The organism is uncultured Parvimonas sp., from assembly GCF_963524015.1.
Classification (GTDB): domain Bacteria; phylum Bacillota; class Clostridia; order Tissierellales; family Peptoniphilaceae; genus Parvimonas.
The window spans coordinates 115,343-173,013 of sequence record NZ_CAURDT010000001.1 but is presented as its reverse complement, the minus strand read 5'-3'; the positions used below and the strand labels follow the sequence as shown (position 1 = coordinate 173,013).

The 57,671-nt window shown below is 27.9% G+C and carries 53 protein-coding genes and 1 other annotated feature (2 of these 54 running past the window's edge); all 53 genes read right to left on the bottom strand.

The window, feature by feature from the left end; genetic code table 11:
- On the bottom strand, positions 1 to 106 hold the beginning of the coding sequence (gene pgsA, locus RWJ08_RS00770; protein ID WP_009372395.1) for a CDP-diacylglycerol--glycerol-3-phosphate 3-phosphatidyltransferase. The gene continues 437 nt to the left of window position 1, outside the view; 106 of the gene's 543 nt are visible here — the first part of the coding sequence; it begins with the start codon at positions 104 to 106; its stop codon lies off the left edge, out of view.
- Positions 90 to 2,414, bottom strand: a complete 2,325-nt coding sequence (locus tag RWJ08_RS00765) for a DNA translocase FtsK (RefSeq protein ID WP_313960752.1) — start codon at positions 2,412 to 2,414, stop codon at positions 90 to 92. The genes pgsA and RWJ08_RS00765 overlap by 17 nt, the downstream gene beginning before the upstream one ends.
- Before the next feature lie 11 nt (positions 2,415 to 2,425).
- Positions 2,426 to 2,857: a dUTP diphosphatase gene (gene dut, locus RWJ08_RS00760; RefSeq protein ID WP_293439712.1), complete on the bottom strand. Its 432-nt coding sequence runs from the start codon at positions 2,855 to 2,857 to the stop codon at positions 2,426 to 2,428.
- A gap of 66 nt (positions 2,858 to 2,923) precedes the next feature.
- Positions 2,924 to 4,063: a hypothetical protein gene (locus RWJ08_RS00755; RefSeq protein ID WP_313960751.1), complete on the bottom strand. Its 1,140-nt coding sequence runs from the start codon at positions 4,061 to 4,063 to the stop codon at positions 2,924 to 2,926.
- A gap of 1 nt (position 4,064) precedes the next feature.
- Positions 4,065 to 4,607, bottom strand: a complete 543-nt coding sequence (locus RWJ08_RS00750) for a prepilin-type N-terminal cleavage/methylation domain-containing protein (RefSeq protein ID WP_313960750.1) — start codon at positions 4,605 to 4,607, stop codon at positions 4,065 to 4,067.
- Positions 4,585 to 4,920: a type II secretion system protein J gene (locus RWJ08_RS00745; protein ID WP_009372689.1), complete on the bottom strand. Its 336-nt coding sequence runs from the start codon at positions 4,918 to 4,920 to the stop codon at positions 4,585 to 4,587. The genes RWJ08_RS00750 and RWJ08_RS00745 overlap by 23 nt, the downstream gene beginning before the upstream one ends.
- Positions 4,910 to 5,332 (bottom strand): type II secretion system protein, encoded by a 423-nt coding sequence (locus RWJ08_RS00740; RefSeq protein WP_313960749.1) that lies wholly within the window; start codon positions 5,330 to 5,332, stop codon positions 4,910 to 4,912. Before RWJ08_RS00740 ends, RWJ08_RS00745 begins: the two co-directional genes overlap by 11 nt.
- Positions 5,325 to 5,669 carry a prepilin-type N-terminal cleavage/methylation domain-containing protein gene (locus RWJ08_RS00735; RefSeq protein WP_009354265.1) on the bottom strand — a complete coding sequence of 115 codons (345 nt, stop codon included), beginning with the start codon at positions 5,667 to 5,669 and terminating at the stop codon, positions 5,325 to 5,327. The genes RWJ08_RS00740 and RWJ08_RS00735 overlap by 8 nt, the downstream gene beginning before the upstream one ends.
- Before the next feature lie 131 nt (positions 5,670 to 5,800).
- On the bottom strand, positions 5,801 to 7,036 hold the full coding sequence (locus RWJ08_RS00730; protein ID WP_313960748.1) for an aminopeptidase: 1,236 nt from the start codon (positions 7,034 to 7,036) through the stop codon (positions 5,801 to 5,803).
- A gap of 74 nt (positions 7,037 to 7,110) precedes the next feature.
- Positions 7,111 to 7,749 carry a CPBP family intramembrane glutamic endopeptidase gene (locus tag RWJ08_RS00725; protein WP_313960747.1) on the bottom strand — a complete coding sequence of 213 codons (639 nt, stop codon included), beginning with the start codon at positions 7,747 to 7,749 and terminating at the stop codon, positions 7,111 to 7,113.
- A 130-nt stretch (positions 7,750 to 7,879) separates the two neighbouring features.
- Positions 7,880 to 10,411, bottom strand: a complete 2,532-nt coding sequence (mgtA, locus tag RWJ08_RS00720) for a magnesium-translocating P-type ATPase (protein ID WP_313960746.1) — start codon at positions 10,409 to 10,411, stop codon at positions 7,880 to 7,882.
- Between the two features lie 582 nt (positions 10,412 to 10,993).
- A complete protein-coding gene (locus RWJ08_RS00715) occupies positions 10,994 to 11,344 on the bottom strand; it encodes a hypothetical protein (protein ID WP_313960745.1) in 351 nt (116 codons plus the stop codon).
- Positions 11,345 to 11,353: 9 nt separating this feature from the next.
- On the bottom strand, positions 11,354 to 12,403 hold the full coding sequence (locus RWJ08_RS00710) for a hypothetical protein (RefSeq protein WP_313960744.1): 1,050 nt from the start codon (positions 12,401 to 12,403) through the stop codon (positions 11,354 to 11,356).
- Positions 12,404 to 12,470: 67 nt separating this feature from the next.
- A complete protein-coding gene (locus tag RWJ08_RS00705; RefSeq protein ID WP_313960743.1) occupies positions 12,471 to 13,697 on the bottom strand; it encodes a HAMP domain-containing sensor histidine kinase in 1,227 nt (408 codons plus the stop codon).
- Positions 13,690 to 14,373 (bottom strand): response regulator transcription factor, encoded by a 684-nt coding sequence (locus RWJ08_RS00700; protein WP_313960742.1) that lies wholly within the window; start codon positions 14,371 to 14,373, stop codon positions 13,690 to 13,692. Before RWJ08_RS00700 ends, RWJ08_RS00705 begins: the two co-directional genes overlap by 8 nt.
- Before the next feature lie 120 nt (positions 14,374 to 14,493).
- The gene (locus tag RWJ08_RS00695) at positions 14,494 to 15,018 is read right to left on the bottom strand and encodes a GNAT family protein (protein WP_313960741.1); all 525 of its coding nucleotides are present in this window, start codon (positions 15,016 to 15,018) and stop codon (positions 14,494 to 14,496) included.
- Positions 15,019 to 15,046: 28 nt separating this feature from the next.
- The gene (gene guaA / locus RWJ08_RS00690) at positions 15,047 to 16,579 is read right to left on the bottom strand and encodes a glutamine-hydrolyzing GMP synthase (RefSeq protein WP_313960740.1); all 1,533 of its coding nucleotides are present in this window, start codon (positions 16,577 to 16,579) and stop codon (positions 15,047 to 15,049) included.
- 120 nt (positions 16,580 to 16,699) lie between these two features.
- Positions 16,700 to 17,752, bottom strand: a complete 1,053-nt coding sequence (locus RWJ08_RS00685) for a BMP family ABC transporter substrate-binding protein (protein WP_313960739.1) — start codon at positions 17,750 to 17,752, stop codon at positions 16,700 to 16,702.
- Between the two features lie 70 nt (positions 17,753 to 17,822).
- The gene (locus RWJ08_RS00680; protein WP_313960738.1) at positions 17,823 to 21,179 is read right to left on the bottom strand and encodes a penicillin-binding transpeptidase domain-containing protein; all 3,357 of its coding nucleotides are present in this window, start codon (positions 21,177 to 21,179) and stop codon (positions 17,823 to 17,825) included.
- An 11-nt stretch (positions 21,180 to 21,190) separates the two neighbouring features.
- Complete coding sequence (gene mreD, locus RWJ08_RS00675) at positions 21,191 to 21,688, bottom strand: rod shape-determining protein MreD (protein WP_009354286.1); 498 nt, start codon at positions 21,686 to 21,688, stop codon at positions 21,191 to 21,193.
- Positions 21,681 to 22,544 carry a rod shape-determining protein MreC gene (gene mreC / locus RWJ08_RS00670; RefSeq protein ID WP_313960737.1) on the bottom strand — a complete coding sequence of 288 codons (864 nt, stop codon included), beginning with the start codon at positions 22,542 to 22,544 and terminating at the stop codon, positions 21,681 to 21,683. The genes mreD and mreC overlap by 8 nt, the downstream gene beginning before the upstream one ends.
- Positions 22,537 to 23,559, bottom strand: a complete 1,023-nt coding sequence (locus tag RWJ08_RS00665; protein WP_293439669.1) for a rod shape-determining protein — start codon at positions 23,557 to 23,559, stop codon at positions 22,537 to 22,539. Before RWJ08_RS00665 ends, mreC begins: the two co-directional genes overlap by 8 nt.
- A gap of 13 nt (positions 23,560 to 23,572) precedes the next feature.
- The gene (gene radC / locus RWJ08_RS00660; protein WP_313960736.1) at positions 23,573 to 24,436 is read right to left on the bottom strand and encodes a DNA repair protein RadC; all 864 of its coding nucleotides are present in this window, start codon (positions 24,434 to 24,436) and stop codon (positions 23,573 to 23,575) included.
- A complete protein-coding gene (locus RWJ08_RS00655; protein WP_293439665.1) occupies positions 24,423 to 24,923 on the bottom strand; it encodes a Gx transporter family protein in 501 nt (166 codons plus the stop codon). Before RWJ08_RS00655 ends, radC begins: the two co-directional genes overlap by 14 nt.
- Complete coding sequence (locus RWJ08_RS00650) at positions 24,923 to 25,291, bottom strand: NusG domain II-containing protein (RefSeq protein ID WP_293439663.1); 369 nt, start codon at positions 25,289 to 25,291, stop codon at positions 24,923 to 24,925. The genes RWJ08_RS00655 and RWJ08_RS00650 overlap by 1 nt, the downstream gene beginning before the upstream one ends.
- 233 nt (positions 25,292 to 25,524) lie before the next feature.
- Positions 25,525 to 27,903: a DUF3656 domain-containing protein gene (locus RWJ08_RS00645; protein WP_313960735.1), complete on the bottom strand. Its 2,379-nt coding sequence runs from the start codon at positions 27,901 to 27,903 to the stop codon at positions 25,525 to 25,527.
- 145 nt (positions 27,904 to 28,048) lie between these two features.
- The gene (locus RWJ08_RS00640) at positions 28,049 to 28,465 is read right to left on the bottom strand and encodes a hypothetical protein (RefSeq protein ID WP_041953977.1); all 417 of its coding nucleotides are present in this window, start codon (positions 28,463 to 28,465) and stop codon (positions 28,049 to 28,051) included.
- Positions 28,466 to 29,001: 536 nt separating this feature from the next.
- Positions 29,002 to 30,009: an ATP-binding cassette domain-containing protein gene (locus RWJ08_RS00635; protein ID WP_313960734.1), complete on the bottom strand. Its 1,008-nt coding sequence runs from the start codon at positions 30,007 to 30,009 to the stop codon at positions 29,002 to 29,004.
- Positions 30,002 to 30,703, bottom strand: a complete 702-nt coding sequence (locus tag RWJ08_RS00630; RefSeq protein ID WP_293439655.1) for a GTP-binding protein — start codon at positions 30,701 to 30,703, stop codon at positions 30,002 to 30,004. Before RWJ08_RS00630 ends, RWJ08_RS00635 begins: the two co-directional genes overlap by 8 nt.
- An 8-nt stretch (positions 30,704 to 30,711) precedes the next feature.
- On the bottom strand, positions 30,712 to 31,929 hold the full coding sequence (locus tag RWJ08_RS00625) for an ABC transporter substrate-binding protein (protein ID WP_313960733.1): 1,218 nt from the start codon (positions 31,927 to 31,929) through the stop codon (positions 30,712 to 30,714).
- A gap of 98 nt (positions 31,930 to 32,027) precedes the next feature.
- Positions 32,028 to 33,401 carry a hypothetical protein gene (locus RWJ08_RS00620; RefSeq protein ID WP_313960732.1) on the bottom strand — a complete coding sequence of 458 codons (1,374 nt, stop codon included), beginning with the start codon at positions 33,399 to 33,401 and terminating at the stop codon, positions 32,028 to 32,030.
- A gap of 112 nt (positions 33,402 to 33,513) precedes the next feature.
- A complete protein-coding gene (locus tag RWJ08_RS00615; RefSeq protein ID WP_009372744.1) occupies positions 33,514 to 33,939 on the bottom strand; it encodes an OsmC family protein in 426 nt (141 codons plus the stop codon).
- Positions 33,940 to 33,941: 2 nt separating this feature from the next.
- Entirely contained in the window at positions 33,942 to 35,207 is a 1,266-nt protein-coding gene (locus RWJ08_RS00610; RefSeq protein ID WP_313960731.1) for a DUF819 family protein, read from the bottom strand.
- 78 nt (positions 35,208 to 35,285) lie between these two features.
- Complete coding sequence (locus RWJ08_RS00605; protein ID WP_313960730.1) at positions 35,286 to 36,017, bottom strand: class I SAM-dependent methyltransferase; 732 nt, start codon at positions 36,015 to 36,017, stop codon at positions 35,286 to 35,288.
- A gap of 1 nt (position 36,018) precedes the next feature.
- Positions 36,019 to 36,540, bottom strand: a complete 522-nt coding sequence (hpt, locus tag RWJ08_RS00600; RefSeq protein WP_009372514.1) for a hypoxanthine phosphoribosyltransferase — start codon at positions 36,538 to 36,540, stop codon at positions 36,019 to 36,021.
- Positions 36,518 to 36,718, bottom strand: coding sequence for a hypothetical protein (locus RWJ08_RS00595; RefSeq protein WP_009372405.1), 201 nt, complete (start codon positions 36,716 to 36,718; stop codon positions 36,518 to 36,520). The genes hpt and RWJ08_RS00595 overlap by 23 nt, the downstream gene beginning before the upstream one ends.
- Positions 36,719 to 36,728: 10 nt before the next feature.
- Positions 36,729 to 39,356, bottom strand: a complete 2,628-nt coding sequence (locus RWJ08_RS00590) for a valine--tRNA ligase (protein WP_313960729.1) — start codon at positions 39,354 to 39,356, stop codon at positions 36,729 to 36,731.
- Between the two features lie 155 nt (positions 39,357 to 39,511).
- Positions 39,512 to 39,696, bottom strand: a binding site (T-box leader).
- Positions 39,697 to 39,936: 240 nt separating this feature from the next.
- Positions 39,937 to 40,500 carry an alkyl hydroperoxide reductase subunit C gene (ahpC, locus tag RWJ08_RS00585; protein ID WP_009372322.1) on the bottom strand — a complete coding sequence of 188 codons (564 nt, stop codon included), beginning with the start codon at positions 40,498 to 40,500 and terminating at the stop codon, positions 39,937 to 39,939.
- 106 nt (positions 40,501 to 40,606) lie between these two features.
- The gene (gene grdD, locus RWJ08_RS00580; RefSeq protein ID WP_313960728.1) at positions 40,607 to 41,767 is read right to left on the bottom strand and encodes a glycine/sarcosine/betaine reductase complex component C subunit alpha; all 1,161 of its coding nucleotides are present in this window, start codon (positions 41,765 to 41,767) and stop codon (positions 40,607 to 40,609) included.
- A 10-nt stretch (positions 41,768 to 41,777) separates the two neighbouring features.
- Positions 41,778 to 43,319, bottom strand: coding sequence for a glycine/sarcosine/betaine reductase complex component C subunit beta (gene grdC / locus RWJ08_RS00575; RefSeq protein WP_293439635.1), 1,542 nt, complete (start codon positions 43,317 to 43,319; stop codon positions 41,778 to 41,780).
- Positions 43,320 to 43,450: 131 nt separating this feature from the next.
- Positions 43,451 to 44,758, bottom strand: coding sequence for a glycine reductase complex selenoprotein B (gene grdB, locus RWJ08_RS00570; RefSeq protein WP_293439633.1), 1,308 nt, complete (start codon positions 44,756 to 44,758; stop codon positions 43,451 to 43,453).
- Between the two features lie 53 nt (positions 44,759 to 44,811).
- The gene (gene grdA / locus RWJ08_RS00565; RefSeq protein ID WP_081446160.1) at positions 44,812 to 45,276 is read right to left on the bottom strand and encodes a glycine/sarcosine/betaine reductase complex selenoprotein A; all 465 of its coding nucleotides are present in this window, start codon (positions 45,274 to 45,276) and stop codon (positions 44,812 to 44,814) included.
- A 73-nt stretch (positions 45,277 to 45,349) separates the two neighbouring features.
- On the bottom strand, positions 45,350 to 46,636 hold the full coding sequence (locus RWJ08_RS00560) for a glycine/sarcosine/betaine reductase component B subunit (RefSeq protein ID WP_009732728.1): 1,287 nt from the start codon (positions 46,634 to 46,636) through the stop codon (positions 45,350 to 45,352).
- 52 nt (positions 46,637 to 46,688) lie between these two features.
- Positions 46,689 to 47,618, bottom strand: coding sequence for an FAD-dependent oxidoreductase (locus tag RWJ08_RS00555; protein WP_313960727.1), 930 nt, complete (start codon positions 47,616 to 47,618; stop codon positions 46,689 to 46,691).
- Between the two features lie 161 nt (positions 47,619 to 47,779).
- Positions 47,780 to 49,384: a Na/Pi cotransporter family protein gene (locus RWJ08_RS00550; RefSeq protein WP_313960726.1), complete on the bottom strand. Its 1,605-nt coding sequence runs from the start codon at positions 49,382 to 49,384 to the stop codon at positions 47,780 to 47,782.
- 172 nt (positions 49,385 to 49,556) lie between these two features.
- Positions 49,557 to 50,840: a phosphopyruvate hydratase gene (gene eno / locus RWJ08_RS00545; RefSeq protein ID WP_313960725.1), complete on the bottom strand. Its 1,284-nt coding sequence runs from the start codon at positions 50,838 to 50,840 to the stop codon at positions 49,557 to 49,559.
- Positions 50,841 to 50,853: 13 nt separating this feature from the next.
- On the bottom strand, positions 50,854 to 51,600 hold the full coding sequence (gene tpiA, locus RWJ08_RS00540; RefSeq protein ID WP_313960724.1) for a triose-phosphate isomerase: 747 nt from the start codon (positions 51,598 to 51,600) through the stop codon (positions 50,854 to 50,856).
- Between the two features lie 11 nt (positions 51,601 to 51,611).
- A complete protein-coding gene (locus RWJ08_RS00535; protein WP_313960723.1) occupies positions 51,612 to 52,808 on the bottom strand; it encodes a phosphoglycerate kinase in 1,197 nt (398 codons plus the stop codon).
- 94 nt (positions 52,809 to 52,902) lie between these two features.
- Positions 52,903 to 53,904 (bottom strand): type I glyceraldehyde-3-phosphate dehydrogenase, encoded by a 1,002-nt coding sequence (gene gap / locus RWJ08_RS00530; protein WP_399533191.1) that lies wholly within the window; start codon positions 53,902 to 53,904, stop codon positions 52,903 to 52,905.
- Between the two features lie 37 nt (positions 53,905 to 53,941).
- Complete coding sequence (locus RWJ08_RS00525) at positions 53,942 to 54,958, bottom strand: sugar-binding domain-containing protein (RefSeq protein ID WP_313960722.1); 1,017 nt, start codon at positions 54,956 to 54,958, stop codon at positions 53,942 to 53,944.
- Positions 54,959 to 55,099: 141 nt separating this feature from the next.
- Positions 55,100 to 55,858 carry a type I methionyl aminopeptidase gene (gene map, locus RWJ08_RS00520; RefSeq protein ID WP_009372256.1) on the bottom strand — a complete coding sequence of 253 codons (759 nt, stop codon included), beginning with the start codon at positions 55,856 to 55,858 and terminating at the stop codon, positions 55,100 to 55,102.
- Positions 55,859 to 55,976: 118 nt separating this feature from the next.
- A complete protein-coding gene (locus tag RWJ08_RS00515; RefSeq protein ID WP_313960721.1) occupies positions 55,977 to 56,912 on the bottom strand; it encodes an ABC transporter permease in 936 nt (311 codons plus the stop codon).
- Positions 56,912 to 57,671 carry the 3' portion of an ABC transporter permease gene (locus tag RWJ08_RS00510; RefSeq protein WP_009372779.1) on the bottom strand. Its footprint extends 317 nt past the window's final position, so 760 of the gene's 1,077 nt are visible here — the last part of the coding sequence; its start codon lies off the right edge, out of view — the gene reads right to left on this strand; it ends in the stop codon at positions 56,912 to 56,914. The genes RWJ08_RS00515 and RWJ08_RS00510 overlap by 1 nt, the downstream gene beginning before the upstream one ends.

Genomic DNA, 57,671 nt, shown 5'->3' with positions numbered 1-57,671 from the left:
AGATAAGAAAAGCCAGGATATTATTTATTCCTAAAAACAATAAACTAATAATAAAAATAGGTACTAATAATATTCTAAATAAAGTCAATTTATTTGCTATATTCATCATTATCCCCTCTCATTTTGTCTAAATAATCAAAACCAACTAAAATTTTTCTTGGCTTGCTACCTTCCTGTCTTCCTACTATCATTCTGCTTTCCATTTCATCAATAATTCGACCAGCTCTAGCATAACCAATTTTCATTTTTCGTTGCAACAATGATATTGATGCTGTATTTTCTTCTAAAACAATTCTAACAGCATCATAGAATAAGTCATCAACATCTTCATCTTCGTTATTATCCAAATTAGACATTTCTGATTCAATATTCTTAATAATTTCCTCATCATAACAAACTTCATGAGTCTGTTCCTTAATATTATTAACAACAGCCTCAACTTCGCTATCGGAAACAAAACATCCTTGTATTCTAATAGGCTTTGAAAGTCCAGAAGGATTAAACAACATATCTCCCTTTCCTAATAAAGTTTCAGCACCAGAAGAGTCTAAAATAGTTCTTGAATCAATTTGTGAAGAAACTTGAAATGAAATTCTTGATGGAATATTTGCTTTTATTGTTCCTGTAATTACATCTACAGAAGGTCTTTGGGTAGCAACAATCAAATGAATTCCACATGCTCTAGCCATTTGTGCAAGTCTACATATGTAAGATTCAACTTCATTAGCACTTACCATCATTAAATCAGATAGTTCATCTATAACTATAACTAAATAAGGTAGTTTTTCCAATTGATTACTTTTCTGCTTTTCGTTATATCCTTTGATATCTCTTACTTGATTATCAGAAAACAAACTATAACGTCTTTCCATTTCTCTTACTGCCCAATTCAATGCAGCACTTGCTTTTTTGGAATCAGTAACAACTGGAATTGCAAGATGTGGAATTTTATTATATATTTTAAGTTCTACTACTTTTGGATCAATTAAAATCATTTTTACATCTTCTGGAGAAGATTTATATATAATACTCATTATTAAAGTATTAATACAAACCGATTTTCCAGATCCCGTTGCTCCTGCAATTAACATATGAGGCATTTTATCAATTGAAGAAACAATTATTTCACCCGATATAGTTTTTCCTAAAGCCATAGGCATTTTCGAATCACATTCTTGATATTCTTTAGAAGATAATATTTCTTTTAAGGATACATTCTCTTTAAGAGTATTAGCAACTTCAATTCCTATAACTGACTTGCCCGGAATAGGAGCTTCAATTCTAATGTCTGGAGATGCTAATGCCAATGATAAATCATCAGATAAATTTACAATTTTATTAACTTTAACACCCATATCTGGTTGTAATTCAAAACAAGTTACTGTTGGACCTTTATTAATCCTTACAACTTTTGCACCAACACCAAAACTTTTTAATGTTGCTTCAATTTTTTTGGCTCTTTGTTTTAACGTTTGTTCTGATTCTGTTTCTTTTGTTTTACTTCCTCTTAATAAACTTAAAGGTGGTATTTTATATTCGACTTTTTTTACCTCAAAATTAGATATAGCTATGTCTAAATTATTAGACCCATCTTGAGAATTTTTTATTTTTTCTTTATTATTCTCTATATCGTCATTGGGAAATAAATTAAAACTATCTAACAATTCATCTTTTTCAATTTCATCAATTTTTGTTTCTGTATTATTGTTAATATTATCATTATGATCTAAAACTATAATTTCATTATCTTCTTCATTATCAACATTTTCAACAATTTCTAAAACTTCATTATTGGGACTAATTTTCTTTATATCTCTTTTTTCTTTATAGTTTGAATACTTTTCTTTAATTTTTTCTATCAACTTTAAATTATAATTTTTAACGATTTTTAAAAAATCAATAAAACTGATATCCAAAAAAGATAATATTAAAAATAACCCTATTATGAAAGTAAAAATATATAGACCTATTGTTCCAATCATAGCGTTATAAATGAAGCCAAAAATAGCTCCTATATATCCACTACCTTTCGGTACAGTATTTTTTGCCACAGACATTTTAACCGAGAAATTTGTGGAAGAATTATTTGCTAAATCAACAATTGCCATATAATTAGATAATAACAATAATCCTAAAAAACTTATATTTCTATTTTTTTTATTTAATTTCCCTAACAGTATAACAACATATATCATTTCCATTAAAAATAAAAATAGAAAATATGTGCCACCAAATAAGTCCTGAAAAATATTTTTTATAATATTTCCTAAAAACCCTGTATTAGCAAAAAAAGAAAAAATAATAAAAAAAGAATTTAACAAAAATAATACTAAAACAGTATTTTTAAAAACTTTATCTTCTTTACTATAATTTATTTTTTTTGTTTTTGATCTTGTTTTCCTCTTTTTCTCCATCTTTTCTCCTACTAATAACCAGTATGTCCAAATCCGCCATTATTTCTATCAGTATCAGATAGTTCTTCTACTAGTTTAAAGTCAACACGTTCATATTTAGTAATAATCATTTGAGCTATTCTATCATTATTTTTTATAACATAATCTTGATTAGATATATTAACTATAAGAACTTTTAACTCTCCTCTATAGTCGCTATCTATTGTGCCAACACCATTAGCCATTGTAATACCATGTTTTAAACTCATCCCACTTCTAGCCCTAATTTGGCCTTCGTATCCTAATGGAATTTCTATATATATTCCAGTAGGAACTGCAATTCTTTGCATAGGTTTTATAATCAAATCTTCATCTAAATTCGCTCTTAAATCAAAACCTGAAGAGCCATCCGTAGCATAAGATGGATTTTCATTTTTACTTCTATTTATAATTTTAATTTCCATTAAATAATCCTCCAAATATACAATTTTAACAGTTATAGTATAACAAATTTATTGTATTTAAGCAAACTACTTAATATCATTTTTTTCCATTTTTTCCAAGTAATAATCATCGCTTATTTTTATAAATCTAGCTGTTACATCTAGTATTTCAGGTAAAAATTTATAATCACTTTTTATTTTATACTTTGAGAATAAGACTCCTTCAATATAAAAATCAAATTTTTTATTCTCGGAATTATTAACTATTACTCCTTGTACTTTAGGTATCTTATTGGTTACTATTATTTCACTTGTACTATTAATTTTAACATTACTATAAATATCAACATTTTTATTAAAATCAAGATATAATTTATTTTTAACGTCTATATTTATTATGCTGTACTTATAATCCTTTATAAAATCAGAACTTTCTACTAAAAACAAGTTTATAAAATCATCTCTTGAACAATTTTTAAAATCATCTATATCACATAAATTTATATCTAAATTATCAACAGTAACCTGCTTTAAATCCAAATAACTTCTTAACAATTTTTTATACTGCTCATTATACACAAAATAAATTTTATCTTTATAATCATATATTCTTAAATCATCAGTATAAGTATTTTGTATCTCCTGAGTAAATATTCTATTATATAATTTAGAATAATCTTTATTTAAATCAAAGTAAAAATCATTATTTAACAATTTTGTATTTTCGTCAATATAATTTTTTACTTGTTCATCAAATATATAATTCTCTATTCTATTTTTATCTACAAATTTGTATTCAATTAATTCATTATAATTTTTTACTTCAAAAAAAATTTCGTATTGACTTACATTATATTTTTTTGATTTATTACCCTTATCGTAAAAATTCAGATTTTTCTTTATACGTTTACTTGTTAATGTTATTTCATAGGTATCAAAATTATTCTGAAAATTTGTAATATTATTCACATTTAATAAATCTTTAAAATTTATTTTTACATTAAAATTTTCCCTATTATTTAATTTACTATTAACAAAATTTAAAGTAGCTTTAGTATTTAAAATTTCCTCTAAACTAATATCATTTATTTTTTTAGAAATTAAATTTTCTTTCGAAATCTTATGATTGTGAGTAAAAATAGTTCTATAATATATTGAAAAAAATACAACTAATACTAAAGAAAATATCAACAAAACAACTGGCATAATATACGACTTACGTTTCATATCAATTTCCTCCTGACAAGTAATTAAATTTTGAATTTTTTAAAAAGATATATTTTGAATATTCTTTACCATTAAATGAGACTTTTATAACTAAGTAATTATCAATTCTTTCCACTAAAAAAAAATCTAAATCATTTATCAACAAATTACTTCCATAGTATGTAGAATTTAAAATGTTTTTAGATATTCTACGTATTTCGTACTTACTACCATATTTTATTATTTTATATGTAATTTTATTTATTTTAGAAACCGTATGTCTATTATTTTCACTCAAAAAAGAATTATATCTATATCTTTTCAGCTCTATTTCATCTGAATTTACTTTAATCTCTAATGAATCAGAAATTTCTTTTTCTATATAATTCATTGCGTAATTAATTTGTTCTAATTTCGAATAATTTTTTCTTTGATTTAAGTTTAAAAAATAAGTACCATAAAAAATATGAATACAACATATAATAATTATACTTGAAACTACTATTGTTATCAGAAGTTCTAATAATGTAAATGATCTTCTATTATTTTGATACATAAAATTCATATATCTTCTCCACATTATCTTTTTGATAAATCTTTATATTATAAAGTTCTCCAAAATCAGAAACTTTAACTTCAAATTTTTCTGAATTGACATTCTCTAAGATAGATTTATTATTTTTGATATTGCTCTTTATAAGTACAATAGTAGTTTCAATTTCTGATAATTCATCAATTTCCTTAATATTAGCTTTTTGAATTTGTAAAAAATTATTAATTCCTGATAATATATACAGACTTATTATAGATAGAACAAAAACCGCAAAAATACATTCAACTAATGTAAATGCTTTATTTTTTAAATAATTATTTTTCATTTTTTATCACATTAACAAATCCTGTTACAGGTCTAATCCTAATTTCAAAATTTTGTTTATCATATGAGAATTTAAAAGTCTTTCCCACACTTGGAATACCGTTAGTGTTAATTTCTAATTTAATATCATTTAAGATATTTAAATGTTTACAATAAATTTTTTTATATACAAATTCTCCTGATGATATTTCAAATGTTTCTTTTGTTGAATCTGATTTCAATTTAACAATTTTATTATTTTCTATAGAAAAGACTTTTGCATTTTCTATACTTTCTGCTATTAAGTATAATTCCTCATTGGCAATTGTTTTTTTATTATTTACAAAATTTACTCTAACAACCATTACCATTACAGATATTATAGCTAAACAAACTACCAATTCTATAAGCGTAAATGACTTTCTTTTAATCATCTTTCTCCACAGGTGGTGTTACTACTACATCTCCATTTTTTATTTCTACTTTATAAGCTGTTCCCTTTATAGACTTTGGCAATTTAGGAATTTCTTTTATGTATTTTTTATTTACCAATTCTTCAGTAATATCTCTATCAGATTCTACTTTTTCCTCTGTTAAATACCTAAGTCCAGCCACTTCTAAAACCTTAACATTTGCTGAATGAGCAGTCTTATCAGCCTTAACTCTTGAATTGTTATATCTAGGAACTGCTATTAAAATAAGGATAGCAAGTATTGCTATAACAACTAAAAGTTCAATCAATGTAAAAGCCTTTTTCTTTACATTATTCATAAAACTAATCCTCCTAAATAAATAATATTTTAATAAGATCCCCACCCTTCCACGATGCTTTGCATCGAGTGGGTTCCTGGGAACCTTGTTGTTTCACAATAAAAAAATTGCAGGAAAAATCCTGCAATTTTTTAATTTGACCAATTTCCGTTAGTAAATACAGGAATTTCTTCTCCAGATTCTGTTATTCCAATTATGTTTAATGTTTCATCTCCGACCATAAAATCGACATGAACTAAACTATCGTTAGCACCTTTTTCTTTTAGTTCTTCTTCAGTCATCTTTTCTCCATCCTTTAAACAAGTAGGATAAGCTCTACCTAATGCTAAATGACAAGATGCATTTTCATCATATAGAGTTTCAAAAAACATTGTATTTGTATTTGAAATAGGTGAGTCAAAAGGAACTAAAGCAACTTCTCCTAAAGATAAAGCACCTTCATCTGTTTCTAATAAAGATTTTAATACTTCATAACCTTTTTTTGCCTCATAATTAATAACTTTTCCATTTTCAAATTCTAACTTAAATTCATCTATTATGTTTCCATTATAATTTAATGCCTTTGTACTATAAACAACACCGTTTATTCCATCTTTATGTGGGAGAGTAAATACTTCTTCAGTAGGCATATTAGCTGTAAAACTAATACCTTTAGCATTATATCCACTACCAGCCGCATTCCAAACATGGTTCTTTGGTAGTTCTATTGTTAAATTAGTACCTTTTTTACTAGAATATTTTAAATATTTGAACTGTTTTTCATTTAAATATTTTGCTCTTCTACTTAATTCACTAATATGTTCTTCCCAATCTTTAATTGAATCTCCTTCTCCTATTCTTGAAGTATAGAAAATCAAATCCCAAAGTTTTTCAACTGCATCTCCTTCTGAAAGATTAGGAAAAACAACTTTTGCCCAAGCTGGAGTAGGTGCTCCCACAACACACCAAGAATTTTTATCTGCCATAAGAGAAGTTGAAAAGTATTTCATAGCCTTAGAGTTTGCAACACTATTTGCTTTAATTTTCTCAATATCTAATCCATCAAATTTATTTGGATCATCGCCTACTACAGAAATAAAAACAGCATTACTGTCAATATAATCCGTATATTGATCTACTGTCCATTGTTTCACCTCAGAAAGCGTTTCAATACTTGCATATTCAAATTTACGTCTTGTAATAATGTCATCTCTCCAAACAACATTAACATCTCCAGCTCCAGCTTTATAAGCTACTTCTGTTAAAGAACGAACAAGCTCTTTTGCTTCAATATTTGCTCTAATAACAACTAGTTGACCTTTTTGTACATTTGTTCCAACTTTAATAATTGTTTCAGAGTATTTTTTAAGTTTTTCTTTAAAGTCCATAACCCTCTCCTTATATTATATTATAAATTAATTATACACTATTTTATTAAAAATGCAAACCTTAACAAAACATTTTATTTTATAAGATATTTTATTAAATCTATAATTAGAACACCATTTATGATTAAATTACATATTAAATGAGCTGTCATTGGTACATAAATATTTCTTGTTTTTATATATGAAATACTAAATGGAAATGCCCATATCATACATAAGAAAATTCCCCACCACGTTAAAGAATGTTCTAAAGCATACAAGAACATAGATAATAGAGATGTTATTATTAATATCTTATTATTTTTAAAAGAAATTAAATTTTTTCTAAAAAATGTTTCCTCAATAATTGGTGGAAAAATAATTGTTGAAAAAGAGAATAATATTAGTTTTAACCAATTATCAGCTCTCAATAAAATCATACCTTTATTAATATTAGGAAATATATTTTCTAAAATAATAGTAAAGTAAAATGCAATAGAAATTAATACTACTGTTAAAATTACTTGTATAAAAAATTTTTTGCCACTCTTGATAGCGTTATACCACTCTTTTATAGATAAATCTTTTCTTATATAGAAATAGATAGCTAATAAAAAATAAAAGCAAAAATTTGTATAAATATAAAATTGTTTTTCTACAATAAAACATGACACTACAAATAAAAGTTCTATAAAAATTGGAACAAAATTAGACTTTATATATTTAGTTTTCATCACATCAACCTCTGTACAATTTTTAACTACTGACTTTATATCTAAAATAGTTTAATACTATTATATCACGAAATTAATATTACTTAATCAAAAAAATAATGGAGAAAAACTCTCCATTATTTTTACTACATTATTTTCTAGAAAATGAATTATATTTATAGAAAAATTTTTTTAATATCTCAGCTGTTAATGCGTATAGTAATGAAACGCCAAGTAAAGATATCAATACCTTAATAGGTAGAGCTATTAATCCTAAATATGAACTTATTGGGCTATATACAATCACAAACAAAACCACAGCTACTCCACTTACAGCAATCAACAATTTATTGCTTGGCTTACTGGCAAAAACAGGTCTTGCTGTTCTAACAATAAGCATTACCACCATAGCAGAAATAATAGACTCTAATAACCATCCAGTATGAAATAATCTTTCATCGGCCTTAAAAGTAAAGAGTAATAGTGCAAAAGTTATATAGTCAAACACTGAAGAAATAATTCCAAAAAGAATCATAAACTTCTTTATAAACTTTGTATCCCATTTAACAGGACTCTTTAACCAATCTTCATCAACAGAATCTGAAGCAATTTGTAGTGAAGGAAAATCTGTTAGTAGATTTGTCAAAAGAATTTGCTTAGGCAATAAAGGTAAAAAACTCAAAAACAAACTTGCTCCTGCCATTGAAAACATATTACCAAAATTTGCACTTGTGGCTACAAATATATATTTTAAAGTATTAATAAATGTCCTTCTACCTTCACTTATGCCTAATACCAACACCTTTAAACTATTTTGTAATAGTACTATAGAAGCTGCATCTTTAGCTGTATCAGCAGCGGTATTTACAGATACTCCAACGTCTGCTTGCTTTATGGCAGGAGAATCATTAATACCATCTCCCATATATCCTACTATTTCTCCTGCCTGTTTATATGCCATAATTATTTTTTCTTTTTGATTAGGACTTATTTCAGCAAAAATATCTATATCTAAAACTTTCTTATTAAGCTGACTTATAGAATATGAATCCAGTTCTTCTCCTAATAAAATCTTTTCAGGATTAAGTCCAATTTGACTACCTATATTTTTAGCTATAAGACTGTTATCTCCTGTAATCATTTTTAGAGAAACTCCCAATCTATTCATTTCGGCAACAACATCTTTTATATCGTCTTTTAATGGATCCATAAATAGTAATAGACCTACAAATACCATATCTTCTGCTCTTTGATTTTTAATTTCTATATCATCTTCTATAAATTTATAAGCAACACCTAAAATTCTATAACCTTGACTTGAATACTTATAAAATAAATCTAGTATATGTCTCCTAACTTCTTCAATATCTCCACCAGTCTTATCTGATTTTTCATAAGTTTTGCATATATTCAGTACGCCTGTTAATGCCCCTTTTGTAACCATTATATTTCTACCATCAAAATCTAGGTCAGTTTTTACAACGACACTTAAAAGCTTACTTTCAAAAGAGTAAGGTATTTCAAATATTTTTTCATATTTAGAAAAATCATTTTTATTTGCTTCTAAAATAGCTTGGTCAATAGGATTCGTATATCCTTCTTGAAAATATGAGTTTATAGATGCTAGTTTGCTTACATTATCTGATTTTTCACCATTACAATCTAAAGCAGAATCAAGCTTTACCTTTCCTTGAGTGATAGTTCCAGTTTTATCAGAACACATTATAGTCATTGAACCGAAGTTTTCAATAGCATTTAATTTCTTTACTATAACGCCTTGTTCCGACATTCTCTTAGCACCTTGTGATAAATTTACACTTATAATAGCCGGTAGCATTTGAGGAGTTAACCCTACTGAGAGAGCTAATGCAAACATAAAAGATTCTAAAAAAGATTTATTCAGAATAATATTAAATAAGAATATAATACCAATTAATAAAGTTGTAACATGAAGTATCAAGTTACCAAAATCTCTTATGCCTTTTTCAAAGTCTGTATCAGAATCTTTTTTATCCAAAGATAAAGTAATTTTTCCAAACTCTGAATCTTTAGCTAGATTTACTATTACTGCCATACCTGATCCACTTATGACATGAGTCCCCATCCAAAGTGAATTTTTCCTATCAGAAAGTCCCGTATTGGCAGGTAACTTTTGTATAGTTTTTTCAACAGGAAAAGTTTCACCGGTTAAACTTGATTCATCCATTGAAAGCGAATTTTCTTCTATAAGTAGACAATCAGCTGGAATCATATCACCAGTTTTTATATTTATTATATCCCCTATTGTCAACATCGCATTGTCTATTTCTTCAAGTTTTCCATCTCTCAAAACAGATGATTTTACACTTACGGAAGAAAGAAGTTTTTTTACTGCATTATTAGCTTTGCTTTCATGACTATAACTTAAAAATGCAGAAATCATAATAATGATTAGAATGATAATACCATCAGAATAATCTTTTAAAAACATAGATAATATTGCTGCAAAAATTAATATCATAATTATAGGACTTTTGAATTGATTTATGAATATGCCTAAATTTGAAGATGATTTCTTTTCTTCAAAAATGTTTTGTCCATATTTATCAATTCTTTCTTCTGCTTCTTTACTTGATAATCCGGCTTTATTAGTTTTTAATCGTTTTAATATATCATCTAAATCATAAGACCAGAATTCTTTCATAATATCCTCCTTGTTATATTTTAAACATATTACTAAAAAGAGTGATATAGTATGCTTTTAAAGCAACTCTTGTCAACTTTTAAAATTAAAGAATTACTATATAATGTTAAAATTAACCTAATAAAATAACATCAAAAAAATATGTAAAAAATTAAACTATAATTTTAACAAAATCAATAAAGCATCATATTGCTCATTCTCCTAAAGATGTGTGAATAATTTTGTGTATAGATTCTTTTAATGTATATAAAATATATTACTTATAAATATTTTTTAGGACAGATATTTTAAATCCATCTTGATTTATATGTTATCATAGCTACCTTTAAATTTCAACTTATTTTACTAAAATTTTTAAAATATTAAGACCATTTTTATTGTAGCTGTATCACTAAAAAATTTGAGAATTGCTGTCATAGAGATGCAAAAAAATGGTTTGTCTATCTTTAGTCTTAACGGTGATTCTCTTACTTTTTTGAGTTTAGTAACTAAGATTAGAAAGTAAAAATTAAAAAATGCAATAAAAAAGTTAAGGAGTATTATTAAACTTTACTCCCTAACCTTAGTTACTAAATTAGTATTTTATTTAACGCCTGTTAATGCAACTCCATTAACATATAAAGTATATCCATTACTTATTACATTTTCAGGATTTCCATTAAATTCTGTAACATAACTATCTCCAGTTAATGTCCATGTACTAGAACTATCAAGTGTTACAGATACTTTTCCTACATCTGTTGATACAGAATTACCTTCTGCATTTGTTATTTTTCCATCTATATAACCTTCAAAAGTAGAATTATCAGATATTTCTAATGTAAGACTTGAATCGCTACCAACCTTAATTGCTCCTGTAAGTGTTTGAGAAGAGGCTTTTAATGTTGCAATATTGCTTCCTCCACTCCATCCATCAGCACATACAGATAACAAAATATTTTCTTAATCTTGATTATCAATTTTTACATCTTTTAATGTAATTATTGAATTAGTATTAGTTACATGAAATACATGTCCAGTTTTACTAGTTAGACTTCCACCATTCATCGTAAATTGGCTTGTACCACTTGCAGCATCACCAGACATTGATTGGTAAATCATTATACTATCTAAAAACTTTGCATTTCCATTTCTTTTAGTGTTATTCGCAGTTAAATTAGAATTATTCAAAGTAATTGAATTTAACCCTTCAATACAAACTCCTTCTGAAAGATTTGAAGTTAATGTTGAATTTGATACTGTAATATCAGCAGTAGAATAAATTGCAGGAGAACCTAAACCATTAGAAGTATATGTTCCTCCATCAACAACTACTGTTCCACCACCTCTGTCAGTTCTTATTGCAGCTGATGATTGACCACTAGTAGTAATATCTAAGTCATAAGCATAAGTTGTACCACCACCCGTAGTCATAATACCTCCTGATCCTCCACCGGTTGTTACTATCTTGGTATTACGAATAGTTACTGTAGTTCCATCATCTTCAGCACCATTATTTCCACCATTTCCTCCATAACTGAAAACTCCATTAGCACCATTTGCACTAGTATTAATAGTACCACCTGTTATAGTTGTCTTAGACCCATCTTTAACTAAAATACCTGCATTCAATCCATAGAAATTACTATTATCTCCACCATCAGAATCTCCAGATTTTGTAACTGTTGGATTATTAATTGTAACTTCTTCTGATGTTTTTATAAGCAAAGCATTTTCATCACTACTTGTACTAGAGTAAGTTTTATCTGTTTGAGTTTCACTAGAAGAAATCTCTACTGCTCCAGTATAAGTAATATCTGAACTACTTTGTCCTGGAGGACCTCCTCCTGGACCTCCACCACCATCAGGTGGAGTACCATTTTCATTTTTTACTGCCTCTTCAGTATTGTTTGTTGATGTTTTTATATTATAGGCATATAACCCAAAACCACAAGCTGTTGCTAATAAAATTGCAAGCAAACTTATTAATTTCTTATTTCTAAACTTTTTCATAATATTTACCTCCTTATCTTTTATGAGTTTATTATAAAGCAGTTTTATTGAAATAAGATTGAAATTTTTAATTTTTTATAAAAAATTTAATAATAAGTTTAAATTTCCCATTTTTTATTAAAACCTCTATATTTCCACCATGTTTTTCGACAATAGCTTTTGCGATAGAAAGACCTATCCCATAATGTAAATCTTCACTATTTCTAACTTCATCAACTCTATAAAATCGATCAAAGATATGATTAAGTTTTTCTTGTGGAATTTCATTACTATCATTGATTAAATTTAACTCAATAGTATTATTTTTTCTTTTTAAATTTATATTAATATTTTTTCCAGAAGAATGCCTAATTGCATTATCTAGTATGATAGATACAAGCTGTTTAAGTTGTATTTGATTTCCAATTAAATATACATCTTCGTCAATATCTATTATAAATTCTTTTTCTTTTTCAAAAGCAAAACTTTCAAAAGCTAGTATTTCTCCTAAAATAATCCTAGAAAAATTTATATTTTCCATAGAAACAATCACATCTTCTGCGTGTGATAAATCTAAAAGTTGTTTTATAAGAATACCCATTCGCCCATTTTCATATTTAATATTTTCAAGCCATTCATTATTACCGATTTCTCGAGAAAGTAATTCTGTATTTGTTCCTATAATTGCAACCGGTGTTTTTAATTCATGACTAGCATCGGATATAAATTGTTTCTGTTTACGATCATTTTCTTCAAGTGGTTTTATAATACGTTTTGATAATGCTAATGATATTAAAAACATTCCTATAATTGAAGTAAATCCTACAATCAAAACATATCGAAGCATAGTTCTTAATCCAGCTTCTGAAACAGTGTTATCCATAAATGCAACAAGAGTATATCCATTTTTATCTTTTACGACATAAGATAAATTACTAGTTCTTCCAGAATGTTTTTTTTCATCTAAAATGCTCTTTGCAATCTGTGTCAGTTTATCATTGTTATACAACTCTTTATTTCCATTATCTACAGCAAGTACTGAACCATTGTTTGAAATTGCAACCGAATAAAAAGTTGACAATTGATAATCTGAATTTTTATTAGGATTTTTTTCTAACTCCAAATTTTTATTTTTTCTATCTTTTTCTTTGTTATCTATGGAATAATCCTCAACATATCGTTCTAACATATCTAAATTTTTTTGTCTAATCTCTCTAAAACTAGCCAATAAAATTACTGACAAAGTTACTGCAAATAAGATAATAATTGAGCCCATAATTGATAATATTATCTTTTTTCTAGATTTACTAAACATCTTTTTCCCTCAATTCATATCCTAAACCACGAACAGCTTTAATTTCTACCTTTGAGCCTACAAATGCAAGTTTCTTTCTTGTAAATGACATGTATACTTCCACATTATTATATTCAGTTTCACTTTCAAATCCCCATATTTTCACTGCAAGTTGCTCTCTAGTCATAATTTGACCATTATTATTAAACATATACTCTAAAATTCTCAATTCTTTTTCGCTTAGTCTAACATTTTGACCTGTAGTATCACAATTTAACATTGCAGTTGCTTTATCTATAGTAAGATCTCCATAATTTAAAATATATTCTTGAAATGAAGAAGAACGTCTCCCCAATGCACGAATCCTAGCTAATAGTTCTTTAGTTTGAAATGGTTTTGTTAAATAATCATCAGCACCACTATCAAGCCCTTCAACTTTATCATCCAACTGACTCTTTGCAGTTAACATAAGAATTGGAGTCTTAATACCATTTTTTCTCGCTCTTCTTGCAACTTCAAATCCATTCATTTCTGGCATCATAACATCAAGTACGGCAATATCATAGATTCCACTTTCTAGAGCCATAAGTGCAGAATCACCATCCTCCATATGATCTACATCATATTTCTCTTGCTTCAACAATTCTACAAGTGCCCTTGCCATCCTTTTTTCATCCTCAGCTAAAAGTATTCTCATTATATCACCGCCTTTTTATTTCTTCAAAATATTAATTAGTCAAGCGAAAAATGAATAAAAGAGAAAATTTTATTAATTTTCTCTATATTATTTCTATTAATACTATTTAATTTTTATACTTTAAGAATAATCGTTAAAATTATCTTCTATTAACTCATAATCAATAGATGACTGTAAATTTCCTAATTGATCTTTCCACGAATCAGAATTAATTCTTATTTTTTTAAATCCTAATAGTTCGTAAATATGCTGAGCCCTTTTATTATTAACATTTGTATCCAAAATGATAACTTTAAAACCCATAGTAAACAGTTCTTTTATAAAAAGACTTAAAATCACTCTCCCTAGTCCTTTTTCATGATAGCTAGAATTACATATTTTAATGCCAATTTCTGCTTTGTAATCTTGTATATTTCGGTAATTCATTTCTCCTATTGGCATATTATCATATTCAATTATAAGTGTACGTCCATTTTCATCACTTTCTTGTAAAATTTGGCTCTTAATTTCATCCGAACTTATGCCTAATCCGTTTGGAAATCCAGCATGAGACATAACTTTACCATCATTCCACCATTCAGCAAGTTGCTCACAATCTGTTATAACAGAATTTCTAATACGAATTTTATATTTACTAATATCCATTAATTTTTCTCAAAATACTTCTTTAATATTATTCCCACTCGATTGTTGCTGGTGGTTTGCTTGTTATGTCATAGACAATTCTGTTTATATTTTCTACTTCGTTTACTATTCTTACGGAAACTCTGTCTAATACTTCATATGGAATTCTTGCCCAATCAGCTGTCATAAAGTCTGTTGTTGTAACTCCTCTTAGGGCTAGAGTGTAATCATATGTTCTAAAGTCCCCCATTACTCCAACTGTTTTGTTATTTGTAATAACTGCAAAATATTGACTTATATTTTTATCTTCTCCTGCTTTTGCTATTTCTTCTCTAAATATTGCATCGGCATTTCTTAGTATTTCTAATTTTTCTTCAGTAACCTCACCCATTACTCTTATTCCTAAACCAGGTCCTGGGAATGGTTGTCTGAAAACTAAATATTTAGGCATTTTAAGTTCTAAACCTAATCTTCTTACTTCATCTTTGAATAAATCTCTTAAAGGTTCTATCAAATCTTTAAAATCTACAACATCCGGAAGTCCTCCTACATTGTGATGTGATTTTATAACTTTTGCATCTCCAAGCCCTGACTCAATAACGTCCGGATATATTGTTCCTTGAGCTAAGTAATCTACTTGACCTATTTTTTTAGCTTCATCTTCGAAAACTCTAATAAATTCTTCTCCAATTATTTTTCTTTTTTGTTCAGGATCTGTAACTCCTTTAAGCTTTTCTAAAAATCTGTCTTTTGCATTTACTCTTACAAAATTTAATTCATCATTTTTAAAGGCTTCTTCTACTTCATCACCTTCATTTTTTCTCATAAGTCCGGTATCAACAAATACACAAGTTAATTGGCTTCCAATAGATTTTGAAAGTAATGATGCACAAACAGAAGAGTCAACCCCTCCTGAAAGAGCTAATAAAACTTTTTTATCTCCTACAGTTTGTTTAATTTTTTGTATTTGTTCATTCATAAAGTTTTGCATTGTCCAATCACCACTTGCATTACATATATCGTAAAGAAATGATTTTATTAATTCTTTTCCTTCTTCTGAGTGATTAACTTCTGGATGATATTGAACTGCATAAATTTTCTTTTCTTCATTTTCTATTCCAGCATAAGGACATGTATCAGTATGTTGAATACATTCAAATCCTTCGGGAAGTTTTACAACTTGATCTTGATGACTCATCCAAACAGTTGTTTCAAATTTCATATTTGAAATAAGCTTTGAATTTTTATCTTTGATACATAAAGTTTTTCCAAATTCTTTTTTATCAGCTTTTTCAACTACACCTCCAAATGTTTGAGATATTAATTGCATTCCATAACATAATCCTAAGATTGGTATGTTAAATTCAAAAATTTCTTTTTCAATTTTTGGCGCATTTTCGTCATAAACACTATTTGGTCCACCAGTAAATATTATACCAATAGGTTTTTTTATCTTTATTTCATTAACTGCTTTATTGTAAGGAACAACTTCACAATATACATTAAGATCTCTAACTCTTCTAGCAATTAATTGGTTATATTGTCCTCCAAAATCAACAACAAGTATTAATTCATTTTTCATAAAATAGTCTCCTTATTTTTATTTAACAATAATATTATATAATAATAATAGCAAAAGGTAAATATTAATATAATCATTTTAATTAAAAAAGGAAGCTTCCGCTTCCTTTTGGTTAGTAATTTATTTTACTTCAGTTGGTACAGTAATTTTACCATCTGCAATGCTCTTCTTTAATTCTTCAATTTTTTGTTTTAATTCATCAGGAATTTTAATCTTTAATTGATCTTCTTTTCCATATGCAACATCAACACCGTTTGTTTTAAGTGAAAATTCAATAGTTTCTCCACCTCTGAATTTTCCTTCATATAAATCTTTTCCAACACTCTTAATAGCTTCGTTTACTTTTTTGATTGTAGAAGCTACAACATATTCTGGTGCTAAGTAAGATTGATCTCTATCTACACCAAAAACAAATTTTTTGTTTTCTTTGGCTGATTCGATTACTCCATTACCAGTTCCACCTGATGCATGGAAAATCATATCAACACCTGATGAGTACATGCTATTTGCAATAGCTTTACCTTTAGTAGCATCACCAAAACTTTCAGCATATTGAGCAACAACTTCTACTTTTTTGTTATTGTCTTTTGCAGCAAGTTCAACACCTGCTCTGAATCCTGCTTCAAATTTTTTGATTAATGGAGATGTAATACCACCAACAAATCCTACTTTATTTGAAGTAGTTAATGTTCCAGCTAAATATCCAACTAAAAATGAGTTTTCATTATCTGCAAATATTGTTCCAATTAAATTCTTTGGTGTGTTTTCAAAAGAAGAATCAATAATTACATATTTTTGATCAGGATTAGCTTTTGCAGCAGCTTCAATATCTTTTGCTAGCGCAAATCCAATTCCAGCAATTAAATCATTTTTAGCATCAAGTAAAGTTTCTAAGTTCGTTTTGTAATCAGAAGCTTGTTTACTTTCAACATAAGTAGGTTTTTCAATTATACCTTCTTTTTCTAATTCTTTTAATCCTTCATAAGCAGATTGGTTAAAAGATTGATCATTTACACCACCAGTATCTGTTACCATAGCATACTTAATTGGTTTTTTAGTGCTTTCTTTTTTTTCTTCTGTCTTTGTGTCTTTTGATTCATTAGGTTTAGAAGAGCAACCTGTTAAGATCATAGCGCCAACTAAAAGTGCCGCAAAAGTCTTTTTGAGTTTCATATAAAACCTCCTAGTTTATTTAGTCAAATACATTATATATCAAAGTTATCAAAAATTCAATACTTTTTTACTAATCTCCGACTAAATTGTCACCATTTCCTGAATTATTGTCATTTTTCTTATCATGATTAATATTTTCACCTGATTCCGATTTACTATCTAAATACTGCCCTATTATATCTCTAACAATTGGACCACAATAAGCTCCAGCTCCACCTTGAAATATTACTGTTGCAATAGCAATTTCTGGTTTATTATAAGGTGCAAAAGAAACATTCCATGCATAGTTATCATATGCTTGTCCAGTAACTGGATTTACTCCACTTTTTTGTGCAGTACCTGTTTTTGTTCCAATTTCAATTGGTAAATTTTTAAATATTTTAGAATTTTCTGAAGTCTTAGATGCCATATTCATACCTTCCAAAATATACTTTAGATTTTTAGGATTAAAACTAGATTTTTCAGTTTCAGGATTATTTTGAAATGAAACTGTCTTATTATCATAACTTACTATTTTTTCAATAACAGATGTTTTTATCTTCTGACCTCCGTTTGATATCATCGCCATATATCTAGCCATTTGAATTGGAGTATATGCATTTTGACCTTGTCCAATTACTGTATTTAAAGAGTCTGCATTAGACCAAGAAGCTTGATTTAAATAATCAAACTTTATCATATCAGCTAGAGTAGTTTTTGAATTAGAAACAGTTTCTTCTGCTTTTAATTCTAATTTTTCTAATCTTTTAATCACTTCAGTTCTTGATGGAACAGTATCTTCATCAGCCCAACTTACAATAATATCAATAATTTTATTAAAATCATAGTCATCTTTATTTTTTCCATCCAATATATATTTATCAATTTCTTTTTCGAGTTTTTGCTTTAACATAATTTTTGTTAAAGATTTCTTAGTATTTGAATCAGGAACAACACCCTTACTTTCTTTAGGTACATTAATTTCAATTCCTGTTCTTTCACCAAGTCCCAATTCTTTTACTGTTTTTGATAAATCTTCTATTGTAACTTTAGTTCCAGTTTTTTTATTTGATTTTGGGTTTTCTCCTAAAGCTAAAGCGTAAAAATAATAGTTACAACTGTCTCTTAATGCTGTTCTTAAATTTTCATTACCATGAGTTTTTTTATATTGATTCCAAATCCAACAACCAAATTTAGTATCCCCAACATCCATTACACCTTGACAGTTAATGTTTTCATTAGGATTCAATCCTTTTTCAAGCGCTGTTAAAGCAGTTGCCAATTTAAAAGTAGAACCTGGTTGTGAAATACTTTGAGTTGCTATATTATACAGAGGTCTTGGAGCAAGAAAATCTCTTGGATCTTCAGGAAATAAACTTATCCAATCACTATTTGAAATTCCAGTTACAAAAAGATTTGGATCATAGGAAGGATAACTTGCAAGAGCTAACACTTTTCCTGTTTTTACATCGAGAACTACAACCGCTCCGCTTGTTGCATTTTTATGACTTTCATTAGGTCTATAGCTTCCCCACTTACTTTTATATTCACTTCCATTTCTTATAGATTCTAAAGTACGTTTTAAAGACTCTTCTGCTACCTTTTGTAAATCTGAATCAATTGATAAATAAACATTTTTTCCAGGAATAGCTTGTGTTTCAGAAATAGTTTCTGTTCTATTCCCTCTATTATCAACCATAACTTTCTTGAATCCATCCTGTCCTTTTAAAGAAACTTCTTGACTTTCTTCTACTCCCGTTTTTCCAATGAAACTATCAGAAGAGTAACCCTTATCTTTACTATATTTTTCAATTTCATCTTGCTGTGATATTTTTCCAATATATCCTAAGATATGTGAAGCCATTTCTCCATTAGGATAGTACCTTATAGGTTCCATTGAAACCGTAAACCCATTGTTATTCTCAAATTTTTCTTTTATATGAGAAATACAGGGTTCAGAAATACCATATGTTAATGTTATAGGAATATATGCTTTATCTCCTTGTAACTCTACTTTTCTATTTAAAACCAAATAACTATATGCATTATAATCATCTAAATTTTCAATAGAATATGTCTTTTTTAAAATTTCAAATAAACTTTCAGCAGTATAATCATCTTTAATTTTATATCTATTTTTTATTTCTGTACGATTTATATTATAAACATAGTCAAATGATTTACTAGTTATTGAAATTTTTAAAATTATATTGTTTTCTGTATTTACTTCTTGAGCAACAGTTTTTATTTCATCTGATAGAACAAAATCATAGAGTATATTATTATCTTCAGCAATAGAAATTAGATGAGTTAAAGGTTCTACATCATTTTTAGAATTATCTTTATAATTAAATTGAACTACTTCCTTATCCTTTTCATCTTTAACAAGAGTATAATCAACATTTGCATCTATACCTTTTTCTTCTAATTTTTTTAATAATATTTCTGCAGGAATGATTTTATTACCATTTTTATCAACTTTGACATAGCTCAATAATTTATCCATAGTAAACTTTCTAACCATATTGTAAAAATCATCTTTTGCACTTGTCTCCATTGTTACCTTAGAATTTTGTTTATTTAATTCAGATTTAATTAATAATAAATTATATCTATTTAAATCAACTAATGGTTTTAATTCAATATTATTTAAAAGATTTCTATTTTTTAATTCATCATAAACTAATTTTCTTGCCAAAGGTTGATCTAGTATTTTTCTTATTATTGATTTATCATCTTTTACTAATGATGCAACATGAGAATAAATACCTTTAGAAAGATCTTTTCCTTTTGCATATTCATCATATTTTGTACCTTTAGTAAAAGTAATTTCTCCACTATCTACATCAAAAAAATCACTTGGAACATATATTCCTTTAAGTTGTAAATCTCTAATAACTTTTTTAATTATATAGTAAGAAAATTCTGATGATGAATTTTTTTCAATTTTTAGTTTTAAAATATCTTCTACTAAATTATTTTCCATAATAATATCAAGTACTTTCTCTTTTGGAGATTTTAATTCAGTAAAATAATCTAAATCTGAAGAATATACAAAGTAATTAATTCCTAAAAAATAATCATCAGTATCCCAACTAGCACCATCTTTATTAAGTATTTTAATTAGTTCTTCAATCTTATTTGCTTTTTCATCTTTATTTAGTCTATTAAATTCATCTTTTAAAATTTGAACAGCTGGACTAGTTTTTACTCCTGCTAACAACTTTCCATTTTTATCATAAATATTTCCTCTAGGGGCAGTTATTTTTACATCTTTAAGTCTATTATTATCTGCTTTATCTCTATAGTCATTACCATTTATAATTGTTAAGTGAAATAATTTGAGAACTAGTGCAGACATCAAAATAAATAAAATTGAATAAACTATCTTATATCTTAATTGTCTATCATTAATCTTTTCTAATTTATTCTTATCAAAAATTTTCATATAAGTACCTACTAAAATCTAAATTTTCTCTTTTTGAATACTTTTCTCAACAAATAATTACATATCAAGTATAATAAAACATTCAAAATTAATTCAATAATTATTGGACCTTTTAAATAATTTAAAAGTTCAACTGAAGATGAGTTTCCAAGAATCATATTAATTATAGTATTCATAATCCAATAAAACAAAGTTGCTACTACTGTAATTATGGAACCTGAACGTATATCTCCTTTATTAATTGAATCTTCATTATATCCAACTATAAATCCTATCATATAATAAATTAATGCTCTAATTCCAATCAATTTTGAGAATAAAATATCTTCCAGAAAACCAAGAACAATTCCTGAATAACCTGATATATATGATCCATAATTCATAGCTATTGCTACAACAAGTGCTAGACTCATATTTGCTTTTGAGTTAAAAATACTAAAATTTGGCAATATAGCAGTTTGTATCATAATACTAGCAAAAAACAACAATACAATTTTTAATCTATTCATTCTTATCACCATTTCCTTTTAATACGAAAACTCTAAATAAAGTTGTAAAATCTACTGGAGATTTTACATTTATCTTTTTTTCTAAATTATTTTCTGAAGTTTTTACTTCTGTAACTTCACCGATATATAGATTACTTGGAAATACACCACCTCTTCCAGAAGTTACTAACTTATCTCCAACAACAACATCTGCATCTGATTTATACATAAACCCAGATAGAAAATCATTTTCTTGACCATTAATAGCACCAAAAGATTGAGTTCTTACAACATTAAAAGAAACATTACTTGCAGAATCAACTAAACTAGAAACTTTACTCCAGTTGTATCCCACTTCTATAACTTTTCCAACGACAGCCTTAATATAAGTGTTATTTTCGTCCCCTACAGTTCCCTGTACAATAATATCTCCAACTTTCACGCCATCTTTACTACCTTTATTAATATTAAATCTTACAAATAGATTATTATTATCTAAAGCAATTACATTAGCACTTAAAAGATTTTCTTTATTTTTCATATATAGATTATATTCATTTTTTAGAAATTCTTCTTTAGCAATTATATTCTCCATATTTGTCGCTTTTTCTTTAAGTTCTGCATTCTCAACTTTTAGTTTTTCATTTTCTTCTCTAATTGCTTTTGATCCAAAAATATTTTTAAAAACTTCCTTTGAATTAGCAATTGATGAATAAATTATTCTTGAAATTGAATTTGTAACTGTTCCTATCGCATTTTCACCAATATTCATAATAGAAGAATTATTACTGAAAAAAATAATAGAACTTAAAATAATTATAGTGGTGAAAAAAGATATCTTCTTTTTACGTGCTTTAATATTTCTAAATCTATTCATTACTTTTTCTCCTATTATTTTTAACTTTTAATTCACTTGCTAGTATACTAGCTCCAGCACAAGTACAAGTCAATGGATTATCAACGACGTTAATAGCTATCCTCAATTCATTTTGTAAATATTCAACACATCCATTAATTTTGGAACATCCTCCCGTTAAAAAAATCCCATTCCTTAAGACGTTACCAGTCATTGATGGTGGTGTTTTTTCTAATATAACTTTGATTGCATCAGCAACTGCATTAAAAAGCGGAAATAAAGAAGATGTTATATCTTTCCCATAAATTGTTGCATTTCTAGGCATTCCACTATTTATATCTCTCCCAAATATTGATAAATTATTAGTAATATTGCTAGTGATAAATGACGAAAGGTTAATCTTTATATATTCAGCAGTTTCTTTATCTATCATGAGATCATATTTATTTTTAACAATATTTATAATATCATAATCAACTAAATCTCCCCCAATATCTACAAACTTAGTTGCAACAACTCCTCCTAAACTTACTAGTGAAACGTCAACTGTTCCACCACCTACATTAGCTATAATGCTACCTGATGGCTCTAAAGCAGGAAGTCCCATTCCTATTGCGGTTGCTACGGCACTTGGAATAAATTCAACACTTCTAGCTCCAGAATATATTACACAATCTTCGATAGCTCTTCTATCAACTTCGGATATTCCACTAGATATCGCTATATATACTTTAGGATGAAAAATTGAAAAATTTGATTTTGCTTTTTTTAATAAATTAGTAAGCATTACTTGTGCAATCTCAAAATTTATTATTTTTCCACCCTTTATTGGTGATAAAGTTATAATATTATCAGGAGTTTTTCCTTCCATACTTTTTGCTTTCTCTCCGACTGCAACAATTTCATAATTATTTAAATCTACAGCCACTACAGAAGGTTCTATAATCTTACCATCTTTTCTTTTTGAGTAAATTAGAGTATTAGATGTACCTAAATCTAAAGTCAAATCTTCCCCTAAAATCCATGAAAAACTCATTATTCTACCTCTCTTATCTCATTAATCCCTTTTCTTTTAAACTTATATACTTGTTATATCCAATTATAATATGATCTAATAATCTTATTCCAACCAAATCTCCAACATCTTCTAACCTTTTTGTTATGTCTATGTCTTGTGAACTTGGAGTAGGATCACCACTTGGATGATTGTGCAAACAAATAATACTATTTGCACCATATTTCAATGCATACTTAAAAACTTCTCTTGGATGAACGATAGATGAATTCAAATCCCCTTTTGATATTTCGTTCCAAGATATTATTTTATTTTTTGTATCTAATAATAAGACGTAAAAATGCTCTTTCATTTCGTCTCTTAATATATTCATGAATATATCTGCAACACTTTTTGGAGAACAAAATGAAAAATTATCAACACATTCTCTCATGTTTAATCTTTTAAAAAGCTCTAAAGCGGAAATCAAACTACAGGCTTTAGATAATCCAATACCATCAATTTCCATAAGATCATTAATTGTAATCTCACTTATTCTATGAAATTTACTCATATAAATCCATAATTTTTTTGAAAGAGCTAAAACATCTTCTTTTTTTGAACCACTTCGAATTAAAATTGCTAAAAGTTCATATTCTGATAAACTTTCAGGACCAAATTTATAAAGTTTCTCTCTAGGCTTATCCGTTTCCTTTAATTCATTTATTGAAATAGTAAAAGTTTCAATATCTTTATATTCAATATTTTTTAATCTATTTACTTCACTTATTGTTTTATCTGCAAAAGGTATTTCTCCTTCTTTAACTTCTTTTTCAAATGATTCTTTATCTTTTATTTTTTCATTTTTTAAAAATACATTTAAATCTTTTAAAAATTCTTCATAACTATAATTTGACATAATAACCTCGTACAATTTTATACATAAAATTTGAAATCACACCAACTAGTATGCCTGTAAAAATTCCAATCATTCCTAAAATAGGAATAAAATTAACTAAAGTTCTTGAATTTAAAAGAACCATAGAAACTAGTATTTGAACCATAACATGAGAAACAGAACCTAAAACACTTATTCCTATTAAACTTAAAAATTTACTACAAAACTTATTTAATACATACATAATAATAATACTTGTAAATCCAGCAGTAAAATTATATATAAAACTTATTGGATTTCCTAAAATTATCACCAATAAAATAGCTTTTAAAAATGAAATAATAAATGCTTCCTTAAAGCCAAATAATAAAATAGAATTTATTATTATTATATTTGATAATCCTAATTTCACATTTGGTACGGGAATTGGAATATAATATTCTAGTAATGAAACTATTAAAGCTACTGAAACAAATAATGAAATTAAAACTACTTTTCTTGCTTTCACTAATTTACCACATCCAAATCATTAGTTTTTCTTGATTTTATTTGTATTACAAGTCTATTAGGCATACAAATAATTGCCTGTCCAACTTTATTTATTTTACCAAATTTAACATCAAGTTTATCAGGACAACTTGCTTCTATTACTCTAACACTTTCATTATCAACCTCTAGAATATTAAGTCCAAAAGAAGTTCTTATAGGATAAACTTTTTTTTCGTTACCAAAAGTGATTTGTTTAATCTCTTCTCCATTTACTTGAACACTAATATATTTATCACCAGTTGTTATAAAACTATTACTTATATATATAAATGACAGACAAAATACAACGATTAAAGTGAAGATAACAATAATATCACCTTTTTTCATACACACATCCTTATTTTTTATTAGAAATAACAATATTATATATTTTTAATAAAATTTATCAGTTCTTGTAAGGTAACATCATACCTCAGCATTAATTTTATCAAAATTTTATCTAATTTTCAATGTTTTAGAAAATTTTTTTAGAAAATACTTATTTTTTACAATAATAAACAAAAAGTAGTAATATATATTAAAAAATTTACTACTTTTATAGTTAATTTAATATTAAAAATCTAACTAACTGAATTTATATAGTGTCCTTTAAATCTATTTCTATCATTTATTTCTCTTGAATATTTTAAACAATCAATACATTCATTTAAAATTTTATAGACCATCATCGAATTTTCATAAGTAAAATCAAGTCTTACTCTGTCAACTCCTAATTCAAATATTTCTTTTATATCAGCTCTTAAATCAAGAGCAATATGGTTTCTTATTTCAGTTCTACAAAACATATCTTGAAATAGTCTAAACTCTCTATTTTCCATATCTTTTAAAGCATAATCACTTCTTGCACATTCCGCACAACGTCTATCTTTGTGACAATCCTTTGTTAAAACTCCCATTGCACAGTATTCTGTAAGCATTGATCTAGTATGGCCGTATATTATCATGTCAACATTTGAATTTCTTTCTTTTAATTTATCCAATATGTTTTTTATTTCAAATTTATTTATTTCTTGTGAAAGTGTTATATCTTCAGCATTAAAATATTTTTCAAAAAATTTCAATGAATATGAATTATAGATATTAAAATATGTATCTATATTGAATTTTTTGGTATCAAATTTTGATTTAAAAAAGCTTTTTGACCCCCAAGTTGATATTTGAACTTTATTAAAAATTTCATCATTTAATTTGGATAAATATTTTTCTAATACAGAATACTCTTCATTTCTTATAACACCTAACGCACTATAAATTAATTTTATTCCAATGGCTTTTAGATTATTATAATATTTTTCAAGTAAATTAAAATCCTCAGTGTAAATTTCTCTTATAAACTCTGATATATTTGGATATTCTAAAATTTTATCCAGTTGAGAATTTTGATGTACTTTTAATGTAATCTTTCCATTAAATACTTTTTTACCATTTTGATAACTAAAATTTTTAAAAGGACATACGATTCTTTTTTCTGAAAAATCTAGTTTATATTCCTCATATTTTACTATAGCTTTTCTTCTCATATTATTTAAAACTGAGACCGGAATAAAGGCATCTTTATCAATAAAAATATTTTTAAAAACAAAATTATATGGCGTTCCTCCAGTTTTAGACAATTTTTCAACAATCTTAGAAATCTCAACTTCTTTATTCTTTGCTTTTTCTATTTTTTCGTCTGAATAAACTTCGATATTTTCTAAAATAAACTTAGCTTTCTGTCCAACTTTAATAAAAATTTCACATTTTAAATTTATCTTTTTATTCTCAATTCCTTCTCTAAATGATTTATTGGCATTATCTACCAATAATTTATCAGAAGTTTTGTAAACAGGAGTTTTGGGTTTTATATCTTTTAAAAAATCAATTTCTATAATTTCTCCGGCTAGTCCAGAATCAAAAATTTCTCCATTTTTAATTATTCTACCAACATCTCCTCCACCTAAATTAATGCCGTCTCCCTTTGAAAGTTTACCGGATAATATTATTTTCAATTTCTTCTTTTTGGAATTGAAACTTAAAACTTCTCCTACTTTAACTCCAACATTATTAGGCTTATCTAAATTAATAATATCAGAACCGTTTTTACTCATAAGGTATCCTGATGTGAATTTTCTATTAAAAATAGCTTCTAAATCTTCTTTTAAAGCCTTTTTATCATCTGTAATTTTATTATTTATGTAATTGTCTATAGTTTTTCTATATCTTGATGTAACAACTGCTACATATTCTGGTCTTTTCATTCTTCCTTCAATTTTTAAGGATTTAACACCCGTATCCAATATTTTTTCGATATTTTCTATACTACATAAATCTTTTGGACTCAATAAGTAACTTCCATTTACATCAATTGCCTTTCCTGTTGTTTTGTTAATCAATTTATAACTTTGTCTACAAGGTTGAGCACAACGACCTCTGTTTCCTGAACGATCTCCAAGCATTGAGCTCATAAGGCATTGTCCTGAGTAACTTACACAGATAGCTCCGTGGATGAATACCTCAATGTCTATATCAACATTATCACAGATTTCCTTAATTTCTTCTATACTAAGTTCTCTTGCAAGAACTACTCTGTTAAATCCAACTTTTTTTAATTCTAAAACGTCATTTAATGAATGTGCAGATATTTGAGTTGATGCATGAAGTTCCATATTTGGATATCTATTTCTTAAAACTTCTGCAACTCCAATATCAGACAAAATTATTGCATCCACACCAATTTTATATAAAAAATCTGTATAAGAAATCAATTCTTCAATTTCTTTTTCTTTTATAGATGTATTTACAGTAACAAATATATTTACATTTCTAAGTTTTGCATATTTTACAGCTTCTACAAGCTCATCATTGTCAAAATTTGTTGCAGAAGCTCTTGCTCCAAAACTGCTACCACCTAGATAAATAGCATCTGCTCCATTTTGAATTCCGGCTTTCAAGGATTCCATAGACCCCGCCGGAGATAAAAGTTCAAACATAATATTCCTCACAATAAAAAATATATCTTTATAAAATGTGTAAAGATATATTCTATTATACCATAATTTTTACAATAAAAAAGGAGAAATTATAAAATTCCTCCTTTTAAAATATTCAATCATATTTAAATTTTATAAGAAATGTATTAATAAAAATCAATATAAAATGAATTATTATTATAATTATAAACAATAATATTGATTTAGAACCTAATAATTCAACTTTTCCAAATACAACTGGATACAATATTGCTAATAATTGAAATATTACATAGGATAAATTTATAATTAAAAATTTATAATTTATCTTATACAAAATAGAAAATGTCATATATAATATGAATACTATAATGAATGTTCCTCCATTTAATTCATCAATTATAGGCAAAACCTTTAAAAATAAATATTTATCAATACTGTATATATACTCATGATTTAAATCGACATAATCCAACATAAACATAAGTAAAGTAAATATAACAAAATTTACAATCCATAAATAATTTATAAAATATTTTTTAGCAATATTCATAACCAACACCTCAATATAATATAAAATCTGTTATTTATTAAAACTTAATTTTTAAGATGTTTAAATTGGTATAAATTAATAAGATGTAGCAAAATTATTATCAATATATTTGTAAAAAAATACATCATTGAAATATTATCTTCAAAACCGGCACGTGCTATAGTTATTGGATATATATTGAGAATAAAATATATACTCAAAAATATTTGATTTATAATTAAATATATTTTGTTTGAACAGAAAATTAAATTTAAAATCGAATAAAGTAATATGCTGTAAAAAAATATATGAGTCAAACCATATTCAGGGGGTGATAATATCTTATTCACTCTAAAAATATTAATTAATATATATCTGTAATAATTAAATGTAAACTCTTGATTTAACATTATATTTTCTAAAAGAAAAAATGATATTATAAACAAAAATATACTTAAAATAGAAATTGTTCTCGATTTCATAATAATTTTCTCCTATTTCACTGTACAATATATACTTTATAAAAGTATTATAATACAGCAAATTAAAAAAGTCAATCATTTAGAATTTATTTCAAAATTGGAAAGTGAGTTACCATATCTCAATTCCTTTCTTAAATCCTGAATAATATTATCCATTTTCTCAAGCTCTATAAGTAATTCCTTTTCCTTTTCAGTTGTTTCATGTATCGCAACAATAGCTCCATTATTTATTACAATTCTCTTATCAGCAATTAATGCAAGTATTGGATCGTGTGTTGCCATTAATACAATTTTATTTTCACTAACTAATAAATCTAATGCTTTTTTTCTATCAATTCCTGCGTTTTCAATCTCATCAATCAAAACAATAGGCGATGAACTTAAAATAGCTGTATCTGCAATCATTAAAGCCCTTGACTGTCCACCACTCAATGATGTTATAGGAGTGTTTAAGTCAAATTTTTCTCCAGCAAGTTTATTTGCTTCTACAATAATTTTATTAATAATCTCTTCTTCATTTTCAACCATTCTGCTTTTTGCATGAAGTTCTATAAACTCATATGCTGATAAATCCATAACAAAATTCATATTTTGGGAAAGTTGGGAAACTAATTTATTATTTGCACTTAATCGCCATTTCTTATCAGCATCTTTTCCATTTATTAAAATTTTTCTATTAGTAGGAGTATCTCTATCTGCCACCCACTCAATATCTCCTAATAATCTTGACTTTCCACTTCCTGTAGGACCAACTATTGAAATTATTTCTGATTTATTTACTATAAATTCATCGTAATTTTCTTTATTACCAAATTTATCTGTACCAGCTAGTAAAGTTATTGAATTTACTTCATCATCTTCTAGTCCTAAAAAACTTTTCATTTGATTTATATATATTTCTAATGAATCACAAAGCAATTCTTCATCTATTGCAAGTTCTTCTTTTTCTTCTTCAGAAAATGAATGTAAATACTCTGCAAATGATAAATGTTTACTATTTGAAATATCAAAGTTATTTTCTTCAAAAAAAACTTCAACAAAAGGATATTTTTCAATTAATTTTTCAATTTTTAGATTACGCATTTTTATCCTCCAATTTCATTTTTTTGATATTTCCCATTTGATATTTTGCTCCGATTTTCTTTTCTCCCAAGCAGTAAGAACATAATGCAGTTGGCATCGCAAATTTTAATTCCATACCATTAACAGTATTTATTGAATTCTTTTCATCATACAATAAAGTACTTAATTCATAAGTTCCTTGTCCTGTAAGTCCATTTATATTCATAACTATAGAACTTGGATTAACAGAAGCAACTCTTGAAGAAAAAACTTCCCTTTCAGCCTGGGAAACAATATCTCCTTTTGTTATAACAACATAATCCGCACTTTTTAACATTGGACCAATTTTTTTAGGTGTATTTATACCAGATAAATTATCAATAACGCAAACAGCTTTTATATTTTTAATATATGGTGAACATCTATTGCAAAGTCCAGCTGATTCTGTTATTAAAATGTCCAATTCATTACTAATTCCCCATTGAACAACCTCTTCAATATTTGAAACAAAGAAGTGATCTGGACACAAAGCACCAGATAGTCCTTTTCTGACTAAAATATTATTTTTTTTATAAATTAAATCGTCATCAGTATATAAACAGTCAAACTTAACTACTCCTGCTTTAATACCTCTATTTTTTAAGTTGTCAATTGTCTTTACTATTACACTGGTCTTTCCTGATGAAGGAGGACCTGAAAATACTACTAAATTCATATAAACCTCTATTTTAAAATTTCTTCATTAAAAATTCTTTCAGATTCTTTCATAATTTTTACTATATCATTATTATGAATATAATCCCAGCCACAGAATAAAAACCCAAAATCTTCATCCAACATATTATCTACCCCATAAATTGTAGTAGGAAATTTTCCATTTGATGAAAGTAATTTTCCAACATTTTCATTTCTAAAAAATTCAACTACTTTTTGTGCTTTTTCGTTATCTTTTTTAGCCATTATAAATACAGGACTTATTATTGCCCCATCTTTTGGCCAAACAACCTTAAGTGCTGAACTTCTTGACACCATTTGTGTGAAAAAATATGGAGTAATGCTAACAAGTGGATTGTTCTTTGAATCACCTTTTTTCTTAACCATTTCAGCAGGATGTAAACTCTTTTTATATATTCTTGCCAACGCTTTAATACCTTTGATTCCCCATTTTGCAAAAATGTTCACAACTAAAGCATTGAACATATCTAAATCAGATAACGGAATTGCAACACTGTCAGTGTAATTTCCACTAAAAAGCAAATCATCCCATGAAGTAGGAATTTTTCTACCGTTTAAATTATTTTCATTTATTAAAAATACGCAAGGAACTACTGCAATAATATTATAAATATTTTTAGGATCTCTTAAACAGATTTTTTTATTGTCAAAGTCTTTATTCATCTTCTTATTTTCAACATAAAATTTATTCTTTTCGAAAAAATTTCCGAATTTGTTTTTATCAAAAAACAATTCAAATCCTGCTGAAATCATTATATCAGCAACTTTATTAATATCTTCCGAATCTATATCATTTTCAATCCAATCTATACCTAGATTTGCAGATTTTAATTCATAACCAATAGTCAGACCTTTTGTTTTTTCCTCTTCAACAAATTTATCAAAAGATTCTATAATTGGTATTTTTAAAGGACACGGTAAAACACCTTTAACAATAACATCTCCAGTTACAACTTTTTCTTCTTCAAGAGATTTATCAACTGTACTATGTTCATTATTCAAGAACAAATCTAACTTTTCTTCGAATGCTGACTTATTTATACCTCTAACTTTTAAAGCCATATTTAATGAAACCATTTTACCCATAGTTTTCAACATTTTTTCGTTTTTTAATTGATCAAAACCATTATTTATAAAAAATTGTAATAGTTTTTCATTACCATTTAATATGTTATATAATTTATCATCAAAATCTATTTTACTCATAACTACCTCCTAACTACACAATAATATTATAATAATTTTTTGATTATGTATGTTGCAAATGCAATATAAAAAAATAAAATCGAAAATAATTTTCGATTTTATTTTTTCCTTCTATTAATTTGTTTATCTTTAAAATATAAATTTTTTAAATATATCACACCAACAATTTCTACAATTCCTATTACTATAATTGCAAGATTAGTATAAGATTTTGCTTCTTTTTCACTTATTCCTTTTACATACTTCTCTTTATATATTAAATTTGTTATAAGGTTATTAGGAGCATCTGTTAATGTTATTTCAGAACCTTTTTTTGTATTAATATATTTTGAATTTGAATTAATAATATATTTGTAATCTTCATTTCCATTAAACTTATATTTAAAACTCTTAAAATTATCAAAAGTAGAAAATGAAGAACTTTCTATATTTAGCTTCATTACATTAATATTATTTACTGTTGTTAGTGATGAAGATATTGGATACTCAACAGTTAAATGCTTTTCAACTTTACTATCGGTTTGAATTTCAAAAATTGCAACAATTTGTTTATCTGTTGTTGATTTTAAAACTCCTAGGCTATCATAACCTGAACCACCCAATATTTTATCAAAATTTTCAACAAAAATCTCATAAAGATTATCTTCTGAGAATCTTTGTTTAACATTATCGGGAATGTCCCCTAGAAATAAATTCTTTAAAAAGTTCTCAACATTCATAGATGTCTTTTCAATATTTTCTTTATAACCAGAATTAATTTGTTTATCACCTAAATAAATTTTAGTTCTTATGCTTACATCATTCCCGATTGTATATAAAACTGGTGTTTTACTCTTTCCACTAAATTCATGAGTTAAAACAATAGTTTTAGAATTTTTATTTTCTTCAACCTTTACATTTTCTCCACCTGATAAAAATAATTTTGTTTTATCTGTAGAATACTTAATTGTAATCTCATATTTTAAATTTTCAATGTTATTAGATTCTAAATTAAATTTTCTTAGAGTTCCTACATCTTCCTTTTTAAAATTTACTGGTTCATAGGTTGGAGAATCAATATTATTTATAATTTCTCTATAAAATTCACTACCTGTTGGAGACTTAAATTTATCGTTCAAAAATTTAAGGGTATATGGAACATCTGCTCCATCCATTTTAATTGAAAAATCACTTAATTTTTCTATGCTACTATTAAATGTTATGCCCATCTTAACTGTACTATTATCACCATTAGAGCTCTTTAGAGCGTAATTTGCTTTATAAACTCCATCTAATTTATTTTCAGTTGGACTAGCATTTGAAAAATCTATTACAGATTCTCCAGATAGCTCTATATTTTTAGTATCAGATAAGTTAAAAGGCTCATATATTCTATAATTATCAGTTAAAGTATTTTCTTCCGCATTATTTCTAAACGTGTTTCCCATAAAAAAACAAAATATCGTTAACGTGAGTAAAATTTTATTTTTCATATTTTCCTCCGACTTTTTATATGAGCTATTATACCATTTCTTATTTAGGTTGTAAAGATTATGGACTATAAAGAAAAAATCACAGATAGATTTATCTGTGATTTAAAATAAATTATAATAATTCAATTTTATGTGACTGTTTTATATTCTTATCTACTGCTATATTTACGGTACATATTTTATTTGCAAGATCAATTACCTTATCAATTTTATCAATACTTGCATCAGTTTTTAAAGAATATTTTGTCCTTATTTCTGAATACTCTTGATTTTTAAATGGAGTTTCTCCTATATTATCAGTACTTAAAACGTCAGCTTCAACTTCAATATTTAATTCTTCAAATTTTATTTTATAATATTTTGCAGATTTAATAAAAGTTAAAACTTTACATCCAGCAAGAGCTCCCATGAACATAGCTCCTGGTGACATATATCCAGAATTTACTTCCTTACATTTTAAACTATGTGTTATTATTTCTTGTCCATTACTGGATAAAATCATATCTCCATTTTTTTCTAATCTTATATTACAAATCATAGCTAAAATAACTTCAATATATTACCGATAAATACACCGTAATAATTACCAATAACATATCCTAAAATACCAACTAACATTGCAGGAACAACTAATTGATTCCAACCTCTAGCAATAGCTAACGCTGCAGCAGTTGTTGGACCCCCAATATTAGCATTTGAAGCTATACATACTTCTTCAATTGAATATTTGAAAATCTTACCGAAAATAAATGAAACAATCATGTTTATTACAACGATAAGTACACAAAATACTAATAACCATGGTGCTTTCTTTAATATTATCTCAATAGATGCAGGTGCTCCAATGGCGCCAAAGAAAATATGAATTAAAAATGTACCTATTTCTTCTGCACCTGAAACTTTTGCTAAAATTTTTGTATAAGTTGCTAAAATAACAGTTATTGTAGTCATTAATAAATATTTACTACCAACTAGTCCGAAGAATAAATCAACAAGAAATCTTAACGCAGTTCCCATATTGTCAGTATTAGGTTTAAATCCTGAAATATAAGTGCCTAATTCTGTAGATACCGCAACAATTACAAAAGAGAATGAAATAACTTTTGCTACATCTAATAGAGAAACATCTTTCTTTGCCCAGAATTGTGCAGCTTTATTTTCTCCAACTGAACCTAACTTTTCCATTTCATCTTCATAAGGATGACTATAATGTTTTCTAAAGAATTTCATCGTAGGTATAATAGTTAAACTTACAAAATAAATTCCCATAAATAAGTTATCAGCTACTACAGCAGAACCAACTAATCCTTTATCATCCAAAGGAAATGCATCAGCCATTGCAGTTAAGTTCATACTACCCCCAGTATAAGTTCCAACCATCATTGCACTTAATTTATAAAGTTCTGGAATAAAATTCTTTAATAAGAAAAATGCTACGAATGCACCTAAAATTGTACCTAAACCACTTAATAAATAAATTCCAATAAGCCTTCCGGATTCTTTCCAAACCTTTTTTAAGTCAGCCTTAAAAAGTAACATAGGAATTGCAAGAGGAACTACCCAACCCCATACTATATCATATGCTTTTGTATCTTCAGCAGGGATAATCCTAAAATTTGATAAAACCATGGTGAAAGCTAGTGCAAGAATACATCCTGTAATTTTCCCAGCCCAACTATAAGTTTGTTCTAAGTAAATACTAAATGCAGCTATAGCACATAAAATAGCTAGTAATACCAAAGTATTATCTACCTTAATAAGTGACCAATATTTCTGTTTTGCCACTTCTTGAGCAAAATATAACATAAAAATACCTCCTTTAAAAATATGTAATGCTTTTCACATCATAATTTATTATATACTCACTCTTTAAATTTGTCAAACTTATATTTTTAAAACATATAGTGTTCTAAATGCCTTATCTGTCTTATTCTTAAAATTTTCAAAATCAATAATTTCTATAATTTGAAAATTATTCTTTTTTATTACATTTAAAATATCATTTTCAGAATATATATATTGTCTTTGTATTTCTTTAATTTTTTCATATGTGCCATTCTCAGTCTTTAAGAAAAAATCAATATCAAAATCTATATATTTATTATGAAGATAATTTCTCCAAACATAAAATAGTTCATCTTCTTCATCTACAAAAATATTATTTCCTAAATATTCTCTTAGTTTATACTCAGAGTTTATATCAAACATTAAAATTGAGTTTTCATCCATTTGATTTTTACAATTATTTAAAAACATATCAATTTCCTTTATATTTTTTAAATAGTTTAAAACATCAAAAAAACAACATATTAAGTTATATTTCCTATTAGAATAAAAAGTTCTAATATCTCCTTTTAAGATATTAATATTATCATAAAGTATCAATTTATTATAAGCAATGGATAACATATTGTCAGAAATATCAAAACCATCAACATAAATTCCTCTTTTCAAAAATTGTTCTGTTAAATTTCCACTACCCATTCCACATTCTAAAATATTTCTTACTTCCACATTATTATTTATACAAATTTGTATAACATTAGAGGCAAGTAAATCATAATCTACTTGCCTTTTCATTAATTCATCATAAATATAAGAAAATTTATCGTACATATTAGTCCTCATACGAAAAAATATAAGGAATATTTCTATATTTATTACCATAGTTAAGTCCATATCCAACTATAAACCAATCTTCAATTTCAAAACCAAAATAATCAGGAACTATATCGACTTCTCTTCTACAAGGTTTATCAAGCATAACACATGTTTTAATACTTTTTGGATTTTTATTTAAGAGATATTCTTTAATATTTTTTAGAGTATTTCCTGAATCCATAATATCATCTACTATTAGCACATCTTTCCCTTCAATATCTTCTCTAAGATCAGAAATAATATTAACTTTACCAGTTGAAATTTCAGAATGTTCATAAGATGATGTTGTAATAAAATCTACAACTATAGGTTCATTTATCTCTCTAACTAAATCTGCAAGAAAAACAAAACTACCTCTCAAAAGGCCAATAGCAACTAAGTTTTTACCAACATAGTCTTTTGAAATTTGTTTTCCAAGTTCTTTTACTCTATTGGAAATTTCTTCTCTTGTAAATCTAGTAACCTCTCTTTTGTTCATCAAAATAGTCCTCCTTCGCTACTTTTTTACTATTTTTATTTTTTTCAAATTCAATTCTTTTCTTTTCAGAGTCTTTAATTTCCTTTAAAATCATTAATATTTTATTCAAAGTATATTGAATACTAACAAGTATTATAATCAAAAAAGTCATAAATATAACATTAAAATCTATATTCATATAAAATCACCTAATTATTTTTTATTTTCTCAATGCTTGATATAATTTCATCATAGATATTTTGATATTTCTTTAATTTTTCTCTTTCCTCATTAACAACTTTTTCAGGAGCATTATTTACAAACTTTTCGTTTGAAAGTTTAGAAGATGCCCTTTTTATTTCTGATTCATATTTCTGTAAATCAGTATTTAATTTTTCCAATTCCTTCTTATAATCTACAAGCCCATCTAAAGGAATATAAATTTTTTGATTATTACAGATAACAACCATAGAATTAGAAATTTCTTCATCTTTATCCATAACTATTACTCTAGAACATGATGCCAAAAATCTGTATAAATGTTCTAATGATGAAGTATAAACTTTTGTAATTTCACTATTTGAAACAAAATATAATTCAGATTTCTTTGAAGGCGGAATATTCTTTTCACTTCTCTTATTTCTAATAGCAGTAATAGTTTCAATTAAGTTTTCAACTTCACCTTCTTCTTCTATAAACATACTACTCTCATCATATTCAGGAAAACTTGAATTAATAAGCTTTTCATTAATGCTAGGCATAAAAGAATAAATTTCTTCTGTTATAAAAGGCATAAAAGGATGTAATAATTTTAGAATATTATTTAAAACATAAATTAAAACAGACTTAGCAACTAATTTTTTCTCAACATTATCTCCATACAATCTTGTTTTAGAAAACTCAATATACCAATCACAAAATTCATTCCATATAAAGTCATAAATTTTTGCTGAAGCTAACCCAAATTCAAATTTTGATAGATTTTCTGTTAATTCTTTAATTGTTCTATTTAATCTTGTTAAAATCCACTTATCTTCAATTTCTATCTTACTTAAATCAACATCATATTTCTCTTCATCATTTAAATTCATAAGTACAAATCTTGATGCATTCCAAAGTTTGTTTGCAAAATTTCTGTTGGATTCTACTCTTTTTTCATAAAATCTCATGTCATTTCCAGGAGTATTTCCTCCAACTAATGTAAATCTTAATGCATCTGCACCATATTTATCTATTATTTCAATCGGATCAATTCCATTTCCTAAAGATTTACTCATCTTTCTTCCAAGTTCATCTCTAATCAATCCTGTAAAATAGACATCTTTAAAGGGAATTTCATTTAGATTATATAAACTTGAAAAAACCATTCTAATAACCCAGAAAAATAAAATATCATAACCTGTAACTAAAGTATTAGTTGGAAAAAAGTATTTTAAATCTTCCGTTTTATCAGGCCAACCTAATGTTGAAAATGGCCATAATGCAGAAGAAAACCAAGTATCTAAAGTATCCTCATCTCTAATAAATGTTTTTCCTTCTTCTTTTGGTTCTTTTTTACTTACAACAACTTCTCCTGTTTCTTTACAATAATAAACAGGAAGTCTATGTCCCCACCATAATTGACGAGAAATACACCAATCTTTAATATTATCTAACCAATTTATATAAACTTTTCCAAATCTCTCTGGAATAATGTTTAACTTTCCATCTAAATAAGCTTGCTTAGCAGGTTTTGCTAATTCTTCCATTCTAACGAACCATTGTTTTGATATAATTGGTTCAATAATCGTCTTACATCTCTCGCAATGTCCTACAGCATGATTATGTGGTTCAATTTTAATCAAATATCCATTTTCTTTAAGTTCTTTTACTATTTCTTTCCTTGCAACTTCTCTTTCTAATCCAGAAAATTTTCCGAATCCTTTAGCAATTTTGCCATCATAATCCATAATAAGCTTTTGTCCTAAATTATGTCTACTTCCAACTTCAAAGTCATTCGGATCGTGTGATGGTGTAATCTTAACACAACCTGTACCAAATTCCATATCAACATAATCATCTGCTATAATAGGAATTTCAATATTTAAAATAGGTAAAATTAAAGTCTTTCCTACCTTATCTTTATATCTCTCATCATCTGGATGTACTGCAACAGCTAGGTCACCAAGCATTGTTTCAGGTCTTGTTGTTGCAATTGTTAAATACTCTTCACTATCTTTAAAAAAGTATTTAATATGGTAAAAATTTCCATCTTCATCATTATGTTCAACTTCAGCATCAGAAATAGCAGTACCACAATTACAACACCAGTTTACAATTCTGTCTCCTCTATAAATTAATCCATCATTGTACATTTTTATGAAAACTTCTTCTACTGCCTTAGAAAGATTATCATCTAAAGTAAATGCATCTCTTGACCAATCACAAGAAACACCTAGTGTTTTTAATTGATTTTTAATGTTTCCTCCATATTTTTCAGTCCAGTCCCATGCTTCTTTTAAAAAACCGTCTCTTCCAAGTTTTTCTTTAGAATTACCTTCTTTCTTTATTTTTTCAACAACTTTTGCCTCTGTTGATATTGATGCATGGTCAGTTCCTGGAACCCAAAGAGCCTCATAACCACTCATTCTTTTCCAACGAATTAAAATATCTTGAATAGTATTATTAAGAGCATGGCCTAAATGTAAATTACCTGTTACATTAGGTGGCGGCATTACAATAGTATATGGTTTTTTATCTGTATTTATATGTGCAACAAAATCTTGATCTTCTAACCAACTATTATATATTTTATTTTCAAAGTCTTTTGGATTATAAGTCTTTTCTAAATTTTTCATAAAACCTCCTCATATAAAATAAAATATTCATATTATCCAAATAATAAATTAAGCACTTTTACTTGCTGTAATATTATAATTTATATAATTATAATATTACTACTTTGAATTGTAACATATTGTTATAATATCACAATAAAAAAACTTCATCCCGTATATAGGACGAAGTTATCGCGGTACCACCTAATTTTCATAAAAAATGACTCTCTAAATTTATAACGTAATTACCCGTTTTTCAAAGCTAAAAAGCTACCTTCACAAAAAATGAATTAAATTTTTACACCGAACAAATTCTCTCTGAAAATTCTTTTTATGTTACTCCTCTTTTATATGCCTATATTTAATTTTTAGATAAAAATATTAGATATATTATAACACGAAAAATATTAAATTTCAATAAAAATTAAGAATTTTATTTATACTTTCTTACCATTATATGTCCCCTAAATTTATTAATAGGATTTTTACCTTCAAATCTAATTAACATATAGTATATTTATAAAAATTTATATTTATAAAAATTTAATTTTTATAAATAAAAAAAAGGCCGAAAACTAATTTCGGCCAATTTATTATTAAATTAAATTTTACCAACTAAATCTAATCCTGGAGTTAAAGTTTCATCGCCTGGTTCCCATCTTGCTGGACATACCTTATCTCCATGTTTAGCTACAAATTGTGCAGCTTGAACTTTTCTTAACAATTCTTTAGCGTTTCTTCCAATTCCATTAGCGTTTACTTCATAAAGAACTATTTCACCTTGAGGATTTACAACGAAAGTTCCTCTTAAAGCTTGTCCTTCGCCTTCAATTAATACGCCAAATTGTTCTGAAAGAGAAAGAGCTCTGTCTGAAATCATTGGATATTGAATCTTTCTGATTGTTTCAGAAGCATCCCACCAAGCTTTATGAACAAATTCAGAATCTGTAGATACTGAATAAATTTCGCAACCTATTGCTTTGAATTTATCATAACTTAAAGCTAAATCTTCTAATTCAGTTGGACACACAAATGTAAAATCTCCTGGATAAAAGAAGAAAACACTCCATTTACCTTCTAAATCTTTGTTTGATACTGTGATTAAATCCCCGTCATAATATGCAGGAACTTCAAATTCTTCAATTTTTTTTCCAATTAAACTCATACTAATACCTCCTATATTCGCCTTTTTTACTAAGACATTCATATTATACCACTTTTCTATTCATTCAAACAAAAAAGAGAGCAAAAAGCTCTCTTTAAATTTATAATTATGAAATATATCCTTCATTTGACAAGATTTCTTTAGATTTTTCTAGATTTGCATCATTGACCATTACTACAGGTCCAGTACAACCCATTCCAGTTTTTGCAAATATATTATTTTTCCACAAAGCAACCTTAGCATCTTCAAGTTCAAGAATATCAATTCCACCAATAGTTGCAGTAGCTTGTTCTTCTGCAGGACATTTAACTTCTTCTTCTGGTTCAGCTTTTTTTGCACCAGCAGAAGTAATCTTTTCTAAAATAGCTTTTAGACCAGCTTTATTAGCTTTTTCAAATTCTTTCTTTGAAACTTCTTTAATATTTCCTTTAACTAATTGTCCTGCATAAGTCATAGCATTTGCAATAACAGGGAATCCTGAAGCTCTTGATACTATAAGAACAAGTCTATCATATCCTTCACCAATTCCTGGTCCATAACCATAACCCATAGCTTCAAATCCACCACCAGTAGTGTATGATGAGAAAACTTTCATCAAAAGATTTCCAGTTAATGTATCATTTACCATTACATCTGGGACTCCTTGCAATAAGTCATTTCCTCTCATTAATACTCCACCATCAGCTCTGTTAGACTCAGCAAAGTTCATATCATAACCATTTTCTTTTAATTCTTTAAATGCTCTTTCAACAGAAACTGCATTATCTACATTCAATATACCTACTGTAGGATTTTGAATACCTAATGCTTTTGCAACAATAACTCCATAGATACCATTTTTAACCATACCTTCTACTCTATGTGCAGAAGATGTACCAGTAGTTGTCGCAATAATCATTTCCTTTGCAGCAGCTGGAGTAATAACTCTACCTACAGTAGAAACTCCAATTGGAAAACTATAATGCATAGTTACACAACCATCAATTTCACCACTATCTAATAGTGATTCCATTTTTTTGTAACCTTCTTCTTCATTAGCAACAACATATTGCTTTAATGAAGTATTTACTTCTGGTCCAATAATGCAATATTCTACACTATTATCTCTTGATTGAGCAAGCTCAGCTCCTTTTACAACATTATCTAATCCATGTTCACTGCCTAAAGTTGTAACAGCAATCCTTGGTCTTATTCCAAACGCACCTGTTTCTAAACCAGTAGCAATTTCTTCAAAGACATTACCTATTACTTTTTTTATATCAGACATGAAATCACCTCTATTCTTCAATTAAAGAAGATGCAAAATTTCTCATTGCTTCAGCAACTAATTTCTTAACTTCTTCCTTAGAAACTCCAGAGTTGTCTTCTAATTTACCTGAATTTCTTTCTAAAACAATTGATACACCATCAAATAAGTTAGTCATTCTTCCTAAGAATAAAGAACCCTTACCAATAATCATAGCTCTATTTAATTCACCTGATGTTAAATCTTCACGGCAGAATCCTAAATAAGGTACTCCTGAAGGAATATGTCCTTGAGTTGGAGCCCATCCTTCCATACCATGATCTTCAATAAAGCTAGCAATTTCAGCTTTTTCTAATTGTTTTTTCATTACTCCTAAAGCACCAATCATCTTGAAGTTAGCATTTGGAACATCTCCAGCTCCAGCAGGTTTAGTTATGTCAGGATTTTGCATTTCAGCTGAGTATTTATCAACATCTTTTACTGTTAAATTAGCTTTTTCCAATGGTGCAGTAACTAATGCTGACATAACGGCTTGTGGTGATGAACCAGTTCCTACTGTATGTCTACCAACTATGTCAGTTCTTAATACTGGGTTAACTCCATCATTTTCTGAAATTAATGCAGCAAATCCACCAATACAATCTTCTAATATAGGTAATCCTTTCTTAAGGTGGTCTTTACCGTTCATTCCTAATTTAGCTGTACATCCACCTGCAACTATAACAACATTTTTGAAAGTTCCAGAATGAACATGAGATGATGCAGCAATTAAAGTATGAGTTGGAGCAGCACAGAATCCTCTTATATCAGAACCTGAAGCATTGTCAAATCCAGCTAATTCAGCTATAGATTTTGCAAAGTTACCACCACCTCTTTGGTTCATATCTCCACATGCTTCTTCTGAACATTCAATAACATATTCTACATCATTAGGATCTAAATTATTCTTTGCAACTAAATGTAAAGCAGCTAACAATCCAGAAGCTTTTGTAACCAAATTTTCTAACATAACATGAGCTGATAAGTTAACATCAACATCATGAGCTCTAGTAACTACACCTACTAGTTTATCTTCAAAGTATAAACCTTCTGCATGATTATTCATATGTCCTTCAAGAACTGATTGATCAACACCTTCTTTTAATCTTGCAACTAATCCTTCGCTAATTAGTGGATGTTTTTCCAAATCAGCTTTAACAGATTCAGTAAACTCTTTGTTAAGATAAACTAAATCAAAGGCATCACAAATTTTCATAAGACCAACAAATTCATGTTCTGGCATTATTTCACCATATTTACCATCTCTTGGAGCTCCAGATAAATATTTATCTGCATCTGACCATGGTTGTGGCACAGCCTTTAAATCTTCTGGTCTTTTGTTTCCAATGTAAACTTGGTTTGGTAAATAATTTAATACTTCTTCATATTTTCTAATATGATTTGGTATTTCCTTTAAATATTCTGAATCAGGATTTAAAGCCTTTTCAGTAGTTTGAGTTGTTCCATTTTGAATTATCATGTCTGGTGCATGAACTAATACGTAAGAAGTTCCTTTTAATACAGGAAAATTCATCTTAATTACCTCCTTTAATATAAAAAACAGATAGCATAGTATGTATTGCATATAAGCCAACTACCCTCATCTAATAGAATACCATTAAATTAAAAAGGTGTCAATACCTGACACCTTTTTTTACTTAAAAATTATTCAAATATTGTTTGTCCTTCAACTTCAGTTGATAAAGCTTTTAATGCTTTTTTAACAATACCCATTCTTAATGCATATTCTTCTTCATGGCTCAATTTAGGATTACCTAATGGATGAGGAATTGCTATAGCAGGAACAATTCTGTTAGCTCCTACTGTTAATGAAATTGGAGTTACAGTACATACATGTACTACTGGAATTCCAGCTCTCTCAATTTCTTTTACCATCGTTGCACCGCAACGTGTACAAGTACCTCAGGTAGATGTTAATATAACTGCATCTACTCCATCAGCAACCAATTCTTTGCTGTATTTTTCTGCAAATGCTTTTGCAGAAGCTACAGCTGTACCATTTCCTACTGTAGTATAGAAATATCTATGAAGACTTCCAATTTCACCCTTCTTTTCAAGTTCTCTTAAAACATCAACAGGTAAAACTCTATCTGCATCTTGGTTCGCATAAACTGGGTCATAACCACCATGTGCTGTTTCCCATTCGCCTTCTTTAAGATCCATTACACCTTCAATATCATATTTACCATATTTTGAAGCTGATGAAGACTCAATATGATCAGGGTTTCCATGAGGAACAATACCACCTGATGTTACCAAAGCAATCTTAGCTTTTGTAATATCTTTAACAGCTGGATTTGGATCTACTCTGTCAAAGTGTGGCATTGGAAATTCTGTTTCAAATTCCTCACCTTTTAACTTTTTAATCATCATATTTACAGCTCTCTTACCACCGAAATCTTCTCTAAATATGTTCTTTCTAACTCCTCTTTCAATGTAACCTTCTTCAGCTGGAGAACCAATTTCTTCTCCTTTAACAAGTTTCATTGCAAGTGGAACCATTTTGCTTACAGCATCTTTCATACCTGCAGCACTATTTTTAGTTGAAACTATATATATGCTCTTTTTGAACATATCTGCACCTGGGTTTTCAATATACATACCAGTTAAAGCCGGAATACCCAATTCATTTTGAACAGCTTCAGTAATTGTACCAGCAGCAACTCCATAACGACCAGCATTAAATGCAGGACCTGCTATGAATAAATCTGGATTGTACTTTTTAACCATTTCTAAAACTTCTGCTTTAGCTTGGTCCATATTTTCACCAAAATAGCTGTCTCCGCAAATAACTGTAGCAACTATTTCAGCTTCACCCTTAAAACCGGCATTTAATGCTAAACCAGGTCCAATTTTTTCTTCTCTGACTTCTGGTTTATAATCTGCCTTTTCTTCTCCACCTATACCAGCAAAGAATTGGTTTATATAGTGAACTACTCTTAATTTTTCCACACTAATCACCTCTCTATCATATATTTATATATGATTTTTTTCTTAATTACAAATTATAATGAATTTCTAATTTCACTTACAGCTTCAATGATAGCATCACAGTCAAGAACCATTTCCATCATACCAATTTGGTCATCATAAACTGATTCATCAACTTCTGCTTTAAATTCAGGTTCAACTGCGTGATATACTTTAAGTCCTAACTGAACTCCTGCTAATGGACCTGCAAAAGTAGGGTCTCCTGTAGTTACAGTTTCAGCTGCTAATGCTGCTGATTCTGCTTCAGATGCTCCTAAAAGAACTAAACAATTTTCTGCTCCGTATTTTTCTGCTAATTCTTTTACCCTTCTTTGATTTTCTAAGTCCATTGCTCCTGCTGCAGTTCAGACAAAACATTCAGTTGCTGAAAATACTATTTCTGCAGGAGTTGTAGCGACACATTCTTCCATAGCTGGTCCTGGTATACCATCTCTATCACCGATTATGATTACTTTTGTATTTTCTGTAAAAAGTGCCATATCGCTAACACATCCTTTCTATATATTTTATTTTCGTTTAATTTTATATAATATTCCGTGTATTTAATAAATTTTAATAGCCAGTAGCTGATAATCTATTAAATCCTAATTCATTTGTTGCACCTGTAATTGCTTGTAATTCAACCATAATTGAACCATCTTCTCTTAATGATCCATCGAATCCACCTGCAATAATGTCAACATAATCTAAAGTTCCAATAACTTTGTCCATCTTAGGTAATACAATAGTTTCGTTAGCATTACCACCAGTTACTACCGCATTTGCAGCAACATCAGCATCAGCTAAAGATTGACTTGCACCGTCTCTACCAGCATATTCATCAGTAATGATAACTGTTTTAACGCCTTTACCTTCGATTTTTTTACAGTTCATAATTAAATCTGTATCCGGGTTACCAAATCCTTCTTGTGATACGATAGCTCCATCAAGATTTAAAAATTCACATAATTTAGCAGTCCAGTTTGATGATCTTTCTTTATCTGCTAAATATACATTTTCGTTAGTGATAATAACACCAACAAAGTTGATTTCTTTTCCATGCTTTTCATACATTGCTCTAACAACTGGGTTGTTTAAGTGATGATAAGTTGTATTCTTATCACAAGCAGATACACAGTTACCACTTAATATAGCTCCATCCATCAATTCTGTTGGATATAATAGTGTTGGAACTATTTGTTTTGCATCTACACCGTAAACATATGTATCATGTAATAATCCTTGAGATTGTAACATTTGAACATAAGCAACTTTTGGTAAATGTTTTAATTCTTCAGCTTGTTCGAATAATGGCTTAGTTTCGAATACTTCTACTTCATCAGGTTCAACTTCTTTACCAGCTAATCCTAAATAAGTAGCAGCTTTTAATCCTGCCATTCTAACAGCTTTTTCGTAAGCATGAGCTTCAACACCTTCAGCTGGTTCCACAATTAAAACTATATTATTAGTTTTAGAGAATGGTGTATATTCAGCTCCAGGTCCTTGCATATCAACAATACCTTCTTGGAAGCCTACTATTTTACCAACTGTCATTACTGCGGCTCCTTTAAGAACATGAGTTCTTCCTGAACCAACTACATCAACTTTTGAAATCATTCCAGGGAATACTCCGCCTGCTCCGTTAACCTTTACTCTTGGTTCTACAACATCCTTAATTGGAGTAATTCTTACACTTTCACCTGGTTTTGCAAGATCTACGTCTACTGATTTTAAGTGTTCATCATCCATTAAATGAGCTATTAATTCTTCCTTATTAATGTATAAAACACCTTTGTCAACTTTTGTTTCTGAACAAAATTTAACATCGTTAATTAAGATTTTTCCTAATTCTAGACGCATATACTCACCTCCTTAAAATTTATATATTTAATCCTTTCGGAATTAAATTCATTTATTCAAAACTTTCGACATATTTTCTAGCATTTATTGCGGCTATTGCACCATCATTAACAGCAGTAACCACTTGTCTAAGTTCTTTTACTCTAACATCTCCAGCAACAAAAACACCTTCAACATTAGTTCTCATAGTTTCATCTGAGACTATATAATTTCTATCAGTTTCAATCTTTCCTTCAAATAATGAACTTTCAGGTATATAACCTACGAAAATAAAAACGCCAAAAATCATATCGCCTTCTCTTGGAACTATCTTAGTTTTTTCTCCAGTTTTATTATTTACTATATTCATAGCTCCTAACAAACTAGCACCTTCAAAACTTTCTACCTCAACGTTCCACATAATCTTCAGTTTTTCACATTTTAAAGCTTTTTCTTCTATTGATTTAGCCACTGATAATTTATCTTTTCTTACTAGTAATGTAACATTTCGTCCAAATTTTGTAAGATACATCGCTTCTTCAACTGCAGCTTCTCCTGAGCCAACAACATAAATATCCAAATCTTGGAAAAAAGGTGCATCACAAGTTGCACAATATGCTATTCCTTTACCAGTAAATTCTTTTTCACCCGGAACATTAAGTAATCTTGGATTTGATCCAGTTGCAATTATCACAGACTTTCCTTCATAAGTAGCATTTTCTCCTTGAACTACCTTTGTGTTCCCAGAAAAATCAACATTAATCACTGTATCTGTTACAAATTCTGCTCCAAACGATTTGGCTTGTTTAACCATTCTTTCAATTAATTCAGGACCTGTTGGGACATCTTCTGCCCCTGGATAATTTGCTATTTCGTCAGTCTTAGCTATCAATCCACCTGGTGTTCCCTTTTCAATAATTATTGTTTTCATACTAGCTCTTGCAGCATAAATCCCTGCACTTATTCCCGCAGGACCAGCTCCAATTATAATACAATCATACATAATTTACCTCCAATTACAGTATCAAAATAATAAACTGTAATGAAAACACATTCGTTTATTATTATATATTAAGTTTACCCAATTGTAAAGCATTTTTTGATAAAATCATAATAAAACTTTTTTATAACTTTAAGTATTTGTATATAAAATTCACAATCTTTTTAAAGTTCCTTTCCTAATGTGTAATTTGCAATATTCACACTATGGTCTGCAATTCTTTCAAAATTTGATAATATGTCAAGAAATTTAACTCCAGCATTTGTATCACAAATGCCTTTATTAATTCTATCCATATGGTTTCTTCTATAACTTTCTTCTAATATGTCTACTTCTTCCTCAATATTAATACAATTTTTTGCTAACTCAAGATTATTATCTTTATATGCAATAGTTGTATCAATTACAATTTTCATAACATCTGAAGATATTTTTTCATATTCATCAAAAGCTGTTTTACTAAATACAGAATTTTCATCTTTAATTTCTTGAATCAATTCTATTATATTTTCGCAATGATCTCCAATTCTTTCATAATCATTTATAGCGTACATCATAACAAATACTTTATGTTTTTCTTCATCAGATAAATTTTTATCAGCTAAGGGAACTAAATAGTCAATAATTTCCTTTTCTAATCCATTAATCATTTTTTCTCTATTAAAAACAAATTCTATATTCTTGCCACTTTTAGTCTTAAATGCCTCAATTGTCTTTTCAAGAGATTCAATGACAATTTCTCCCATTCTAGCAACCTCTTTTTGAGCTTGAATAATTGCAATACTTGGTGTTTCAAAAAATCTTTTATCCAAATTTTCAGAATAATGTTCTTCTACGACATCATCTCCTTTTATTACTAATTGTGATATTTTAACTAAAAGACTAGAAAATGGTAATTGAATTAAAACATTTATTATATTAAAAAATGTATGAGCATTAGCAATTTGCCTTTGAACATTTCCTGGAGAAATATATTCAACTAAATATTGAACTGGAATTCTTAGAACAGTCATAAATATTATAGTTCCTATTAAATTGAATAGAAAATGAATAAAAGCAGCTCTCTTTGCATTTTTACTTGCTCCTATTCCAGCAATCATAGCGGTTGTTGTTGTGCCAATGTTATCACCAAAAAGAACTCCAAAAGCCTGGTTTATATTAATAGCTCCTTGCATTCCCAATGCTTCCAACAATCCTATTGAGGCAGATGATGATTGAAGTACAGTAGTTAATAAGAATCCGGCTAAAACTCCAATAAATGGGTTATTTAATTTTACAAGTATATTCTTAAACCATTCTTCTTGTGCAAGAGGTTCTAATCCACTACTCATAATAGACATACCTAAAAATAATATTCCAAAACCAATTAATATTTCAGATATATCTTTTTTTCTATCGTTCTTTGCTCTCATCCACATAAAAACACCTATAGCGATAACTAATGGTGCATATTTTGAAATATCAAAAGCAATAATTTGTGCAGTTATAGTAGTCCCAACATTTGCACCTATTATTATTCCAACAGATTGAGCTAAAGTCATAAATCCAGCGTTTACAAAACCTATAGCCATTATAGTAGTAGCAGAACTAGATTGAATAATCATTGTAACAAAAATACCAACCAATACTGCATATATTTTATTTTTTGTTATTGCAGCGATTATTCCTTTTAATCTTTCACCACAAGACTTTTGTAGTCCTGCACCCATTAAATTCATTCCATATAAAAATAAACCTAAACCGCCTAAGACAGAAATGAAAATAGACATATTTCCTCCAAAAATTATAAAAAAAATCAAAATATTAGCTCATATATTATATATAAACTTATCAATAATAGTATACCATAAAATGAAATAAAAATAATATTTATTTCAATCAATTCAATAAATTAATCTTAAAATTTATATAAATAATGAGCTAATCAAAAATTATTATACTCTATTTAATATTATAAAATGCAGATAATCCTAAAAATTTAGAATTTTCTCCAAGTCTGTCCTCAATTCTCAATAATTGATTATATTTACAAATTCTATCAGTTCTAGATGCTGATCCTGTTTTTATTTGACCAGCATTAACAGCAACAGCTAAATCAGCAATAGTTGTATCTTCTGTTTCTCCAGATCTATGAGAAATTACACAAGTATAACCATGAGTTTTAGCAAGCTCTATTGCATCAAGTGTTTCAGTTATTGTTCCAATTTGATTTAATTTAATCAATATTGAATTAGCAATTCCTTTTTCTATTCCCATATTTAATCTTGAGTAATTAGTAACAAATAAGTCATCACCAACTAATTGAACTTTATTTCCAATTTTTTCAGTTAAAAGTTTCCATCCATCCCAATCATCTTCAGATAATCCATCTTCAATTGAAATAATAGGATATTTTTCAACTAGTTCACAATAGTAATTTACTAACTCTTGTGAAGAGTAAATTTTTCCTTCTCCTTTAAAATCATATTTTCCATTTTCATACATTTCACTAGAAGCTACATCCAAAGCAAGAAAAATATCTTTTCCTGCTTTATAGCCAGCTTTTTCAATGGCTTCCATAATTGTTTGTAGGGCTTCTTCATTAGAATTTAAATTAGGGGCGAATCCACCTTCGTCACCAACTGCTGTATTATATCCTTTTGACTTTAAAACAGATTTTAAGTTATGGAAAACTTCTGTTCCCATTCTTAGAGCTTCTTTAAATGAACAAGCTCCTGCAGGCATAACCATAAATTCTTGAATGTCTACATTATTATCAGCATGTTCTCCACCATTTAAAATATTCATCATCGGAACAGGTAAAGTTTTTGCGTTAACTCCACCTATATATTCGTAAAGAGGGGTATCTGATTCAATTGCTGCAGCTCTTGCAACTGCCATGGAAACTCCTAAAATTGCATTTGCACCTAATTTTGATTTGTTTTCAGTTCCATCAATTTGAATTAAAGCTCTATCAATTCCAACTTGATCAAAAATATCAAATCCAATCAATTCATCTGCTATAATTTCATTAACATTATTAACTGCATTTAATGTTCCTTTTCCCAAATATCTGGATTTGTCGCCATCCCTAAGTTCAACAGCTTCATGTACTCCTGTTGATGCCCCTGAAGGGACAATCGCACTTCCAACTGTACCGTTTTCAGTTGTAACCTCAACTTCAACAGTAGGATTTCCTCTTGAATCTAAAACTTCTCTTGCATAAATTTCAACTATTAAGCTCATAATATTCTCCTTATTATTTATAATTTATTAATGCACAAAAACTAGCACTTTCTAAGCAAGCTCCACCAACTAAAGCACCATCTACATTCTCTTTTTGCATTAAATCTTTTATATTGTTTGGTTTAACACTGCCTCCATATTGAATTCTTATATTTTCAGATAAATTTCCATAAATATCAAATAAAATTTCTCTAATAAATTTAATCATATTTTCAGTATCATCGGAAGATGCAGTTAAGCCTGTTCCTATTGCCCATATTGGCTCATAAGCAATTATTACTTTTTCAATATCAGTTTCACTAATACCTTCTAGAGTATTTCTTATCTGTTTTTCAACAACTTCTTTTTCTACTCCTGAATTTCTTTCTTCAAGAGTTTCACCACAACATAATATTGGAATCAATTTATTTTGTAATGCAGATTTTACTTTTTTATTAATCATTTCATCAGTTTCGTTAAAAATAGTTCTTCTTTCAGAATGCCCTAATATTACATATGACACTCCACAGCTTTTTAACATTAAAGGAGAAATTTCACCTGTAAATGCACCTTTGGTTTCAAAGTACATATTTTGAACCCCTAAACCTACATCAGAACCTTCTAACAGTTTATTAACTTCTGTAACATAAACAAAAGGAACACATACTACTTTCTCAACATTATTATCTAACTTCTCTGATACAATTTCTTTTACTAATTTCTTGGCTTCATCTAAATCTTTATTCATTTTCCAGTTTCCAATAATAACAGGTTTCCTCATACTACCTCCAATTATTTATTATCTATTGAGTCAATTCCTGGTAAAATCTTACCTTCTAAGAATTCTAAAGATGCACCTCCACCCGTTGAAATATGTGTTATTTTATCTTTATAACCCGATTTTTCAGCAGCAGATGCACTATCTCCTCCACCAATAATACTAATCGCTTCACTTTCTGCAATAGCCTTTGCAATTTCAAATGTACCCTTTGCAAAATTTGACATTTCAAAAACTCCCATCGGACCATTCCAAACAACAGTTTTTGCATTATTAATTTCATCTGAAAATAGTTTAACTGTCTTTTCTCCAATATCTAATCCCATATAATCATCTTCTATTGAATCTATATTAACTGTTTTAAATTCAGAATCATTAGAAAATTCTTTACAAACAACCACATCTATAGGTAATAACATCTTAACATTTTTACTTTTTGCTTTTTCAATCAACTCTTTTGCTAAATCAATTTTATCTTCTTCCAATAAACTTTTACCTACTGAATAGCCTAAAGATTTTAAGAATGTAAATGCCATTCCTCCCCCGATTATTATACTGTCTACTTTTTCAATCAAATTTTCAATAACAGTAATTTTATCAGATACTTTTGCCCCTCCTAAAATTGCTACAAAAGGTCTTTCAGGATTAGAAAGCGCTTTTCCCATTATAGAAATTTCCTTTTCTACTAAAAATCCCACAGCTGATGGTAAAAACTTACAAAGTCCAACATTTGAACAATGAGCTCTATGACTTGTACCAAAAGCATCATTTATATACAATTCACCCAGCTCAGCCAATTCTTTAGAAAAATCATCGATATTTTTTGTTTCTTCGTTTCTAAATCTTGTATTTTCTAATAAAGCAACTTCTCCATCTTTTAGTTTTAAAACTTCATTTTTTACATTATCATCCACTACTAAATTACTTTGTAAAAATTTAACATCTTTATTTAAAAGTTTAGATAATTCTTTAGCTACTGGTGCTAATGAAAATTCTTTCTTAGCTTCTCCCTTTGGTCTACCTAGATGAGATAATAAAATTATTTTTGCATTATTTTCAATTAAATATTTGATTGTAGGTAATGCTGCTACTATTCTAGCATTATCAGTAATTTTACCTTCTTCTGTTTTTGACATTGGAACGTTAAAATCAACTCTTACAATAACTCTTTTTGAGGTCACTTCTAAATCAGTAATAACTTTTTTATTCATAATTACTCCTTACTATACAATATGAGGTGAAAACCTCCACCTCATATTATTATTAAATAATAAGATTCCAATTTTGGAAATTCTTATTTATAGACTATTTTGAAAGATTAACTAAATATTGGAAAGTACGTATCAAATTTGCAGTATATGACATTTCATTATCATACCACGCAACTGTTTTAACTAATTGTTTTCCATCAACTTCAACTATTCTAGTTTGAGTAGCATCAAATAAAGAACCAAATTTTATTCCTATTACATCTGTAGAAACTATAGGATCTTCAGTATACCCAAATGATTCACTTGATGCTTCTTTCATTGCATTGTTAATTTCTTCAACTGTAACATTTTTTTCTAAAACTGTTACCAATTCTGTCAATGATCCTGTAGCAACAGGTACTCTTTGGGCAGAACCGTCTAGTTTTCCTTTTAATTCAGGAATAACAAGTCCAATAGCTTTAGCTGCACCTGTTGTATTTGGAACTATATTTATTGCAGCAGATCTAGCTCTTCTCATATCACCTTTTCTATGTGGAGCATCTAAAGTATTTTGGTCGCCTGTATATGCATGAATAGTGGTCATAATACCTTGAACAATTCCAAATTTATCTTGTAAAACTTTAGCCATTGGTGCTAAACAGTTAGTAGTGCAAGAAGCTCCTGATAAAATTTGTTCTGTTCCATCCAATATGTCATGATTTACACCATAAACTACTGTTTTCATGTCACCTTTCCCCGGTGCTGATATAATTACTCTTTTAGCACCAGCATCAATATGGAATTGTGCTTTTTCCTTTGCAACAAAGAAACCTGTACATTCTAATACAACATCTATATCTAATTCTTTCCAAGGTAAATTCTTAGGATCTGCATCTGAGAAAACTTTTATTTCTTTCCCATCTATAGAAAAACATCCTTCTTTTACAATTACTTCTTTTTCAAATCTTCCTTGAGTTGAATCATATTTTAACAAATGAGCTAACATATTTGCATCTGTTAAATCATTTATAGCTACTACTTCAACTCCATCCAAATCGTGCATTAATCTAAATGCCAATCTACCTATTCTTCCAAAACCGTTAATCGCAACTTTCATTTCGATTCCTCCTTAAAATTTTATAAAAAGCTTTCGCTTATAATATATTTAAAATCTTTTTAGCTGATTCTTTATCTGTAACTAAAGTCATATCTTTTCTAATGTTACAAATAGAAATAATCGCCTTATACTTTTCTCCATAACCCGCAATTGCAATTACTTCTTTAATCTTTAAATACTGATCCATATCTAATCCGATAGTATTCGAACTATACACAATGTTTCCACTAATATCAAAGTAATTTCCAAATGCTTCACTAACTGCATTTTTTTCATTTAATATTTTTATTTCATCTTCAGTTAATGAACGTCTTTTTGCCATAGCATCAGATCGCCCAATACCAAAAACTAATACATTTATCTTATTTAAATATTCAATTAGCGTTTTTACTTCTTCTAAATCCTTTAATCTATCAAATGTTAAATCATCTAAATAATCTGGTAGAAAAGTTCCGAAAAAATTTGCCCTAAGTTTTTTTGATAAATTATTAGCCACAACATTTGACTGGTATTCCAAGCCATTACCTAAACTTCCTCTAGCAGGTATAACAGCAATTTTATCATATGATTTTTTAACATTCATTATATCTACGAATGTTTTAACTGTTGTACCTCCTGATATTCCAATTACATCATTCTCAGAAATTGTATTTAAAAAATACTCCGCTGTAACCTTTGCAATTTGTTCCTTTCCCAAAGATTCATCACCAAACGAATCACTAACTATAACTTTTTTTATTCCTAATTTTAGCTTTAACTTATCTGCAATATCTTGGTTTTCATTAAAATTATTAATCAAATCTCTAAGTTCTATTAACATAGACTCTCCAAGATCAGTTATAAAAGTTCCGGATTTAATTACCTCAACAAACTTTTCTTCAGTAAAAAATTCTAATTCATTTCTTACTAGGCGTTCTCCAACACCTAAATATGATGAAATATTTCTTCTCCCAACAGGGGCATTCATGGAAATGTATTCTAGAATTTTATATCTAAAAACAAATTTTTCAATCAAATCTGGAACAAACTTTTTTAAATAATCTATATCATTCATTTTTGTCCCGTTATATACTATTTGTCCCTATGTTTATTTTTTCCCATAATTTTACAATCTTTATGTTATGATTATACTATTATTTAATAAAAAATGCAACAAAAAAATAATAAAATTTTATAATTTTAAGTTATAATTATACTATTCATACAATGATTGATCTGTTAAAATTAAAGGTCCATCTTTTGTAATAACAAAAGTATGTTCATATTGACAAGAAAGTCCACCATCAATTGTTCTAGCAGTCCAGCCATCATCATCAATTGTACATCTCCAGTCACCTGTATTAATCATAGGTTCAACTGTTATTACCATACCTTCAACAAGTCTAACACCTTTTGTTGCAGTAATATAATGAGGAACTTGTGGATCTTCGTGCATTTCAACACCAATTCCATGTCCACAAAAATCTCTGACTATTGAATATCCTTTGGGCTCAACATAATTTTGAATAGCCTTTCCTATATCAACAATTCTATTTCCTATTATTGCTGCATTAATACCCTTATACATAGCCTCTTTTGTTACTTCCATAAGATTTTTAACTTCATCTGAAACTTCACCAACAGCATAACTCCAAGCACTATCTGATAAATATCCATTTAGATCTACAACCATATCTACAGTTATCAAATCACCAGATTTTAACACTTGTTTGCTTGGAAATCCATGGCAAATTACGTCGTTAACAGAAGTACATGTTGCATAAGGATATCCGTGATATCCTATTTGTTTAGGCTTTGCTCCATGTTTTAACATAAAATCATGACAAAATTTATCTATTTCTAAAGTTGTAATACCAGGTTTTATGATATCTCTCAAACCAATATGAATTTTTGACAAAATTTCCCCTGATTTTTTCATACCTTCTATTTCATGTTTACTTTTTATTGTTATCATAATTATCTCCTTGTTTTTTATAAACTATAAACAATTTTTATTAAATATAAATGTTATATAAATATAAATTTTTATATTTCACAACAAAAAGACATACCAAAAAGTATGCCTTTATTTATTAATCTTCTAATTTTATATATGGAACACCTGCTGAAGATGGTCCCTTTGATTTTCCTACAAAGAAAATGAGTACTAATAATGTACTAATATATGGTACCATTGGCAAAATTGATTCAGGAATATTAATATTCAAACTTGGTAATAAAATTGCTAATTCTTGAGCTGCTCCAAAGAATAAACATGCTCCCAAAACACCATATGGTTTCCATTTTCCAAAAATAACTGCTACTAATGCTATAAAACCATGTCCAGAAACTAAAGACTGTGAAAAATTTGATACAGTAGCTAAACTCATAGTTGCGCCACCAAAACCAGCTAACAATCCAGATATTATTACAGCAAAATATCTATATAAATAAACATTTACATTTAGAGTTTCAGCAGCTTTAGGATGTTCTCCTACTGCGATTAATCTTAACCCAAATTTAGTTTTATATAAGTAAATTGACATTAATATAACTAAAGCTATAGCTACATAAGTTGTAATATATTGTCCTAGAATTTTATCTATAAAATCAACACCTGTTAAATTATCAAATATTTTTAACATTTTTCCTTCACCTTCGGCAACAGGAATAGTTTGTTTTGCTCCATCAAACAAAAGTGAACATATAAATAAAGCCACACCAGGTCCAATAAAGTTAATAGCAATACCAGAAACAACTTGATCCGCCCCAAATGTTATACTAACAATTGCGTGGATAAGTGCTACTAGAGATGCTGCGATACCTCCTGCTAAAAATCCTAATAATGCACTTTTTGTAAAATATCCTACTGCAGCGCCTGCAAAAGCACCTATAGTCATCATGCCTTCTAATCCGATATTTGTAACACCTGCTTTTTCTGTAAACATTCCACCTAAAGCAGTAAATAATAATGGAGTAGCAAATAATAATGTATCAGATATAAATAAAGCTATTTTTAATAAACTCATTACTTTTTACCTCCAACCTTCTTAAATTTACTTGAAATGATTTTTATAACTAAAGGCATCGAAATAAATAAAACAATTATACCTATAATAATTTGCACAATTTCATAAGGAACTCCAAGTAGTTGTTGAACCCTAAAACCACCTCTTTTTAAAACACTAAAAAAGAAACCGGAAAATATTGATCCAATAGGATGACTGTTAGCTAAAAGTGCAACAGACATAGCATCAAAACCATTACCTTCAGCTACAGTTAATCTAGCAACATTTCCTGCAAACCCTAAAACTTTTACAGCTCCTGCAACCGCACATAGTGCACCTGATAATCCCATTGATAATACAAGATTCTTACCAACGTTTATACCACCAAATTCTGCAGCGTTTGGATTTAATCCAACTGCTTTTAGTTCATATCCTTTTGACGTTTTATTTAATAAATAATAAACTAAAAATGCTAAAATAATTGCCAATATAATTCCAAAATTTATATCAGCAGAAAAGAAATCTTTTACGAAGGGAATAGAAGAATTTCTTAATCCTTGAAACATTTTTATACTTGCTGTAGATTGTATATCGTTTGAAGTTTGTCCTGTTTCATTATAAAACTTTCCAAATGTCACTACTAAATTTGAGAAATATAAAGCTATCCAATTTAACATAATTGTTGTAATTACTTCATGAACACCAAACTTTGATTTAATCCAACCTGCAAATCCACCCCAAGCCATTCCTGCTAAAGCAGCTAATATAATACAAACTATT

What these genes read in the sequence shown, in the direction of transcription:
- RWJ08_RS00765 (WP_313960752.1), bottom strand. Translation starts at nt 2,414, where the DNA reads ATGGAGAAAAAGAGGAAAACAAGATCAAAAACAAAAAAAATAAATTAT.
- dut (WP_293439712.1), bottom strand. Translation starts at nt 2,857, where the DNA reads ATGGAAATTAAAATTATAAATAGAAGTAAAAATGAAAATCCATCTTAT.
- RWJ08_RS00755 (WP_313960751.1), bottom strand. Translation starts at nt 4,063, where the DNA reads ATGAAACGTAAGTCGTATATTATGCCAGTTGTTTTGTTGATATTTTCT.
- RWJ08_RS00750 (WP_313960750.1), bottom strand. Translation starts at nt 4,607, where the DNA reads ATGAATTTTATGTATCAAAATAATAGAAGATCATTTACATTATTAGAA.
- RWJ08_RS00745 (WP_009372689.1), bottom strand. Translation starts at nt 4,920, where the DNA reads ATGAAAAATAATTATTTAAAAAATAAAGCATTTACATTAGTTGAATGT.
- RWJ08_RS00740 (WP_313960749.1), bottom strand. Translation starts at nt 5,332, where the DNA reads ATGATTAAAAGAAAGTCATTTACGCTTATAGAATTGGTAGTTTGTTTA.
- RWJ08_RS00735 (WP_009354265.1), bottom strand. Translation starts at nt 5,669, where the DNA reads ATGAATAATGTAAAGAAAAAGGCTTTTACATTGATTGAACTTTTAGTT.
- RWJ08_RS00730 (WP_313960748.1), bottom strand. Translation starts at nt 7,036, where the DNA reads ATGGACTTTAAAGAAAAACTTAAAAAATACTCTGAAACAATTATTAAA.
- RWJ08_RS00725 (WP_313960747.1), bottom strand. Translation starts at nt 7,749, where the DNA reads ATGAAAACTAAATATATAAAGTCTAATTTTGTTCCAATTTTTATAGAA.
- mgtA (WP_313960746.1), bottom strand. Translation starts at nt 10,411, where the DNA reads ATGAAAGAATTCTGGTCTTATGATTTAGATGATATATTAAAACGATTA.
- RWJ08_RS00710 (WP_313960744.1), bottom strand. Translation starts at nt 12,403, where the DNA reads ATGAAAAAGTTTAGAAATAAGAAATTAATAAGTTTGCTTGCAATTTTA.
- RWJ08_RS00705 (WP_313960743.1), bottom strand. Translation starts at nt 13,697, where the DNA reads ATGTTTAGTAAATCTAGAAAAAAGATAATATTATCAATTATGGGCTCA.
- RWJ08_RS00700 (WP_313960742.1), bottom strand. Translation starts at nt 14,373, where the DNA reads ATGAGAATACTTTTAGCTGAGGATGAAAAAAGGATGGCAAGGGCACTT.
- RWJ08_RS00695 (WP_313960741.1), bottom strand. Translation starts at nt 15,018, where the DNA reads ATGGATATTAGTAAATATAAAATTCGTATTAGAAATTCTGTTATAACA.
- guaA (WP_313960740.1), bottom strand. Translation starts at nt 16,579, where the DNA reads ATGAAAAATGAATTAATACTTGTTGTTGATTTTGGAGGACAATATAAC.
- RWJ08_RS00685 (WP_313960739.1), bottom strand. Translation starts at nt 17,752, where the DNA reads ATGAAACTCAAAAAGACTTTTGCGGCACTTTTAGTTGGCGCTATGATC.
- RWJ08_RS00680 (WP_313960738.1), bottom strand. Translation starts at nt 21,179, where the DNA reads ATGAAAATTTTTGATAAGAATAAATTAGAAAAGATTAATGATAGACAA.
- mreD (WP_009354286.1), bottom strand. Translation starts at nt 21,688, where the DNA reads ATGAATAGATTAAAAATTGTATTGTTGTTTTTTGCTAGTATTATGATA.
- mreC (WP_313960737.1), bottom strand. Translation starts at nt 22,544, where the DNA reads ATGAATAGATTTAGAAATATTAAAGCACGTAAAAAGAAGATATCTTTT.
- RWJ08_RS00665 (WP_293439669.1), bottom strand. Translation starts at nt 23,559, where the DNA reads ATGAGTTTTTCATGGATTTTAGGGGAAGATTTGACTTTAGATTTAGGT.
- radC (WP_313960736.1), bottom strand. Translation starts at nt 24,436, where the DNA reads ATGTCAAATTATAGTTATGAAGAATTTTTAAAAGATTTAAATGTATTT.
- RWJ08_RS00650 (WP_293439663.1), bottom strand. Translation starts at nt 25,291, where the DNA reads ATGAAAAAAGGTGATATTATTGTTATCTTCACTTTAATCGTTGTATTT.
- RWJ08_RS00645 (WP_313960735.1), bottom strand. Translation starts at nt 27,903, where the DNA reads ATGGAATCCTTGAAAGCCGGAATTCAAAATGGAGCAGATGCTATTTAT.
- RWJ08_RS00640 (WP_041953977.1), bottom strand. Translation starts at nt 28,465, where the DNA reads ATGAATATTGCTAAAAAATATTTTATAAATTATTTATGGATTGTAAAT.
- RWJ08_RS00635 (WP_313960734.1), bottom strand. Translation starts at nt 30,009, where the DNA reads ATGCGTAATCTAAAAATTGAAAAATTAATTGAAAAATATCCTTTTGTT.
- RWJ08_RS00630 (WP_293439655.1), bottom strand. Translation starts at nt 30,703, where the DNA reads ATGAATTTAGTAGTATTTTCAGGTCCTCCTTCATCAGGAAAGACCAGT.
- RWJ08_RS00625 (WP_313960733.1), bottom strand. Translation starts at nt 31,929, where the DNA reads ATGAGTAAAATAGATTTTGATGATAAATTATATAACATATTAAATGGT.
- RWJ08_RS00620 (WP_313960732.1), bottom strand. Translation starts at nt 33,401, where the DNA reads ATGAAAAATAAAATTTTACTCACGTTAACGATATTTTGTTTTTTTATG.
- RWJ08_RS00615 (WP_009372744.1), bottom strand. Translation starts at nt 33,939, where the DNA reads ATGATTTGTAATATAAGATTAGAAAAAAATGGAGATATGATTTTATCC.
- RWJ08_RS00610 (WP_313960731.1), bottom strand. Translation starts at nt 35,207, where the DNA reads ATGTTATATTTTGCTCAAGAAGTGGCAAAACAGAAATATTGGTCACTT.
- RWJ08_RS00605 (WP_313960730.1), bottom strand. Translation starts at nt 36,017, where the DNA reads ATGTACGATAAATTTTCTTATATTTATGATGAATTAATGAAAAGGCAA.
- hpt (WP_009372514.1), bottom strand. Translation starts at nt 36,540, where the DNA reads ATGAACAAAAGAGAGGTTACTAGATTTACAAGAGAAGAAATTTCCAAT.
- RWJ08_RS00595 (WP_009372405.1), bottom strand. Translation starts at nt 36,718, where the DNA reads ATGAATATAGATTTTAATGTTATATTTATGACTTTTTTGATTATAATA.
- RWJ08_RS00590 (WP_313960729.1), bottom strand. Translation starts at nt 39,356, where the DNA reads ATGAAAAATTTAGAAAAGACTTATAATCCAAAAGACTTTGAAAATAAA.
- ahpC (WP_009372322.1), bottom strand. Translation starts at nt 40,500, where the DNA reads ATGAGTTTAATTGGAAAAAAAATTGAAGAATTTGAAGTTCCTGCATAT.
- grdD (WP_313960728.1), bottom strand. Translation starts at nt 41,767, where the DNA reads ATGTCTGATATAAAAAAAGTAATAGGTAATGTCTTTGAAGAAATTGCT.
- grdC (WP_293439635.1), bottom strand. Translation starts at nt 43,319, where the DNA reads ATGAATTTTCCTGTATTAAAAGGAACTTCTTACGTATTAGTTCATGCA.
- RWJ08_RS00560 (WP_009732728.1), bottom strand. Translation starts at nt 46,636, where the DNA reads ATGCGTCTAGAATTAGGAAAAATCTTAATTAACGATGTTAAATTTTGT.
- RWJ08_RS00555 (WP_313960727.1), bottom strand. Translation starts at nt 47,618, where the DNA reads ATGTATGATTGTATTATAATTGGAGCTGGTCCTGCGGGAATAAGTGCA.
- RWJ08_RS00550 (WP_313960726.1), bottom strand. Translation starts at nt 49,384, where the DNA reads ATGTCTATTTTCATTTCTGTCTTAGGCGGTTTAGGTTTATTTTTATAT.
- eno (WP_313960725.1), bottom strand. Translation starts at nt 50,840, where the DNA reads ATGAGCTTAATAGTTGAAATTTATGCAAGAGAAGTTTTAGATTCAAGA.
- tpiA (WP_313960724.1), bottom strand. Translation starts at nt 51,600, where the DNA reads ATGAGGAAACCTGTTATTATTGGAAACTGGAAAATGAATAAAGATTTA.
- RWJ08_RS00535 (WP_313960723.1), bottom strand. Translation starts at nt 52,808, where the DNA reads ATGAATAAAAAAGTTATTACTGATTTAGAAGTGACCTCAAAAAGAGTT.
- gap (WP_399533191.1), bottom strand. Translation starts at nt 53,904, where the DNA reads ATGAAAGTTGCGATTAACGGTTTTGGAAGAATAGGTAGATTGGCATTT.
- RWJ08_RS00525 (WP_313960722.1), bottom strand. Translation starts at nt 54,958, where the DNA reads ATGAATGATATAGATTATTTAAAAAAGTTTGTTCCAGATTTGATTGAA.
- map (WP_009372256.1), bottom strand. Translation starts at nt 55,858, where the DNA reads ATGATAACAATAAAAAGTAAACATGAAATAGAAGGTATGAAAAAATCA.
- RWJ08_RS00515 (WP_313960721.1), bottom strand. Translation starts at nt 56,912, where the DNA reads ATGAGTTTATTAAAAATAGCTTTATTTATATCTGATACATTATTATTT.